This window comes from Chitinophaga sp. ARDCPP14 (assembly GCF_051362515.1).
Lineage (GTDB): Bacteria > Bacteroidota > Bacteroidia > Chitinophagales > Chitinophagaceae > Chitinophaga.
Window position 1 is genome coordinate 173015 of record NZ_JBKIXB010000010.1, and the last position, 57671, is coordinate 230685.

The following is a 57671-nucleotide window of genomic DNA, read 5'->3' on the forward strand; positions in this document are numbered from 1 at the left end:
GAGGATGCGGGGAGGTACGTTGCTGATAAATTTACCACCAATAAATTTGCAGCCCACCTTTCCCGCAAGCCTGACCAGGCATTCTATTTACAGCTTACAGAACGCAAGATTTTCTTTCAACAGCGGCTGCAATAACAGCCTGCTATTTGAATGTAACGGGGACAGGTGATATTTACCACGGTATTTTGCGTGTGGTAACGCATTCCACTAGTTAGCGTGTGCCTTTTCATAGTGTATTTTTATTTACACATTTTCAATAAATGATGGCAGCAACACCTTGCTGGTGGTCAAAGGATGCCGGAAGCGTTTGCCTGATACTTCCCTGTGGTGGTAGATTTTATTAGTCTACTGATTTGGTAGACAAATATACATCGAGTTTTATTAATTCCAAATAATTGCACAATTTTTTTTGTGATTTTTTGTTCGTGGCTGGAGAAGCAGGCCATATCCAAGTGCGACAAAAGCGTATTTTTGCGGCATGAAAGAGCATGTGAAAAACATATTACTCATTATAGCAGGTGCCTTCATCTTTGCAGCAGGCATTAACTACCTGGCCATTCCCAACAAATTATCTGAGGGAGGCGTCATCGGTATTACCATTGTAACTTACTACTATTGGGGATGGTCGCCGGGCATTACCAACTTCATCATCAATGCCATCCTGATTGTAACCGGTTACCGGCTCCTGGATAAAAGGAGCATGGTATATACCATACTTGGCATCCTGTTTTGCTCGTTGTTCCTGTATCTCACGGAAAACAAACTCGCCCCGGTTACCACCAATCCTTTGCTGGCGGCTATCTTCGCAGGGTTGCTGGTAGGTATAGGCATCGGGCTGGTATTCCTTTCCGGCGGCACCACCGGCGGATCAGCTATTGTAGCCCGGTTATTTAATAAGTATTTCGGCTGGACACTGGGTAACGCCATGCTCATTTTTGACATCGTGGTGATCATGGCTTCTTCCTTTATTATAGGCATAGAAAAAACCATGTACACTTTTATTGCCGTATACATTGGCGCCAGAACAGTAGATTATATCGTGGACGGCCTTAACACCAAACGCGCCATCACCATTATCTCCGGACGCACCGAAGCTATTGCGGCTAAGATCACCGGCGAAATGAAACGCGGCGCCACTGTGCTGCACGGCCATGGCGCCTATACCGGCGCCCCCAAAGAAGTGTTGTATGTAGTGATCGGCAAACAGGAGCTGATGCGCCTTAAATCACTGGTGCACGAAACCGACCCGGAGGCCTTTGTGGTGATACACGAAGTACATGAAGTACTGGGGAGAGGGTTTTCAAAATAGCATAGCTGCCGGCTGCCTGTATCGGGAAGCCGGCAACCACCATTACTTACCGGTTAGCCCACGGATCACTTTCACTTCTTCTTCGCTGTAAGGCGTGCCATCCGGCCGGAAAATATCATGAAACCAGGTAGGCGGCTCGCCACCATCCGGCATAGGCGTACTCCAGGCATATTTGGTATTGGTTTTACCCGCTACCAGTCCCCAGTTAATGGCGCCGATATTTTCTTTTTTCAGCAACGGCATAATATTATCAAAACGGCTGCTGCGCGTACGGGCCATATATTCGGTACAAATAAGCGGCCTTCCCAGGCGGCGCAGGGTATCAATATCCCGCTGATGCTCTTCCGGCGGAGAATAGTTGTGGTAGGTAATTACATCGGAATGCGTTTCCTGGAAGTTGGAAAGGTCCTTCAGCTTCCAATCCCATATCCCTGCGGACAAAGGCTGCGAAGGATTTACTTCCCTGCCCCAGGCAAATACTTTTTCCAGCAGGGGCAAACTCCTGTTGCCATGACCGGAGTTACCGGGTTCATTATACAGGTCCCATAACAGGATACGCTTATCATCAGAGAAGGAGGTCAGGATATCTTTCACATATCTCTCCAATGTATCCACCAGCTCAGGACGTTGATGAATGGCTAATCCCGGGTCCTGTACCCAGCCGGAATTATGGATGCCCGGCCTTGGCGCCCGCTGCGGCCCCGCCTGGTAGGTACTGTCCCAGCAATCGTCGAAGAATACAAACAAAGTAGAGATATGATGCCTGTCTGCAATATCGAGGTAGGTATTGATCCTTTGCTTAAACCCTGCGGAGTCAACCACCCAGGGCACATGATGCAGGTACACCCGCATGGTGTTCATGCCTATCCCTTCCGCATAACCCAGTTCCCGGTTAATGGTGGCAGTATCAAAAGTGGCGGCCTGCCACATTTCCAGCTGGTTGATAGCCGTACTGGGAATGAAATCGCTTCCCCTGATCCAGTCTTTACCTGCATACCAGGTATTGGCCCTTTCCTTTGACCACAAACCTTTTTCGGGCTGCTTACAGCTCATCTGAACAAGCACGGCCACACACAACGCAATAAATCTGTAATTCATAACGTAACTTTTTTAGTGGAGTCACCAAAATAGTGATTATACGTGTCTCACGTTAGCCGATATGTCTCAATTTGTTTTCCCGGAACGAATTCATATTTGGATTTTGAAAATTAGATGTATATATTGTAGGCAGCTCAACGCTTTTTCTATCCTTACCATCTTATCAACCAATACAATTAAAGGGAAATGACACAAAGCTCTCAACGCTTTTTACCGCTGGACGTATTCCGCGGGCTGACCGTTTGTTTCATGATCATAGTGAACACAGGCGGCACTGGTGGGACCTACTGGCCACTTGACCATGCTGCCTGGCATGGCTGGACACCCACCGATATGGTATTTCCTTCTTTTCTTTTTGCTGTGGGCAATGCCATGAGCTTCAGCATGAAGAAATATGTTCAACTGGGAAATTCAGCGGTGCTGGGAAAAATTTTCAAACGCACCCTGATCATTTTCCTCCTCGGGTACCTGATGTACTGGTTCCCGTTTGTAGACCATACTGATAACGGACTTCAATTCAAACCATTTAGTCATACCCGCATACTGGGCGTGCTGCAACGTATCGCCTTGTGCTACTGTATTGCCTCCCTCCTGATCCACTACTGCTCTAAAAAAGTGGTATGGGCTGTGAGTGCCATATTCCTCCTGGGATACTGGGCCGTTATGTGGTACTTCGGTACTCCCGGCGAACAGTACAGCATGGGTGGCAATGCCGGCATCCTGCTCGATAAACTTATTTTAGGAGATAACCACATGTATCATGGCGAAGGCATTGCCTTTGATCCGGAAGGCATCCTCAGCACCATTCCGGCTGTAGTAAACGTGGTGGCAGGTTATTACACCGGCCTGTTTGTACAGCAACAGGGCAGAACAAAACCCGGCCTGCTCCGCATGGTGGGCGCCGGCGTATTATTCCTGCTGCTGGCATATGCCTGGAACACGGTATTCCCTATCAATAAAAAATTGTGGACCAGCTCCTATGTATTACTCACCATCGGAATCGACCTGTTGCTGTTATCACTCCTCATTTTTGTGATAGATATCCTCGGCTTCACTAAAGGCGCCGGCTTCTTTACCGTGTTCGGTAAAAACCCGTTATTCCTCTACCTGCTGTCGGAAGTAATGGCCATCCTGTTCTATTTCTTTATGGTCAATGGCGTGTCGCTCTATAAATGGATCAACGACACCATCTTCCAGCCATTGTCGCCGGGCAAATTCGGATCGCTGCTGTTTTCACTGGCATTCATGCTCACCTGCTGGCTGGTAGGATTTATTCTCGACAAAAAGAAGATCTACGTCCGCGTATAACCATATTATCTTACTGAATTATAAAAGCAAAGGGAAGGTCGCATGGCCTTCCCTTCGCTTTTATACGCGTCAGACATTTTCGCTAAATTGTACATAAAATTATCACGGATGGATCTCTCACTCAAAGGAAGAACAGCGCTGGTGTGCGGTAGCTCACAGGGAATAGGACTGGCCACCGCAAAGGAACTGGCTTTATTAGGCGCTACGTGTATTTTATTGGCCAGGAATGAAGACAGGTTGAAAACGGTACTGCCAACACTGAGTACCTCCGGCGGGCAACAACATAGTTATGCCATCGCCGATTTTTCAGATGTGGCACAGGTAACGGCAGCAGCAGAAAAAGTTGCTGCACGTGGTCCGGTGCATATACTGATTAACAACACCGGCGGTCCGGCGGGTGGTCCCATTTTAGAAGCCAATGCGGCCGCTTTTACCGCAGCCTTTTCACAACACCTGCTGTGCAACCAGGCGTTGGCGCAAATATTTGTGCCTGGCATGATCAGCGCGGGTTTCGGCCGGATCATCAATATCATTTCCACTTCTGTAAAAACACCTATAAAAAATTTAGGCGTATCCAATACTACCCGCTGGGCAGTGGCGGCGTGGTCAAAAACCCTTGCTACAGAACTGGCGCCGCATGGCATTACGGTGAACAATGTATTACCCGGCTCCACTTCCACCGCGCGGCTGGAAGGACTGTTTAAGAGCAGCGCTGCTGCCCGCAATGTATCTCCGGAAGTAATAGAAGCAGAATGGCTGAAAGAAATCCCCATGCAGCGCTTTGGAGAAGCCCATGAAATAGCCGCGCTGGCAGCATTCCTGGCATCGCCTGCGGCGGCCTACATTACGGGTACCAGTACTGCTGTAGACGGAGGCAAAACACCCGTGATGTAACTCAACAAGGAATAAAATTAACGATCTTCACCAGGCGGCCATCTTCAAAATATAACTGCACACTGCTTTCGCTGTCTTTGCTGTAGGAATCGCGCAGGATGATCATATCTCTTTTACCTTCGTTTTCCGCCTGCAATACTGCATTGGGATACAACTGTTTTACTTCTTCCCAGGTAGTATTGCGGGTAAGTGTAATTTTACCGGAAGTAAGTGAGTTACTATCTGTAAAAACAAATTCTTCACAGGCCAGTGAATCTTTACAGTGTTCAAAAGTAGATCCATCTTTATAGAAAAAATCAAAATCCTCCGCAAACTGCGACCCGCAGATATCTTCCCCATTTGCAGAGATGATGCTGTCGGCCGCACCTATGGCTGCTTCCAGGCGCTGCCTGCTGGTAAATAACGGTACTTTGTTATTGATGAGCGCTTTGGCAAAGAGGAAAACCTCTATCTGTTCCCAGGCAATGTTCCGCCGGATTTCCTGCAGGGAGTCTTCCTCTTCCGTAAGCGGCCGGATGTTTTCCGAAGGCGCCGCTACGGCAATGTTATCCGTTTCTTCTGTTTTGTGCTGCTGACAGGCTGTTAACGACAGCAATAGGACGATACTGAACACGCGCTTTCTTTCTTCGTTCAGCCGATACCGTATATTCCGCATGATCCCGATAAATTTAAACTGGTTACTTTGAAACACATAATTAAAATAATTTATATTAAGAACCAAGTTATTTTTATGCAATCGTTTGCAATAATGATAAATGCGGGCTATATTGTACATACAATTTCCACATATGAAAAAGCAAACCCTTGTCTTACTCCTGGGCATAACCCTCCCGTTAGCCGCGCTGTCGCAGGACAATTCCACCGACGCAGCAGTGGTGAAAAAAGTAGCCGACTATGCTGTGGCACACGCTGCCTTCCAGTTTAAAGATGATAACAACCAAACCTGGAACACCAGCAAGGAAATACCAGCCGGCACAACAGCCAGGATATCCGACCACCTGAGCGAATGGCATTATCCAAACGGCGTATTGAATATCGCTATGACGGATCTCGGCAATTACCTGAAAGACGAAAAATATACTGCCTTCGCGCAGCGGCATGTAGCTTTTGCATTCGACAACTACGCCTATTTTGAAGCGCTCAGCAAAAAAGGTGTGAAGTACAAAAGTTTTCCATTCAACCAGCTAATCAACACCCGCGTGTTGGATGACTGCGGCGCCATGGGGGCCAGCCTGTTAGACGTCTACCAAAAAGTAAAAAGAAGCGATTACAGGACCTATATCGATAAAGCAGCCAACCATATCAGCAAGGTACAGGAACGACTGGCAGACGGCACGTTATGCCGGCCAACGCCTTATAAGTGGACGCTCTGGGGAGATGATCTGTACATGAGCGTTCCCTTTCTCGCACGTATGGGTAAGCTCACCGGCAACAACGCTTATTTTGATGATGCCGTAGCCCAGGTAAAACATTTTTCGCATTACCTCTGGGATGAACGGAATGAATTGTATGTGCACTATTATTACGAAGATCTGAAAAGACAGGGCGTAGCTCACTGGGGCCGCGCCAATGGCTGGATCATGCTGGCAAAAGTACAGCTGCTGAACGACCTGCCCGCCAATCACCCCGGCAGGAATGAAGTAATTGCAGATGTTACCCGTCAAATCCTGGGCGTTGCAAAATACCAGTCGGCCAGCGGCCTGTTTCACCAGGTACTGGACCGTACCGATTCCTACACGGAAACTTCCTGTACCGCGATGTTTGTATATTCCATTGCGCGCGGTGTAAATGAAGGCTGGCTCGATAAACGCTATATCTCCATAGCGGAAAGGGGTTGGGAAGGACTGGTAAAGGAGAAAATTCAGGAAGATGGACAACTGAAAGATGTGTGCATCGGCACAAACACTTCGGCGGACCTGTCTTTTTACTATAACCGTCCTACAGAACTGAACGATTTTCACGGGATCGGACCGGTGATAGAAGCGGGTATTGAAATCATGCGCTATCGCGCGAATAATAAAAAATAAAAAGGACGGATTTGCAGTAAGTCGTTACCTGCAAATCCGTCTTCTTTTTCATTTTTTTTAGTACATATCAAACCAAACCTTCGTCGTCAGCAGATCTGCACCCTGGCGGGCAACAGCTGCTTTGTAGTTGGCGCCGTTCAGCGCCTGCTCACTTGAAGGATACGTTAAACGCAGCGGCATTTTGCCCTGCAGTGCGCCGGTATAAGCGGGCTTCAACTGTGGATAATCCAATCTCCTCCATTCTGCAAAGGCCTCCAGGCCTTCACTGAATAAGGCCAGCCACTTCTGCTCTCCTATTGATTTCTTAAAATTATTGGCGTCGTACGCTACGGCCGGTTGTGCGAGGTAAGCATCTACCTGGGCGCCGGTAATACCGTATTGTTTGAAGGATGCGCGGATAGCCTGTGCATACAAATCGGCCGCGTTGCCGCTGATCAGGTTACGCTGCGCGGCTTCCGCCAGGATAAACAATTGCTCTGCATACGTAAATACAAAGGCGGGCGCCTGGGTAGCAGTAAAAGCTGCACCAACATCAGAGGTTCTACTGAAACCCAGGCGTGAGGCCGAGTCAGCAGACAATCCATTGGTAACGCCGATATATGCATTGGTATCAGCTGGCAGTGCTGCGTATATGCTTAACCGTGGGTCGTTCAGCGCTTTCAGTTTATCGACCACTGTTTTACTGATGCGGTAATCGTTTCTCGTTTCCCTGTTTTTACCAACCGGGTTCTGGTTGGGAGAAGTAAGGTAATTCAGTTTCACTTCACGGTCGCCGGCAGTGAGGAAAAAGTTGCCTTCTGCCGCCAGTTCCGCGAACACCGCTTTAGCGGCAGCAGGATCACGATCGGCCAGGCGTAAGGCAATGCGCGAACGCAGCCCGTTAGCGAATTTTTTCCAGCTATTCATATTCCCGGCCAGTAAAGAGTCGCCGAGGATAGGATTGTCTGACGGGGAAATAGTGTTCGCCGCATTTTTCAGTTCAGCCAGGAGTCCCCTGTATACCACCCGCTGACTGTCGTACACCGGTGTTAGGTACTTATCGATATTGCCTGCTTGTGTGTAAGGAATATCCCCGTACAGATCCGTCAACACCTGGAAAATCCAGGAACGCATGATAATGCCTACGGCCTTATAATTAGGATTGTGCAACGTGTCGCCCAACTCTGCCAGCTTGGTAAAATCAGCGATTCCCTGTGCGTAAAAATTGTTCCACACCGTTTGGATATTAGTAGATGCGGGGATATAACGATCCGGGTCGGGGTACTGGATCTTAGCCCAGTACTGGATGTACAGCAGGGATGTTTCCATGGTGGCATCACTGCCCCAGTAGGTATCCACGTTGGATTTAATGCCGTTGCTCAGCAGGTAGTCCGGCTGTACAACGGTAGGTTCATTCGGATTTATGTTGGTGCGCTCCAGGTCTTTCTGGCAACCAGCCAGCCATGCAGCAGCGAATATTAAGCAAAAAGGTATCAACAACTTTTTCATAATCAATCAATCATTAAAATGAAACATTCAGGTTAAAGCCAAAGCTGCGGGTAGTGGGTATCTGCAGCGTTTCCAGTCCCTGCCCGTTACCGGTATTAAAGGCCGTTTCGGGGTCTATGTTCGGTGTATTCTTGTGCAGGTACCCGAGATTCCGTCCTACCAGCGCCACATTCACCGCCTGTAGTCCCCATTTCTTCACCAGGGAAACCGGTAAAGTATATCCTACTTTTATTTCACGCAGTTTAACAAAGGACGCGTCATATACAGCGCTTTCATTCAGGTTGCTACTGTATACGGCCTTGTAATAGTTTTGTGCCGGCAGGATAGCGGTATTCTTCTTACCGTCTGCTGTGTAGCCGTCGAAGATTATCCCGTCGTGTTTCACGGTAAAGCCGCCAGGTGCGGTGGCGTTATGATCCGGCAGCTGAACATTTTTGGAGCCATCATTATAGTAAGGCAACCCGCCATGTTCCTGGTCGCGACCTGGCATGGTTGCCGCCAGCACACCGGTACTCATACCGGTGGCATTGGTACCTGACCAGATAGATCCGCCTTGTTTGGTGTCTACCAGGAAGCTCAGGTTAAACCCTTTGAAGGAGAAATTATTATTGATGCTACCTGTCCACTTTGGTGTGTAGTAACCTAATATTTTTTTACTCGGATCTACAGCCGGGGTGCCATCTGCATTAACCAGGATCCTGTTCTCGCTGTCCCTTTTATAGGCAGTGCCATAAAGAGCGCCATAGCGCTGGCCTTTGCTGGCAAGTACCTGGATATTACCGGAGCTGCCGAGTACATAGTTGGTGAGATATCCATCTGCATCCAGTTCTATTACTTTACTCACGTTACGGGCATAATTGATGTTCGCATCCCAGCGGAAGCCGGAGCGTGTAGTGATGGGCGTTAGTCCCAGCATCACTTCCACACCATGGTTACTGAGTTCGCCTGTATTAAGCAGTTTCTTCAGATAGCCGGTAGTTGAACTCACATCCGCCAGCAGGATCTGGTTACGGCTGTGGGAGCTGTAGTACGTAACATCCAGCCGTACGCGGTTGTCGATAAACCCGGCTTCTACCCCTACTTCTGTTGAAGTGGTGATTTCCGGTTTCAGGTCTTTATTCAGGTACTTATCCGACACAGTGAGTAACGGCAGTGAGCCAAACGGCTGGTTGAATGGATAGGTATTGATTTCCTGGTAAGGATCGGTGTCCTTTCCTACCTGTGCCCATCCGCCGCGTAGCTTCAGCAGGGAGAGTACCTCGCCCTGGATATGCAGCGCTTCAGACAGCACCAGGCTGGCATTTACAGAAGGATAAAAATAAGAGTTGCTGCCTCTTGGGAGGGTGGATGACCAGTCGTTACGCGCGGTTAAATTCACGAACGCATAATTGCGGTAACCTACCTGCGCTGCTGCGAATCCGCTGTACACTTTCTGCCTGTTGAGCAAGCTGGTAGAGATGAGCGGATCGCGGGAGTTGTTGAGTGTGTATACATCTTTCACAGCCAGGCGTGGCGCCTGCTGGTAGTTTTGTTCCAGCTGATTAGAGCGGAGGTTGGCGCCGGCCAGCACATCTATATCAAAATCGCTGTTTAGTTTTTTCTTGGCGTTTAATGTAAACTCGCCATTGGTTTCGCTAACTGCGTAGGCATCTTCTGTATAAGAACCGAATGGCGTACCATTGGTGTAGTAAGCTATTTTATATTTGCGTCTGTCCTGGTAGTAGTCGGTACCAATGCGGAAGCTGGCGGTGAGCCAATCCTGGATCTGGTACGACAGCCGGGCGTTACCGAGGAAGCGGTTGCGCAGCATGCCTACGGTATTCTCGTTCTGGATCCAGTAGGGATTGCTATAGTAACTGTGGTTCCAGTTGTAATCGGTACCATCTGCATTTTTGTAGTTCTTCAGTTTGCTCACATCTACCTGACGGCCAAACCAGATGAACTGGAGGGTAACGCTGTTACCGCGCCGGCCATCTACACCGGGAAGATTATCAGCAGCGCTGCGCACATAATTGGCGTAGGTACTGAGAGTGAGTTTTGGTGTAATACGGAACGTATTACTGGCGGTGAAAGTATTGCGGGTAATACCGGTGTTTGGTAAAATACCACCTTGCTTGGTGTTGTTATAAGAGAAACGGTAATCCAGTTTTTCGTTGGTGCCGCCTACAGATAAACCGTTATTCAGTGTATAGCCGGTAACATAGAAATCTTTTACGTTATCAGGATGTGGTACAAACGGTACTGCTTCGCCATTGGAGAAGAACTGCGGGATAAGGCGTCCGTCCATTTTCGGGCCCCAGCTTTCATCCACGCCATCGTTGATACCGCCGCCTTTACCGTCTTTATAGGAGAATTGTCCGCCGGTACCTTGTCCGTAGGAGTTCTGAAAGTCGGGCAGGATGAGGAGTTTTTCAAAGGTGGCGCCGGAATTTACGGTCACGCCCATGCCTCCTTTGGTATCTTTTCCTGTTTTTGTTTTGATGACGATTACGCCGCTGGAAGCGCGCGATCCGTACAATGCCGCCGCATTGGGGCCTTTCAGAACGCTGATGGAGGCAATGTCATCAGGGTTGATATCCGAAATGGCATTGGCAAAATCGCGGCCTGTGCCAATACCGAGCTGGCTGTTGTCTACCGGCACGCCATCCAGTACAAACAGTGGCTGGTTATAACCTGCAATGGAGGTTTCGCCACGGATCACGATGCGGGAAGAGCCGAGGTTACCCTGGCTGTTGGTCACCTGTACGCCTGCTATCTTTCCGGACAATGCGTTTACCAGGTTGGTTTCCTTTGCTTCAGAAATGTCTTTTGATTTTAATTCCTGCACAGCGTAGCCGAGTGATTTCTTTTCGCGGGAAATGCCCAGGGCGGTCACTACTACTTCTTCCAGTTTCCTGTTACTGTTTTCCAGGGAGATGTTGATCACTTTATTGTTTCCAACAACGGCAAACGTTGTTTCAAAGCCTAGTGAGGAAAATTGCAGCGTATCATTCACCTGCGCACTGATCGAATACTTTCCGTCCGGATCGGTTTGTGTACCGCGACCGGTTCCCTTCACCTGAACAATTGCGCCGGGTATGTTCTGTGCATCCGAACGGGATGTGACTACCCCGTTTACCCTGATTTCCTGGGCAATGCTCTGCTGCAGCCACAGTAAACCGGGCAGCAGGCATAACAGCCTTTTTACGTAATTCATGCTTTGTACTTGATTTATAAGTTGACTCAGATCTTTGCGGATATGGTTACACCGTTCAGATTTTGGCATTTATTTTTTGGTGTATAATCAGTTGGTGATATCGGGGGCAAAAGTAAGGCACAATTACTAATCTACAAAATTTATAGACTATATGGGCTGTGAAAATAGCGGGAGGATGCTGCTAAATATTTAGCAGGGAAGGGCTGTTGGGCGGGCATTGTGCGTATGGGATAGCGGTAACCGCGGGGTGATTCCGGTCAGAGAGTTTATCACTGAAATGAGCAGGTAACGGATACATGGAGATGACCCCGTTGTTACTTCACGGATGCTTCAGCCATGCCTGAAATATGCGTATGCTATGGACTATCTATACACTTCCCATGCACTCCTCATGCACTATTAATGCACTCCCCATGCACTCCCAATACACTATCTCTTCCTGAGGCCGGTTTATAACACAGGTGAGATAGTCCTGGTTTTGGCTTACACCAGTTTTGGGTAATCCTGCATTTGGTTTACAGGTAACCGGCTTCGCAGGAATTTACCGGGAAGGCATTTCCCGGTAAATTCTTTTGAAAATGTCATTTACTTCGCCCCGAGCAGCTTTTTGAGCTCAGACTTACAGTCTTCAATATTCTGCCAGATCATCCTGTCGTCGCAAATGGTGCCTTTATATTTGATGGTCACCTTTGTTTTGCGCAGTACTACCTGGTAATATTCCGGGGCGTCGGGAGAATTTTCCCAGGTGACCCTGCCGCTTTCTTCGATACCACCGGCAAGTTTATCTTCTATGATGTCGTTTACTTTTTTGTGCATATTATCTGCAAAATCGTAGCTGACATCTGTTTTCACCAGGCAGGAAGAATCTTTTGCGGGATGGTCTGTTTGTGCGGTGGCCTGTTCACGGGGCCAGCATAGCAATGCGAGGCTGGCTGCTGCCAGCAGTAACGGGAATTTAAAAGAACGTTTCATAACAAGAAAGATTAGTATAACATGGAGATTAGGTATAATAACAAGTCCGGGAAAATGGGTCTCTTGATTGCTGATTTTGGTTTATATCTCTTTTTAACTCATTATTAAAATATGATATTTATCCCACTCCACAAAATAATCTTTGCAGAAACATAGGGGTAAAAGTAACGTTGGGTGTCTTTCTAACAGATCACTGGTATTGCTGCTGCAGATTGAACATTATCTTCCTGCCGGCGTCATTGAGACCCGGGAGGCTGTCTTCCGGTATAAAGTGGCGTTTAAAGGCCATGATGGCGGCGGTGGAGTCTTTCACATCGTACCCGATGATGCGGAGCGAGAGCAACGGGTCAAATGTTTGAGGCACGATGGTATTGCTGGTGTCTTTATACCAGAGGCCAAAGCCTTTATCGGCCAGTTGATGCCAGGGAAACCAGGCGCTGGGGTCTACTTTTCTGCCCGGAGCGATATCGCCATGGCCGATGAAGTTGGCGGCGGGGATATTGTAGCGGTGCTGAAGGGTGTCCAGTAATACTAACAGGCTGCGGATCTGGGCGGAATCGAAGGGTTCCTTGCCGTTGTTGTCCAGCTCTATACCGATGGAAGAAGAATTGATATCCGTGAGGTTGCCCCATTTGGCGACTCCTCCGTGCCAGGCGCGGAGATAATCGTTCAGCATATGATGGATGGCTCCGTTACGGCATATCACATAATGGGCGCTTACCTGGGTTCTTTGCAGGGTAAACGTTTGCAGTGTTTGTCCACATGAATTCTGAGCGGTATGATGTATGATAACAAGACTGGGTTTCCTCATATTGAAGTTCACCGTGCCTACCCAGGAGGGGGCTTCTGCGCCGCCGGCGCCATTCAGCGCTCCCGGCTGTTCACGCAACACCTTCGCGTAGGATTTAGCTTCCTGCCGGTAAACCTTATTGGTGGCGGCATATGGGTTACGGGCGCAATAAGAAAGGCCGCCAATTGCTGCCAGCAGGCAGCCGTATCTCGCAAATCGGGCTATGGTCTTCATCTGGAACTGTTAAAGTTTAGACAACACTACCTGATAAAGATACTAAATGAACCAATGCATCGTTTTTTTTACGGATACTATGAAAAGTGTTCTTTAAGGTATACATTTACATTTTCAATAATACTTTTCGAAGTATCAAAAACCTGTGCCACATTGTCTGCTATTGCCTACTACTTACTGTTACCACTGATCTACGCGTTATCGCTACTGCCGTTTCGTGTGCTTTACCTGGTTTCTGACGCAGTATATGTGTTGTTATATTACGTGATGGGCTACCGTAAAAAGGTGGTTCTTCAGAATTTGCGGAATTCTTTTCCAGAAAAGAGTGACGCAGAGATCCAACGTATATGCAAAGATTTCTATCATTACCTCTGTGATCTTTTCCTGGAAACGTTTAAAACGCTTACCATCAGCAAAACAGCGATGGTGAAACACTGCAGCTTTACACCGGCTACAGTGGAGCTTTTTAACCAGCTCGAAGCAGAGAAAAAAAGTGCGGTACTTGTAATGGGGCACAAAGGAAACTGGGAATGGGCAGGAAATACGTTTAGCATACTGTGCCGCCAGCAGCTTTATGTTATCTATCACCCACTGGCCAACAAACATTTTAACGGTCTCATGTACCGCATGCGTACCCGCTTTGGCACCAAGCTGATTGCCATGCAGGATACCTTCCGCGACATGGTGCAAAACCGTGGAGAAGTAAATGCCACTGCTTTTATTGCTGACCAGGCCCCACAGCCGAAAACAGCGCAATGGCTCAACTTCCTTCACCAGGATACGCCTGTTTTCAAGGGCACTGAAAAAATAGCACAGAAAATGAATTACCCGGTAGTGTATGTAACCGTGCAACGCGAAAAGAGAGGCTACTACACCGTGTCGGCTGAATTACTGACCGCCACGCCGGCTGAAGAAAAAGACGGCGCCATTACCTCCGCACATACCCGTAAATTGGAGGAGGACATTGTTTCCCAGCCAGCAACGTGGCTATGGTCGCACAAAAGGTGGAAACACAAACGCCCTGCCGTTATTTAATCATTTTACAAACAACAACTTAAGATAGATCATCCTACGACAATTATGCTGGAAGGGAAACAACTGATACTGGCTACCAAGCCATATGCGCGCGAAGAGAGAGCCAAAAGCTGGCTCTATACAATATCAACATTACTACTGTTGATGCTGGCCTTAACAGGCACCCTGGTATTGCCTAACCTGGTACTTAAAATAATGGCCAGTATTCTTTCCGGATTACTGATCGTAAGGATGTTTGTTATTTATCATGATCATCAGCATCATGCTATTCTGCATAAATCCTGGTTAGCGGAAGCAATCATGGTTACTTTCGGGGTGTATGTGCTGGCGCCTTCCAGTATCTGGAAGCGTTCGCACGATTACCACCATAAACATAATTCGAAGTTGTTCAGCGCCAGTATTGGCTCCTACCCTATTATTACCCGTAAGAAATTTGAATCCATCACACCGGCAGAAAGAAGAACTTACCTGTTCAGCCGCCACCCGGTAACAATTGCAGCCGGTTACCTCTCGATGTTTATGATCGGCATGTGTGTGCAGTCTTTTTTAAGCAGTCCGCGTAAACACCTGGATTCTTTACTGGCGCTGATCATCCATATCGGTGGCAGCGCGGCGGTGATTTACTTCCTGGGCTGGCAAAGCTGGTTGTTGTTTATCCTCATTCCGTTTACCATTGCATGCGGACTGGGCGCCTATCTTTTTTATGCGCAGCATAATTTTCCGGGCGTTACGTTTAATGTAAACAAGGAATGGTGTTATGATAAGGCCGCATTACTGTCTTCCAGCTATATGGTGATGAATCCCGTAATGAAATGGTTTACCGGCAATATTGGCTATCATCATATTCATCACCTGAATGCACGTATTCCCTTTTACCGTTTACCGGAAGTAATGCAAAAGATCCCTGCCATGCAGTCTGTTAAAACCACCAGCCTGGGCTTCCGGGATGTGTGCGCCTGTTTCCGGCTGAAGGTATGGGATCCTGAACAAAACCGGATGATCAGCCTGCGCGAAGTACGTAGCATCAGGAGGGCCCTGCTGAGGAGGGAGCGCGATCCTGCAGTAGTTGCCGGATAATTTTCTTCCTGGCATCCAGCATCTGCGCGCTGAGTTCTTTTGCTTTTTGCAGCACCGGCAATCCCGCGGTATGTGGCGATCCTGCCCTGAATGGCGGCGCGGGATTATATTCCAGTTGCAGCTGTATAATTTTAGCCACTTCATCTCCGGCTATAAGTGCTGTCAGCACCAATCCGAAATCGATGCCTGCGGTTACGCCTCCGCCGGTAATGCGGCTCCGGTCTCTCACTACTCTTTCTTCTACCGTTTCCACACCGAACATCCGTAACAATTCCAGCGAACGCCAGTGAGTAGTAGCCTTGAATCCATCGAGCAATCCTGCTGCGGCCAGCACCAATGCACCTGTACAAACAGATGTGATATACTTTGCCTTTACCGCCTGATCCTGCAGAAACTTCAGCACTACGGCGTTGGTAAGTAACGCATTGATTCCTCTCCCACCGGGAACAAAAATGATATCCAGTTGCGGACAATCCGCCAGCGCTACCTGTGGCTGCAGCAACAGGCCACCTTCTGCCTGGATAATACCAGTGGTTTCCCCGATAACGATCACTTCAAAACAGGGCGCCTTCACAAATACATCGTAAGGTCCTGTAAAATCGAGGACGGTTAACTCAGGAAACAATAACATTCCTACTTTCAGTTTTTGCATAACAGCGGCTTTAGATGGGGTACAATATAATGTAAGCAGCATGAAGGCAGGGAGCAGCGCAAATTGCTACCGGTGCTGATCATACGTGTTTATGGTTACTGCCTGTTGCAGTTTTTTTATTTCATCCGGCAACAGTGCGGCGGATTTCACAGCGCGCAGTGCATCTTCCAGTTGTGCGGTGGTGCGTATGCCTACCACAGCGCTGGAAACCGCCGGCTGCTGCAATACAAACTGCAGCGCCGTTTGCGCGGCATCCCGGGAAGCCGTGCTGAACGCTTTTACCGCAGCGGCGGCAGCGCTCACTTCTTCCGCAGTATAGTTGAGGTAAGGCGCCGCGGGTTTATTTACCAGCAGGCCTTTTGCCACACTTCCCCTTGCCAGTACACCGATGTTGTTTTCCAGCAATAAAGGGAACGCTGTTTCTTCCGGACGCCGGTCCAGCAGGCTGTATTGCATCATTACACTTACCATACCCGACCGCTGTACATACTCGCGGATCACATTGGGACGGATGGAAGAGATGCCATAATACCTTATTTTCCCTTGTTGTTGCAGGGTTTCAAAGGCCTCAATTGTTTCCTCAATTGGATCGTCAATAGTGCCTCCGTGCAGCTGATACAGGTCGATATAATCTGTTTTCAGCCGTTGTAAACTTGCTTCTACAGCCGCCATGATGTATGCTTTGCGGGGATTCCAGTCCCATCCGCTGCCATCTTCTTTCCACTGGTTCCCTACTTTGGTGGCGATGATTACAGATGATCTTCTGTCCTGCAGTGCTTTGCCTATGGTGATTTCATTTTGCCCGTGTTCATAGAGGTCGGCGGTATCAAAGAAATTGATTCCCTGGTCGCAGGCGTGATGAAGAAGGCTTGCGTTAGCGGCATCATCATTTCCGAGCGACATGCAGCCGAATCCGATTTCACTGACGGCGAGGTCTGATTTTCCGAGGAGGTGATATTGCATGCGTTTCCGGGTTTACGATGTTTTCAACAAGCGCTTTCTGTGAAAGTGCAGGTAACGAAGTTATCACCAAAACTTTCATTTTTCACATAAATCCGGTTTAAAATAGTGGGCTGTTTTGATAAACAGCCCCGATATCAATTTACGTCCACCTCAAAAATGAGCTATGTTGCAGTAAGCGCGGCACTGCCGCTGCGTTACCATGTGTTGGTCAGGAGATGGGGCCGCCTGGAAAAACAGCCCCTGTTTTTTAGTATGTCCGATCCATTGTTGAATGAATTTCGTCAGGATGATCCGGAGGAAGAAATCAGGACCATCTGGAAAGATGGTCCCTTCCTTTCCCAAATCAAATTGAACCTATGAAAAAGCGTTGTATCAGGAAGACTGTTGCCAGCCTGGTTTTCAAAGATGGGGACCGCCTGGAAAAACAGTCCCCCGGTTTTCCGAATCAATCGCAGCATAAATGATCTCGTTTTCTACACTGATCGGTTTAACGTATGGCTTTATATTTAAACAATATGCAGGGTATGCGCCTTCATATTGGTGATTCCGGTAATGGGGACCGTTTAGAAAAACGGTCCAGGGCATAAAGCTTCCATCGTGTATGTTGCACTCCAATAATCTTTTCATATAAAATTTTTATGGGATTGAAAAACAGGGGACTACCTGAATAAGTGGCCCCGTTTAACATGCGTCGCAAAGACTTCAACTAAATGTTCATCTCAATGTTAAAAAAACCGGACTGCCTGGAAAAACGGTCCGTTCTTGTATGTACTATCACCCCATGTGAATAGGATTTGATTGGTTAACTGTAGCCGGGAACAAACAATGAATACCTTTAGCTGCAAGTGTACATGCTGCTCCCCTAACAACCATCCGGTAAAACCAGGTCTGACCAGTTACCGCATATCAATGCCGGTAATACATCACCATTTTCCTATGCCTGATCTTCCTTTATCCTGATCAGGACCTGGCGTACCGAAAGCAACAGCTGTTCCGCTAATTCAACACAAAAAAAAATAACTGATAGTGGTAATGTCCAAGAAATGTGCATGTTTGAAAATGCCGGTTGAACAAAAAAGATTGCATGTGGGTTAATTTTCGTTTTCAATAAATAAATACAAGGAATAGCCAGCTATTTGGCGCTGCTAATAATGGTTGAATAACCTTTGTATTGTAACCGGGTTAACTGTGACAACAAGGTTATATAAATGCTCCAGACAAACTAAAAAAACAGATTTTCGGTAATTCTTTTCAGCGATATGTTCATCGTGATAATGCAAAGGTAGGGAGTTACCGTTCCCGGAGAACATGTTTTGCAGCCATTATTACAATGAACAATCCTGAATAAAATAAAAAAATGCTGAATAAAATGAATACCGGAGATCAAAAAATTTGTTGTATAAATATCATATTCTGATGGTCAGAATTAACAAATCAACCGTATATTCATTGCTATAATTTCATATGTACCTTAACGTTAGTTATTCTATCCCATGCAACAAGAAATTACAGGCGCTTTTTACGGTATCGCTATCGGCGATGCATTGGGCGTACCGGTAGAATTCAAAACGCGTAGTTATCTCTCAGAAAATCCCATCACCACCCTCACGGGATATGGATGCTGGAATCAGCCTCCCGGTACCTTTTCAGATGATTCCTCCCTCACTTTCTGCACAGCGGAAAGCCTGATAACCGGTTACAACCTTCAAAACATGGCGCAGTCGTTTGTGCGCTGGTCATCGGAAGGTTACTGGGGCGCGCATAACGAGGTATTTGATATTGGTCATACTACCCGCCGGGCGCTGCTGAGGGTAAGTACCGGCACGTCGCCCCTGGTAAGCGGTGGATTTGAGGAATTTGAAAACGGCAACGGATCTTTAATGCGCATGATGCCGCTTGCCCTGTTCCTCACCAACGAAAATGATATCCATACGCGTTACCAGGTTATCCGGGAAGTGTCTGGCATCACGCACCAGCATTTCCGCTCGGTACTGGGCTGTTTTATCTACGTGGAATTTCTCCGGGCGCTGCTTTCCCTGAAAGACCTCCGGGAGGCCTATTTGCAGATGCAGCGGGGTGTAAACGCCTACCTGGGCACCCAGCCTTTTAACCCGGCGGAAATAAAGCGCTATGAGCGTGTATTACAGCAAAATATAGCTGCTATCCCTGAACAACAGATCCTTAGCTCCGGGTATGTAATACATACCCTGGAAAGTGCCCTCTGGTGCCTGCTCACTACGCAGGATTACCAAAGCTGCGTGCTCACTGCTGTAAACCTGGGAGGAGATACGGATACCACCGGCGCAGTGGCCGGTGCGGCGGCGGGCCTCCACTACGGGTTTGACCAGCTGCCTGCCCAGTGGATCAACCAGGTGGTAAAATCAGCGGAGATAGGAAATCTCGCCAAACGCTTTATGGCGGCCATTAATACTACTAGCACCCAGTAAACAGCCGCATTTCAGCAAACCGGCCGCATTTTTGCATTATATGGTATTGCAGTTAAACTTCAAGCCCCCTTTACCGTCTAATAAATGACAGCGAAAGAGAACTGAAGAGACGATTACCAAATGTTAAAAAAATGAAAAACAGACTTTATATACTGTTTGTGCTGGTTGGCCTGTTGGGCACATTTACAGTAAGCAACGCCTATGCGCAACGTGTTAGCTCAGGTCAGGGCGGTGGCCGCGGTGGAGGTCATCATGGCGGTGGCGGAGGATTCCGGTCAGGCGGTAGCGGCAGGGTATACGCGTCCCCCCGCATGTATTCTCCACGGGTAGTGGCCCCGGTAAACAGAGGCTATTATCACGGTTATCGTGGTCCGGTTTACCGCGGACGCGTATATTACGGACGTCCCTGGTACAGACCTTACTACAACCCGTTCTTCCCGCCATTGGGATTATATGTTTCCTCATTGCCTTTCGGTTACTTCTCCCTGGGCGCCTCCTTTGGTCCAATGTACTATTACGGAGGAACCTATTACCAGTCGACCGGCGATACCAAAGGCTATAAAGTAGTGGAAGCTCCCGTCGGCGCAGCAGTACCGGACCTGCCGGAAGGCGCAGAAGAAATACAGGTAGACGGAAATACCTATTACGAACTGAATGGTACCTATTACCAGGAGTCCATGACGGATAACGGCAGACGTTATGTAGTAGTTGGCAAAAATGGTAAAATAGGCAATAAAACAGTGACCATTAATGATGACCAGGGAAATAACAATCCCGATAACGGCGCAGGCAACAGTGGTACAGATATGGTTTCACAGCTGCCGGATAACAGCCGCTCCGTGAACATCAATGGTCAGCAGTATTACTTATCACCAGACGGCATGTATTACCAGTCTGTTCTGAACAGCGATAATTCTATCGCAGGATATAAGGTGGTTGGTAAAATGAATGCCGATAATTAAAACAACATAGTTATTCAGTTTAACAGGAGAGCCGGTTTTACACCGGCTCTTTTTTTATTCCGGGAGAAAGGATTTACCAGCTGCTGCTTGCTCCGCCACCGCCCGAAGACCCGCCCCCCCAGCTGGAAGAAGAGGACGACGACGAAGAGCTTCCGGAAGAAGAAGATGATGATGATTTGGATATCTTTGGAATAACAAACTGGTAGTCATGTGCATAAGCACAAAATGCACAGGCATATTCCTTGATGCCCCACCCTTCGGAGGAAGTGGTGGCGCGCTTTTTCGTCACCGTTTTCTTACACTTATAGGTTTTATGTTTGCAAGATGGGCAATCTGCCAGCGCGGAGCGCATATTCGTGTAATTCAGTACTGTTTGGGTATTGCAGGTATCGCAGCGCCATACGTCATAGTCAACCGAATCCAGTTCTTCCTCCACCACCTGCCCCTTTTCCAGGTAGGTGTTATCATCTGCTTCATCCAGTTTATGCATCGCATGTGTGCATTGCGGGCAATCATACACGTCGTTCCGCAGATGATTGAGCCGGTTCTTCAGCCACATCATATACAGCCATAAATAGGGCAGCGGGAACACGTAACCGGCAATCCGCAGATCCCTCCTCAATACCTCCAGCCGCAGCCATTTCAGGTGGCGGTCATCATTTCTCAGCATCACTGCAGAACGGAGCATGATCAGCAACACCGCTGCATGCATAAACACCAGCCACACCAGGTAGTAGACCAGGAATACTTTCAGAAAGCCTACATCTGTGTGCCGCTTTGTAGCGATATAAAAAATGGTATAGAAAGCGATAGCGTGAATAATGATCAGGCCAATCCAGCGTGGACGCAGGAATTCATTGGGAACAGCCGTTATAGCCAATGGTTCTGCATCCGGATCATCTTCGCGCCGCTTTACCTTTTTCCCGAAGAAAACATGCATCATTGCCGCCGAGGCGAATAACCAGAAGATAATGGCAGTAAACGAGAAATCGCCGGTATAGTCATTGGAAGCGGAATTGGTAGCCTGATCTGTACTGGCAAATGATTGGGGAGCTACGTCTATTACGTCACCATCTGTCGCCGGCACGGTGGCCGGCATGGTGGCCTCATCTCCGGCAATAACTATGGTATCGGCAGCCATCAGGGAGGAATCAGCCCGGGGCAGATCCGGCAGCATATTGTATGCATAGTTGCCGTTATCAAACAGGGAGGCCACTGACTTAATACCGTCCGTAAAGGCTGCATCATAGTTGTGCTCTTTGATGCGCGGGATCATATATTCCTGCTGGATACGAAAACAGATAATATCCGGCATATCTGCCTCAAGACCATACCCCGTTTCAAATTCAAGTTTACGGGCATCTTCCACCATCAGGATCAGCAGCCCGTTATTTTTTTCCTTATCTCCTATTTTCCAGTAATTAAACAGCTTATGGGCAAAGTCGCGCGTTTCATTGTCGCCGATACTGTGCAGTATTACCACTGCCACCTGCGCCTTACCGGCGTTATCCAGGGCTGATAACTTTTCATTCAGTTCATTCACGGCAGCTGCTGAAATCAGCTGGTCGGGATTACTTACATACCCCCCGCCGGATTTTTTGGGATCCGGCACATCTTCCACGCTGAACTTTTGTTTTTTGCTTTGATTACACGAAGGCAGGAAACCAATCAGCAATGCCAGCAACAAGCATCTCAATAAAAACGGTTGATACTTCATCAGAATATTTTCTGTGCCGAAGATATGTTTATTTAATTTTTTCTTTCAACAGAAGAAAGTATTTTAACTGCCGATGAAGCCCGTAATAACCACCTGGATAATAATATTATGCTTTGCCGCGACCCGCAGTTTTGCACAGGCCAAAACTGCCGATACCACCACGAAACCACCGGTGCAACTGAAAACAGTGAATATTGTCCGGTATAATTTTTTTAAAGATTCTGCCGCCTTCCGGGAAGAATACAGCAAAGAGATGACCTTCCGCCGGCCTAAATGGTTCGAAGTTTACAAGATCACCGCCGTAGATATCAACAAACTATACCGGGTTACCCAATTTAAGAAGAATAAAAAGAAGATCGCCTTCAAACATATGTTGCTGGATAAAGAACAGGAGATGTACGTAAACAGTGTATACACCCCCTCCATGGTGAATAAAGTGACCCGGCTCGATGGCGACAGTCTCCAGCTTTTTATGCGGTACTACCGCCCTGACTATTCATTTATTAAAAACGCTTCCGACTACGACATCTATGCAGATATAAAAAAGCACTACGGGGCATTTATTAAAACCCGCGACAGTATACCATCTCCACCATAAAACACGCCGCACCGGCATTTCTTTGGCGTCCCCTGCCTCTAAAAATACTATATTTCAGTATCCATACGTTTTACTAATTCCCGCTATTATTGCGGTAATGGTAACTGCTGTGGCAAAGATTACATAAATTAGTGATCTCAAACCAGTTAACGTTGTTAGTTTTAAAGATTCTCAATACAGCTCACATGAAAAGGCTTTTCATATTGGTTGCCCTTCTCGTGCCGGTGGTACTCACCGCGCAAACGAAACTCAGTCAAAATATCGTAGACGATTTCTCCGCCCGGGTGGCCGCTCACTACCAGCTGCCGCATGATTCCATCACCGGGTACATCGCAGAACAGCTCACCCGCAGCGGTAATGCCGGACTGGATATCGACTCTACTGTTTTTGACCTGAAAAAAGACCCGGTAGCTTTCGATGCCGCGCTGAAATACCTTTACCAGTACAGCGACTGTAACCGGCAACGGTTTATTACCAACCTGCGCAGTATGGGACTTCAAACCAACAGCGTATTCCCCATTGCCACCTACACCGCCAACAAATATAAGGGCGAAGTGAAAGCGCTCATGGAAGATAAAACGGATTTCCTGGCCACCTATACAGGCCCGGTAACCGGTAAAAAGCCACCTGCTACCATTGCGGAAGTAGCAGCAGCCAACCAGGCAGCAGCCACCGCCCCGGCCAGCACCAGCAGCGGCAATGAAAGCACCGCCACCACGGCAACTGGTAATGCGGAAGCTACCACCTCTGCACCGGCAGCGGATACACGTAACTGGGAAGTACGCCCCCTGTTCCAGGTACGCACCCCGGAACAACTGGTGGAAATGTACGGCGTCAATAACGTTACCCAGCATGATGCCATCAACCTCTCCGGCGAAAAAGAAGGCGAGGCTTACCTGATCTATCCTGATACCGACAATGAACTGGAAGTACAGTTTGACGGCGAAAATGGCAACATCCTTACCTTTTCGCACTACCCCTCCAAATGGAAATCGCCTTATGGCATCAAAGCCGGCGACCCACTGGATAAACTCATCAAGGTAAATGGCCGCCCCTTTAAGCTGAACGCATTTGAATGGACCAACGGCGGAATGGTATCCAGCTGGAACGGCGGCGCCCTGGAAGGCAAAAGCGTGATCGTTATACTGAAAGCCAATAACACCGGCGATCCCAAGCAATACGACCAGGTCACCGGCGACAAAATACTCCGCTCCGATATGCCTGCACTGAAAAAACTGGACGTGGTTATTGAATCGGTGGCATTCAAAGCCGCGAATTAAGCGGATGTTGTCTTTCTCAGGATTACGCTGATTTTACTGATTAGTTTGATTTTTACTTTTTGATTTTATAAAAGATTTTAAAAGATTTTGGGAGATATCAGCGATATACCCGCTGATATCTCCCAAAATCTTTTAAAATCTTTTATAAAATCAAAAAAAGTAAATCAGTAAAATCAGCGTAATCCTGAGAAAGACAACATCCGCTCTTGCACTTTTCATTTGTGCTCATTATCTTGTTTGTATGAAAAAGTTTTTATTATCCGGCGGCCTCCTCTTTCTGGCGCTTACCGGTATTTCTATTCACATGAGCGGACAAGCAAAGAAGTATCCATCGCTGAACCACATGGCGTTGTACGTAGTAGATCTGAAAATAAGCACGGAATTTTACCGGGATATTATTGGGCTGGAACCAATGGAAGAGCCCTTTAAAGATGGAAGACACAGCTGGTTCAAAGTGGGTGAGAACAGCCATGTACACGTTATTTCCGGCGCAGCCAAAGCCACTGCGCACGACAAAAACACGCACCTTTGCTTCAGCGTGCCTGATATGCAGGCTTTCGTGGAAGTATTGAAAAAGCACCAGATTCCTTTTGAAGACTGGCCAGGCAAAGCCGGTGCTATCAACAAAAGAGTGGATGGCGTACAGCAGATCTACCTCCGTGACCCGGATGGCTACTGGCTGGAGATCAATGACGATAAATACTGATCATACGCGGATTTTGTCTTTCTCAGGATTACGCTGATTATACTGATTAATTTGATTTTTACTTTTGGATTTTTTCTGATTTAATAATTAAGGGAGATAAGAGCGAATATATCCGCTTCTATCTCCCTTAATCCTTTATAAAATCCAAAAGTAAAAATCAAATTAATCAGTATAATCAGCGTAATCCTGAGAAAGACAAAATCCGCGTTATTTCAATTCTTTCTCCAGCGCAGCAGCTTTCGCCGCAGCAGAGGCATCGGCCGGAATTTTCTTTAACCAGGTCAATGCCTCCTTTTTATGCTGCGCCTGTGCGTGATACAGGGCAATATAAAACACAGCATCATATTTAAATACTGATTCCCCTTCGTATACTTTCACCAGGTCTTTCATACCTGTTTGCACCGCACCCGTTTGGATAAGGACTATTCCCCGGTAATAAAGGGCGGTTTGACTGCTACTGTCTGTTTTGAGATAGCTCTCCAGTAAAGGGATCACCTTCGTGTAGGCCTTCTCGTTAAAATATAATGCAGCTGACTGTAACAGTGTATCCTCACTATTTCCCCGCTCCGCGGCTACCTGCATTTCAATATTGCCATAGGTATCCATGTAACCGGTATCGCGGGAATAAAAGCGGAATAAGAAGATCCCGCCCAGCACCGCTGCGGCCATACCGATTGTGACCAGGTACTTTTTAAAGCCCACCACTTTCCCTGTACGCCGGAAATGTTCAGCACGTTGTGCCTCCAGGGTGGTTTTCAACTGCTGAAGCCCCGGATCAGGCTTTAAGCGGTCCGACAAGGCAGCAGTGACCTCGCGGTATTGCTGTACCGATGCGGACAAAGCAGCATCTTCCCGGAGGGCGGCTTCAAATTGCAGCAGTTCATCCGGCTGCATGTCGCCTTCTACGTAACGGATAATATCTTCCTGGTTATAAGCAGCCATACACTAAATTTTCTGAGCCTGAATATAGGATAACAATGTAGCCATGCACTCCGATTTTTTCTTCCGCAGATACCCATAGGAAACCCCCATGGCCGCTGCAATTTTTTCCTGGGCTTCACCGGTCAGCGATTGCCGGAGAATTTCCCGGCACTTCTCCCCCAACCGTTCAAACTGTGCCAGGTAGATGCCTATCCGGGCTTCCTCTTGTACCACCTGTTCGGCCGCGGCAAATACATCTTCTCCCACATCATATAAATCATCCAGTCTTTTTGTTACCGGCTGACGGCCTCTTTTTTTTAGTTCATTCAGCCATTTCCTTTTACAGATCAATAAGAAGAACGGTTCAAAGGGACAGGTAAGCTGCAGCTGTTTGTACTTTGCCTGGCGATATACATCTATAATGGACTCCTGGAAAATATCGGCTGCATCATCTTCCGTACCCTGATGTTGCAGGATATGGTGTTTGATCTTTCCCGCAAAACGCTGATAAATCTCCTGCACCAGCAACGTATCGTTCTGGAGCAGACCTTCAAGGTATCGCTGGTCGGGGTGAATACTCATCTGGAAGTGATTCGCATGGGTTGACAGGAACATGCGCTGACTAAAAGTACATCTTTCTAAAAAAATATTCCGGAAAGGGGGTAACAAAATAAAAGGGCTGTTGATCTACTATCAAACAAGCAAAAACATTACTCAACAAAAATATCTTTTATGAAAGCGATCACCTTAACCTCGATCACCTGCCTGGTAGCTGCCGCACTGGCTATTTCTTCCTGTAAAAAGAATAACAGCCAGGAAATACCTGGCCCGGAAAAAGGCCAGGACGCTAAAATGCTGGCCGAATTCCTGGACGGTCACGCCCGACCATTTGAACACTTCAGTATAAATGCAGCAGCGGGCGGTGTTATCACTACCAGCCAGGGAACAAAATTCAATATTCCTCCCAACGTTTTTATTACTGCCGGCGGGGCACCTGTTACGGGCGCAGTAGATATCAGTATCAAAGAGATCAGGGATGTGAGCAGTATGATCCTGTCGGACAAAGCCACTGTTACTGCCGATGGGAAGATGCTGGTATCATTTGGAGAATTTTTCGTGAGAGCCGTCCAGAACAATCAGGACCTTGGCCTGCGACCGAAGAATGATACCGGCAAAGGCATCATGGTACAGGTACCCGCCAGACCGGCAGATAACGTACTGAATGGCATGAAAGAAGTGCCGATGTGGAACGGCGACACCACCGTATCTGTTACCCAGCACGGCTTTAACTACATCAACCAGCCCGTGACCATTACCACCGAGCACACTATTTCGAGGGGCGTGTTATGGAACCAGATCCAGAGCAGTTATGCACTGTTCAATTCATCCAATGGCTCCATGAACTTCCGGCTCGACAGCCTTATCCGGTGGGTTAATTGCGATGGACTGGCTAATATGCCTAATCCCAAAACCACGGTGATGGCTTATTTCACTAATCACTTTAACAATGAAACAGGCAGCAGCTACGGCGGCGAACAACCCAGCATGCTGTTCTTCAAACCCAAAAACTATAATACACTGGTAAAATTCTACAACGTTATTATGACGCCTCCCGCTGGTAAAGAAGGCTTCCATAGCTACCAGACCTCTATCCCCGTAGGACTGGAAGGCACCTTCCTCGCTATCAGCGCTGTAAATGGCCAGCTGTATGCAGAACAGAAAACAGTTACCATCGGCACACCGGCAGGCAGCGATAACTATTCCACCGTAAGCTTTGATCTGCAGGCTGTGGATGCCGCTACGTTGTTGTCGTTAATTAACAGCATGAATTCCAAATAACCGGCCTGTTATCCGTTTACAAGTACTCCAAATCTGAAGGCAATAAGTCAATCCCCCGGTTGGCTTATTGCTGCTTTTATATAATATTTATTTATATTTATGTTATATGCAACCTACAGCTCTCCTGGCAGCACTATTACTTTTCTTTCAAAGCGTTGTGATGGCGCAATCCCCTGTACCTCCATCATTTCCGCAGGATACCCTTCCTCCGGAAATTGAAGTACAAGGTACCGACGACAGTATGCACCTCGTTGCAAAGCTGCGCCCACTGCGCCAGATAGCCGGCGCCCCCGCATCTTTCTATACATATTTCTGGGAACTGGGAGATGGCACGTTTAGTTTTAGTCCAACGCCGGAACTGCACTACAAAGATACCGGCACCTACCAGGTACGCCTATACGCCACCAATAACTACGACGATGGTAAGGCGCCGCCCACCAAACCCAGGCCCATAAAGGTGAAGAAGCCTGTAAAGAACAGCGCCTGGGCTTCCCGTTTCTTTCACGGAAATGGGAATATAGAGATGAAGATAAACCGGAACCCCAAACCTGGCGAAGACTTCATGGCGCTTATTGGCTACCGGAATATGGCCGGCGATGCGGGCAGCGGCACCCTCCTGTTGTTTTATAACGAGAAACAGTTTGGGCATGCTGCATTTGATCTTACAGAAAAAAGAAGCTACCACGGGGAAGACAGCAGCTCCCTGCAATCCTTGCTGGCTCAACTGGAAACGCCCGGTATTGAACCCGACGTAGCACTGGCCCATGGCCCCCATGCCGGCTTACCCGCAGTGAACAACGCTGCTGCCAAAGCCATGTTACAGGCCATGCAGGGCGCATATAGCAGTCATACCGTATTGCACTTCAGCAATGCCGGCAAAACCGCAGAACAATTCCTTTTCCTCAACATGCACACGCTGCCGGAAATGGTGCAGGACACCAATGCAACCGTTACCATGACCGCCATGATGGTGCCCGACAACGCGTTGGCGCAACCGGAAGTATATGAGCTGGAAATGGCCGTGGTAAATTCCCACGACCCCAACCGGCTGCAACTGCGGAAACACCGGATCAACTATCGTTTTATGGGAAAGAAAAAAGAACTGACCTATAAAATTCAATTTCAAAATACGGGTAAAGGGCCCGCAAAAAGAGTGGCCATCGGCATCGCCGTGCCACGGCAACTGAACACAGAAACTATACAGCTAAAAGAAGTAAGCCCTGCTTGCATCGCCTGCGACTCCGCCTATCAGTCGCAAAGCTGTATGGATACCGTGCGGACAAAAGACAGCATCTATTTTGTTTTCAGAAATATTTATCTCCCCGGCCTTCAGCAGGAAGGTGTTACCGATCCTGATTCCACCAAAGGATTTGTGCGGTACTCCATTCTGTTTAAAAAGAAGCCCAAAAAGATTCCTTTCAGCAGCAGCGCGGCCATCATCTTTGATAAAAACGAGCCCATTTATACCAACCGCGCCACTGCCAGGTTTATCAAAGGATTTTCCCCCGGGATTATTGCCGGCTACACGTTTTCCCCTAACAGCGGCGACTATACGCTGAAAGGGCCGCTACAACTCGGCGCCGTATTGGCGCCTTTTGCACCCGACCGTCCTTACTTTCAGGTGGAAGCCTTTGCCGGCCTGCTGGAAAAGGAATCTTCCGGAACAACCATCATACGCGATAAACGGGATACCACCGTAAACGGCCAGGTGTACCTGATCAGGGGCAGGAATGAACTCACCACCACCACGCGGCAGTCGCTGCAACTGGTGCCGTTACATTTCCGGTATAACCTCAACAATTGGATCGGTGTAGGTATTGGTGCGATGGCGCAAATAAATATTGCTATCAAAACTACTACTGAGTCAAAAGTATACCTGACCGGTGTGCAGCAACCCGACGTGGTCACCAACACGGTCAGTAAAACGCTCAAAGATGATCCGCAATGGTTTGCCAGCATCAACGCGGCGCCCTTTGCCGATATACAGATAGGAAAAATAAAAAGCGGACCGGCAATTGGGTTGCGTTACCTGCGGCAGGTAACCGGTAATACGCCCGATCGTTTCTTTGTATACGCTATCTACAAACTGTAATAAATCATAACTTCAGCCATTATACCATGGCTGAAGCCCGATCATATATCACCTACCTGAAAAAAGTACTGCTGTTACTGGCGGTATCCGGTCTGTTGATTTCCTGGCAGGACCCTGAACTGGCAGTACTGAAAAAACACCAGGCCGCCAACCGGCTGGATGAGTGGATCTACACCTATATTCAATGCCCTGCCGCTTCGCCTGCAGAAAAGGCCGCACAGCTGAAAAGAGCTGCAGCCAATGCCTGGCGGGCGCCCCGGTCTACCGATGAAATACAGGCATGGATGGACCTGCTCATTAACCAGGGCTATTCCCTGTTGCAAAGCGGCGATATCATTTCCTCTACAGACGCCTACCAGCAAGCCTTTGAATGGGGCCGGCAACACACCTCCGTTACTGATCCCGGCCTGGTACTAGAATATATCCTGAAGCCGCTGGGTAACAATTATACGCGGCTCGGCGACTACGAACAGGCGTTGTTTATTCACCGCATAGCGCTGGAATTTGCCCGTGAGCTCAACGATCGTGAGGCTACTGCAGCCACTTACAGCAATCTCGCTAACACTGCCGCCAACATGGGGCAGCTGGAACAATCGCTTCGATACTGCCAGGAAGGCCTGCTGCTGGCGGATAAGCACAGTGCTACCTATGGTTTGCTGTTGTCTGAGCAGGCAGATGCCTGCCAGCAGTTACGCCAGTTTCCGGCCGCCAGGCAAAGTATTGCGCAAAGTATCCGCATCCTGCAACAGCAGCCCGCCGGCAACCCGGAAGCCACGCACTGGCTGTTTATGGCCTATCAGCAGGCAGGCGATATTTATCTCGCTGATCCCAAAACCGCAGCACAATACTACTTCCGTGCGCTGTCCATGCCGGAAAGCCAACGCACCCTGCGAAAGAGGGAACAGGCCCGCCTGTTCCTGCGTATCGCGAAGTTGCAAGCTTCGGGTAAGCAACCGGCAAAAGCGCTTCCCTGGCTGGATAGCTGCTCAAAAATATTACTACCGGGAAAGGATATACGCAAAGTTACTACTGAAGATGTTTATGGTGAATACACCCTGCTGGATCTCCTCTTCACCACAGCATCGGTGTACCAGTCGCTCGGGCAACCCGCTACAGCACTGTCCTTATACCGCCTGAGCTTTACCGCAGAAAGGGAGTTGCGGCACCAGTATATATCCCCATCGGCCAAAGAGGCCGCTATATCAGATAGCCGTTACCGTTATGAAGCCGCTATTGCACTGGCCTGGCGCTGCTGGCAAACCACACACCAGGCAGCTTACCAGATGGCCATCCTGCAGTTTATGGAAGACAGTAAGTCGCAGTTACTATGGGAAGAAATGCAGCAGCAGTCCATTCATTCCGGCAACGATACTATCCAGAAACGAATCCGGCTGCTGGAGCAGGCGCAGCTCTACTACCGGAAAGAAGCGCTACTCGGTAGTAAAAATGATAGCTTATTGCAGCTTCGCCAGCAGCGACTGGCCTGGGACCTGGCTACTTTAAGGAAAAAAGTACGGCAGACAGCACATAACGGCAATGAATTGTTTTCGCCCGACAGCCTGCTGCACCGGCTGGCTCCCCGCCAGCGGATCCGGACTTACTTTGCAGGAGAGCATACCTTATACAGTATAGAATCGGATCACCAGGGTATACGGTATGCGGATAGTACGCCGCTGGACCGTGATGCGATCCGCTATTTTAAGCAGCATTTTTTTGGAGAAGGGCCGTCGGCCATGGTGAACCATCCGAAGGCCTATCACCAGGCAGCATACCGCCTGTATACGCAAATATTTGCCGGGCACCCATTACAGGCCGGCTACAGTTACCTGCTGATGCCGGATGGTCCGCTCAACACACTCCCAATGGACGCCCTGATAACAGACCCTGTATATAAATCCGCCATCGGGCAATGGTCCTTTCTTGTGAAACAGGCAACGGTATCTTACGCTTATTCATTGCGCACCTGGAACCTGCAGATGCAGGCCCATAGCAATCCCGGGGGCTTCAGCGGTTTCTTCATTTCGCGGCAGCACGCCGGATTACCGGATCTGCAGGGAGTTATGAAAGAAAAAGAGTTGCTGGCGCCGGTGATAAATAACGGGCAATGGTTTGTGAATGAACAGGCACACAGTCAACAGTTCAGGAATGCGTTGGAGCAATCGGGCATTGTACATATCAGCACGCACGGGTTCACTCAAAAGGATAGCACCGCTGCCCCGCACCTCATGTTGTATGATGCGCCGTTCTACTTATTTGAATTGAATGGTATTGTCCGCCACCCCGCCCTGGTGGTGCTGAGCGCCTGTAAAACAGGCGACGGCCGCCTGGTAACCGGGGAAGGCATCCAGAGTATGGCGCATGCTTTTATGGCGGGTGGCACGCCTGCAGTGGTAGCCGCTTACTGGAATGTAAACGATGCCACTGCTCCCCTGCTGATGCAACAATTTTATGAGCAACTCACTATACAACACAATGCCGCCACTGCCTTGCAACAGGCCAAGCTAAACTGGCTTAAAGATCCCATGGTAACGGACATGCATAAACTTCCCTATTACTGGGCCGCATTGAGCTTCCAGGGGAATACGGCGGCGGCAGTCCTGTCTTCTTCCCGTTTCTCCTGGTATTGGCTGCTTTTATTGCTGCTGATACCGGCTTTCCTGCTGGTACGCAAATGGATTCGTTAAGGAATCATGAACAGTCCACCGAATTCCCCTTTTTTTCCTTAAATTCATTGAAGAGAGTCTTCAGTCATATCCTGCTTTTATGTCATTACTACTGAATGTTCCCAACGCGGAAAAAGAGCATGCTGCATCTATGGGCGCCCAATGGGATCAGGTGGCGCGCGCCTGGTACTTACCGGAGGACCGGTACGACCGGCTCATAGAGGTGGCCCGGTGGATACCGGAAAAGCATCCTGCCATTATTCTGCCCACCGAAATAAGTATTGTGCAGGCTGGCAGGACGTGCTGGAAATGCCAGCACAATAACCGGGTAATAGCGCTTGCCGGTAATTATTTTTATGAGAAAGATATGAATGAGCGGGATGAGTCGGTATGGCTGGCGCAGGATTTCTTTACAGTATTCCAGCAGGTGTCCAGCATTTCAGATAACCTGCAAACGTTTCTGAATGATTACTATCCGCGTTACAAACGGGCGTGGTCAAATACACTGGGGAGTCATTGCTGGTCTAATCATTGCGAATCATGCGACAGCATCCAGGGCGACTGGTTCCTGTTTGATGAAGCAGGCAGCGTGTTTAATCCTACTGTAAGAGAAGAGGCTGCCCGGCTGACGATCAGGAACTATACCCTGAAATATGCGCCCCTGATCGATGCAGTTTATTCTCTCGGAGATCATGCACGGCTCATCAATGAATTTGCAGAAAGAGCGGATCTATAATTTCACATGTGTTTTCAGGAAAATAAAATAGCGGGGATCTTCTTCTGCAAAAATCTCCTTCCCTTCCAGCATATACGCCCTTAACAGGTATTCCAGCGATTGATCATGCTGGTTCAATTCATACAGGCTTTCCCCCAGGCGTAAATTCACAAAGCCGTTGGCCTGTGCATCCGGGCCGTTTAAGGCGTCATAAAAGCTATTGGCGGCGGCCTCATAGTTGCCTTTAAAGTAATACATATCCCCAATGCTGGCATACAACCAGGTACTAGCTTCCCAGTTCCGCGCCGGTTCCGGCAGGAGCTGCAAAGCTTCGGTAAACCGGGCAATGGCGCCATCAAAATCATCTGCATCCGCCAGTTCGTTGCCTGCCTCAGATAAAGCTTCTACTTTTTCGTGGATATCTGCCGGCAGTTCTTCCTCCACTACAGTTGCCAGGCCGGAAAATACATGCAGGTATTTTTCATCCACTCCTTCAAATACGCGCCCGGCAGACTTATGCATAGCCGTAGTAAAATATTCTTCTGCTCCTTTCATATCCCCGTTTTCAAAACGGGCTTTACCCAGCACAAATTCACGTTCACCATCTTCTGCACGCGCAGGATCGCATTGTTGTAAGGTATTTGCCCAGCGGAGCATGGCCGGAAAATCTTTTAATATGAAATAGGTTTCTGCAATGGCAAGGGCAATATGATAGCTCTCGTCATACACCTCTTTAGGTGCTGGCAGCAGTTCCCAGGCTTCTTCCAGCTTCAATGCATACCTGGCAGGATCATTGTTTTCAAACAACACCTCTGCTTCTTCCCAGATGACTTCAATAGCCGCCACAATTTTCTGATCGTGTAATTCCATATATCCCGTTTTAAAAAGTCCCTGTACAACCGGAATTGTACAGCGGCCATTCAGATGATGCCGCTTTCGAAGGAGCGTATCTCACGTTGTAATTTTTCGCCTTTGTATTCTTCTGCGAGCTGCAATCTTCGCAGCCCGATCTTTACATATTCTTCCTGCATTTCTATACCGATGCAATTCCTTCCCAGCTCTTTAGCCACCGCGCAGGTAGTGAAAGTACCGGAGAACGGGTCCAGGATTACGTCTCCCGGGTTGGAACTGGCTTTAATGATACGTTCCAGCAGGGCAACAGGTTTCTGGGTGGGATGATTTTCATATTCATCCATGCGGTAGCGTACCCGTGCAAAGTCCCATACATTGCCGGGAACTTTTTGCGTGTTATAGGCAGCCGGCGTGCTTTTCCGGTAGTCGATCAGTTTCCTTTTTGCCCCTGTTTTGGCTTCAATGAGAATATCGGCTGCATTGAAAGTGTAGTTGTTTTTATCGTTTACGCAAAACAGGATGGGCTCATACATGGACCCAAAGTATTTCCTGGCCTGTACCCCGGAGCTATCATAGCTCCATACGATGCGGGAGAGAATATTGATTTTCTGACGCAGGTAAATATCAAAATAAGGCATGAACTGGGTGGCGGTCATTACATAAAAGCTGCCGGCAGGTTTGAGTTTCTTTAGGCAAAGGTCCAGCCACTGATAGCACCAGTTAAGGTATTCTTCTTCCGTATCCCATTTTTCAATATGTCCATTAAAGTTTTTGCCGATATTATAGGGAGGATCGGCGAAGATGAGATCTACAGAATGATCCGGCACCAGCGTTTGCAGCGCCTGCAACGCATCTCCATGTATTATTGTATGATTGTGGTTACCGAATACTTCCATTTCCTTCTTTTCTGCCGATAAAATTAGCTAAAAAAAGGCCAGGATAAAGATACCCTGGCCTTTTTTAGCGGAAACCTGCATCAGAAGGTGATCCACACGATATATGCTTTCTTGTCATTTCCCTTCCGTTCTATCATCAGGGTAGCTAACGACTTATTGTCATCGCTGTACGCGTTCATCTCCAGTAAGCTGAACCTGGCTTCATCTTTTCTGCCCGGATCACCAAACAGGAAGGTCTTTTTCACCTTGTCGCCGTCGCAATAGGCAATTACTGTATTGACCGCACTTACCGCGACCATTGTTTTCTTCCTACGGTAGTTCTCCGTGCTATCCGAAACATTTACCGGGACATCGTTAAAAATGCTATAGCCAACATTATTCACAAACATGTAGTCGTAAGAAAGGAATCCTTCATTATAGGTGCCTGTTTTAAAGAAAACCCTGCGGAAATTCCAATCGGTTTGGGGTCTGCGGTAAATAAAATAAGGACGCAATAAAGAACCGGTATGTTGACTTTTCGCAATGGCATAACTGCCGGGTGTTTCCTTCCCCTCATCATCGAGCCTTACAATCCCGATATCACCAAAGCGGGTACTATAACTGGTACGGTTACTGGTAGAGGGTCTTCCATTGATATAGGTGGTAGAAGTATAATATTCTGTTTTTGCTTCCAGCTCTTCATACATCAGCGTGATGGAATTATCTTCATTGATCCGGAAATCCTGGATAACACCATAATAGGGTTTCTTATATTTCAGGTGTTCCTTTGCGTAGTCCGACAATAAAGGATGATCAACAAAATACTTTTTGCTTACCGCTAACGCAAACGGATCGATGACACTCATCTGCAATACCAGGTTTTCACTGGTGGTATACATCGTGTAGGGCCGGCCTGCGCTTTTAGCATTTATAGCTGCCAGCAGGTATAAATTCTTATTGGCGCTGTTGTACTTCAGGGCAACCATAGGCTCCTTATAATCGTCGGTATAATCCAGCAGCTTGTGTTCGAACGCCTTTTCGCCTTTGGCGATGCGGGAAATCAGTATCCGGGAATCCTTTCCGGAAGTTTTTGTGTTATGTGCAAAAGTGGCAATAAATACAAACTGATCCTGGTGCACATACATGCCTTTAAATTCCATGTATTTAAAGCCGCCGTTGGGGGATTCGTAAGATGCTTCATTTATTTCTTTGTGATCCGGGCTGTAATGCGTGACTTTAATCATTTCGTTACTGCCGCGCTCCAGCGAGCTGAATCCCGCCACGGCATAGTACTCCGAGTTGGGATCCTTACGTACCTGGGAATCCGGCAGGTCTGAAATCATTTCTTCTTTGACCAGCTTACCCGTTTTACCATCAAAAATAAGGCGGAAAAGACAGGTCTTCCTGTGTATGGCCTGCTTTATAAAAACAACGCCCTCGCCATTCATTTCATATAATCCTGCAAGGGAAGCATTCTTCGTCTTCTTTGCCTTCCATGATCTTATCCGGCTATTCACTGTGGAGGAGGCATGATGCTTTTTGTCGTATACAACTACGTCAACACCCTTTTTTGCGGTAAAGTGGAAGAAAAGCGTATTTCCATTTTTCATCAGCAGTAACCGGCTGGCGCCATCATCGGGTTCGTCGAAAGGTTTACTCCGGGTTATTTCCGGCGCCTGGGCCAATAGCGTTATGGGTAACAACAGGCTGCAAAGGCAGGCCAGTAACAGATTTTTAAGCATAGGAATAAAATAAACAGCGCGCAAGATAGAAATAGTTATTCAGCCGTGAATAACACTAAATGGGGATTATATTATTATATTCGTATAAATACTAATGGAAGATGAGCCTGCAAAAACCCATTTCAATAAAGATTTTCCTGGCGATCTTATCCTGCTTTGCCTGGTTTGCCCTGATCCCACAGTTTTTCATCACCATCGGCAGTAACCAGGCGCCCTGGTTTGAGAATTTCATCCGGTATTTCAGTTATTTCACCCTGCTTACCAATGCTATGGTAGCCATTTCCAGCACGGTGTTGTTAGTAGCGCCCAATAGCAGCTGGGGACGATTTTTTGCACGGACTACCACCGCTACCGCTATAGCGGTGTATATTACTATTGTGGCACTGATATATAACGTGATCCTTCGCCCCCTCTACCAATTTGAAGGATTACAAAAAATATTAAATGAAGTACAACATGTAATCGTACCGGTACTATTTGTTTTATATTGGTGTGTGTTTGTGAACAAAAGTTCCCTTCAATGGAAAGACTTCCTTCCATGGCTCTGGTATCCCCTGGTTTATGTTTTATTTGTACTGATCCGTGGCTCCTTCTCCGATTTTTACCCTTATCCGTTTATCAACTTAAATGATTTAGGTTTCCGTCAAACATTAATAAACGCCGTTGGAATGGGCGTGCTATTCACCTTAATGTCCCTGGCTTTTATTGGTGTCGGGAAATTATGGTCGCGTAAAAAATAATTATTGTCAGGGGCGGGTGCTGTAGCCTCTTAATTTCGCCCGGATATATTTACCGGATGCTGTGAGCTGAGCAGCTGTCCAGCCCCCATTTGCGGGCGCACCGGGCAACAGGATAGAACATAACTCGTTGGGCTTATCGGACACGGACCAGTTAATCCAGCTTACCTGGTTGCTTTCCAGGAACGTAAACCACGCCTCCCATTGCGGGTAGTCGATGTGGCCGCTGCCGGTAGCTTCCGAGCCATTACACTCTGTTACAAATACAGGAATGTTTTTGCTGAGCGCATAAGCACAGTCATCTCTCAGCCACTGGCCATGTGACGCCGCATAGAAATGTACCGTGTACATAATATTACTGTAGCCGGTTAAAGGTGCATCTGCTACTTCGCGGATCTTCTGGTCCCAGTGCGGGCAACCTACAATTATAATATTATCCGGATCATATGCGCGGATACCGGCAATCACCGCCGCTGCATAGGATTTCACCTGTTCCCATGTTTGCGTTTTATTAGGTTCATTGATGATTTCATAAAGTATGTGCGGATGATGACCATACGTTTGCGCCATCAATTTGAAGAAGGCGACCGCTTCTTCCTGGTGAAATGCTTCACAATGCCAGTCGATAATTACATAGCTGCCTTTGGCCAGCGCGGCGTCAATTACTTTCTTCAGCAGTGCAAGCTGTCGGGCACGATCATTCAGATAAGCAGGCGTTGCATCAACGCCCATGGCGGCGCGGACAATATCTGTTTTGAAATCATCCGTCAGCCAGTTCACTACGCCTGGGTTCCAGTACTGCGGCCACCAGGTGCTCCAGCCGAAACTTTGTCCGCGCAGGGATATAGTATTGTTACGCTGGTCTTTCAGGTAGCGGCCGGATACATGCAACGCGCCATACCGCCGCACCGGTGATCCTGCCGGGAGCGTGTCTTTCGGAGGCTTATCGCCGGCATCCGACCGGGCCGGTTTTGCACAGGCAAAGGCGCATAAAAAGAACACAATGATGTAGAAAGATAACGGGAGCCGTTTCATATGCTGCATAATTTATACTGCTTTCTTCGGTGAATCTTTCCCCGACTGCTTGATATAGGCAGAAGGCAATACACCGAATTCAGCTTTGAAAGATTTTGTGAAATAATGCGGGGTATTAAATCCCACTTCGTATGATATTTCTGCAATACTCAGCTGGCTTTTTTCCAGCATCAGTGCTGCTTTCCGCAGGCGGATAGAGCGGATGAAATCAACCGGTGTTTTACCGGTGAGCAGCAACATCTTTTTATAAAGCGATACCCTGCTGATGCAAAGATGCCTGCTTAATTCTGCCACACTCAGGTTGGCGTTCTGCAGGTTTTCTTCCACATATGCCAATGCGGCAGCGATAAATTTTTCATCTACAGATTGGATGGAGATATCCGCCACCTGCACCTCCACCTGTTTGGTATATACTTTTTTGATAGTGGTTTGTAATGTAAGCAGGTTCCGGATCTTTGACACCAGCATTTCAAAATTGAATGGCTTACAGAGATAGTCGTTGGCGCCTGTTTCCAGTCCCTTTATCTGATATTCCTCGCCTACCAATGCGGTGAGCAGGATAATCGGGATATGCGAGGTGCGCTTGTCCTGTTTGATTTTTGTGCACAGCTCCAGGCCATTCATTTCAGGCATACTTACATCGCTCACAATCAGATCGGGATGCAATGCCAGCGCCTTCTGCCATCCTTCTTTGCCATTGGCAGCTTCCAGTAAACAGAAGTACTCCTGCAAATTATCTTTCAGGTAAAATCTGAAATCATCATTATCTTCTACCAGCAAAATGGTAGGTTTCTTATTCTTTTCCCGTTGTGTAACGGCGGTTTGCTGGTTCTCTGTAACTACCTCCCCGTTTTCCGCCGGTTCTGTTTTCAGCGGCAGCTCTACTATAAAGCAACTGCCGCCATTGGTAATAGATTCTACCCGGATGCTCCCCTGATGCAATTTTACAAACTCCCTCGTAATAGATAAACCAATACCACTGCCCTGGTTGATGAGCGAGGCTGGAATATCATGCTGATAGAAACGGTCAAAGATCTTATCTACTTTTTCCGGGGGAATACCAATGCCGGAATCCATCACATTGATGCGGAGGGTTACGGTGTTGCCGCTTTCATCTGCCGGGAGACAATTCAGGAACACGCCTACATGCCCACCTGCCGGTGTAAACTTGAAAGCGTTGGAAAGCAGGTTGAATAAAATCCTTTCTATCTTATCATAGTCAAAACTGGTTTCAAGGGAAGAAATATCGGTATCAAACGCAAACTTGATATTTTTCTGTTCCGCAATATCCATAAATGAAAAAGATACTTCTTTAATGAAACGAATAATATCACCCGGGCGGGCATCCAGCTTCAGTTCATACACTTCCATCTTCCTGAAATCCAGCAGTTGGTTTACCAGGTTCAGTAAGCGTCTTACGTTGCGTTTGATCATATTTACCTGGACGTTCTGTTCTGCCAGCTGCGGATCTTTCAGCATTTTGTCGAGTGGCGCTATGATCAGCGACAAGGGCGTCCGGAACTCGTGACTTACATTCGTGAGGAATTTAATCTTTAGCCGGTCCAGTTCATGCAGTCGCCTGGCTTCTTCCCTCTCCTGCTCGCGGCTCCGTTGTGCTTCCTGTTTTTCCTGCTCCTGTAAAAACTGCGTCCGTATTTTTTTGATACCCCTGTATCTCAGGTAAAATAAACCCGCTAAAACCAGCAACACATAAGTGATGTAGGCGACCTGAGTTTTCCAGAAAGGTGGAAGGATACGGATATTGATCGCGAGTACTTTTTCGTTCCAGGTATCATGTACAGTGGATGTTCTCACTTTAAACACATAGCTGCCCGGATCCACATTGGTGTAAGTGGCTTTGCGGATTTTGTTATCAACGGCTACCCAGTTTTCATCCAGCCCTTCCATCTTGTACTGATACCTTACTTTGTCGGGGTTCAGGTAATCCAGTGCGGCAAATTCTATCGAAAAAAAGTTCTGGTTATAATTCAGTACAATATTTTTGGCAATGGTAATAGAAACAGGAAGAATCACCCTGCCATTTATTTTTTCACCGGTATTTACGGTATGATTAAATAATTGGAAATCTGTAAATACCAGTTCCGGTAAGATGTTGTTGATCTTAATACTTGCCGGATTGAAAATATTAAAGCCGCTGCCTCCGCCAAAGACCATTTCTCCTTTGGAGGTTACCAGGGAGGCATCTTCATTAAACTGCTTTCCCTGCAGGCCATCTTTTACATCATAGTTAATGAAGTTCAGCTTGTACACCTCATTTTCCACCGACACTACGGCATTGGAAAGGCCGTTGGCTGTACTTAGCCAAAGGTTATGATTTTTATCCTCCCGGATGCCGAGTATATTATTGTCTGGCAATCCATCTTCTTCCCGGAACAGGGAAAACTGTTTGGTATTGGGATTAAAAATGTTCAGTCCCTCGCGTGTACCGATACAGATATATCCCCTGCTGTCTTCGATCATGGAAAGGATATTATCATTTGCCAGGCTGTTGGGATTATCATTTTCATGCTGGTAATGCACAAACCTCCCGGTCTTTTTCTGCAATACGTCAATACCGTTCGACGTGCCGATCCAGATATCCTTGCGCCGGTCTTCCAGCAGGGTAAAAACGTAGTTTGAACGGATGCTGACGGAATCTTCCCTTCTTAAATGCCTGAATATTTTTGTTTCCGGATCAAAAATATCTACGCCACCAGACAGTGTTCCCACCCAGATACGGTGTTCACTGTCTTCCATAATTTCATAGATCCTGTTATCAGACAAACTATTGGGGTTCTGTTCATCATGACGGTAATGGGTAAACGTTTTTCCATCGAAGTACTCGAGTCCACCAAGGTAGGTGCCTACCCATATATGCTGTTTATGATCTATACAAATACTTACAAGCACATTGGTGCTTATGCTTTGCGGGTTAGATTTATCGTGTACGTACGCCTTACAAGTACCTGTTTGCGGGTTAAAACAAGTAAGTCCGCCGCCGTTACTGGCCAGCCACAGGTTGCCTTTTGCGTCTTCCGCAAATGCGTTTATGTCGCTGTAGTTGAGTCCTTCCGGTTTCATGGGATCATGGCTGTACAAAGGGAATTTGAAGAGATCCGGATAATAATAATTAACTCCTTTTTTATAAGTCCCAAACCAGATCATACCGGCTGCATCGCTGTACAGCGTGGTAATACTATTTTGGGAAATACTGTTTGGATTACGTTCATCCATTACCAGGTTCTGTACATGAAATCCTGATTTATCAAGCAGGTTGATGCCACCGGGATCAGTGGCAATCCACACTTTGCCTTGTTTATCCTGCATTACCGCATTCACAACATTTGCGGTGATCCTGTTTTCCGGGGCATCTTTATAGAAGTGTTTCAGCAGGTTGCCTGAAGGGCTGTAATAGTAAAGCCCATCGCCGCTGCCGGTAAAAACCCAGATATCCTGCTGGTGGTCGATGTACAGCTGGTACCTGGTAGCTTTCTTTTTAGCCAGGGTTGCATACAAAGGCATGGCCCTGTATACCACTTTACGGGTACGGGTGTCAAATTGTTCCACCCATCCGTCGAGGTATGCAATCCACAGGTCGCCGCGATCATCCAGCGCAATATCAGATATGGCAATGGAATGAAGGGAGGTACTATCGTTTGCAGCAACGCAGTAGGCTTTTATTTGTTTGGTGTGTTCATTAAGGATGATAATGCCATGATCGGCATGTAAAAAATAAAAATCGCCGTTGGCGCCCTTCAGTATTTTTTCTACCTGGTAGCCATATACCTGCAACGGGTGCAGCAATTTGGCTACATCATCATTGAAGCTGTCTGTTTCCGGATCATAGATAGAAAAGCCAAGCTGTGTTCTGATCCACAGGCGGTTCCCGGGGGCATCATAAATCTGGGTAATAAAATTATCACTGAGAGAAGTGGCATCATTCAGCCGGTGTTTATATACCTTAAATTTAGAACCATCAAACCGGTTCAATCCATTCAGGCTTCCCATCCACAGGAATCCTTTGGCATCTTTGAGGATGCTGGTAATTCCATTATGGGACAGCCCGTTATTTACATCCAGGTGCGAGAAAGCATACGGTATATCCTGTGCAGAAACGGACGTGCAGTACATCCATAACAACAGCAGGTATTTTATATTGGTAAGTTTCATCTTATAACGCGGACGCAATTGAAAAAAGGTATATCCCCGCTGCCGGTAGTGACAGCGGGCGATATGAAAATACGATTCCTCTGTTTAAAATGTATGCTATTTTCGGGTTATTCAATCACCAGCGGATTTTCCGACTCAATATCCATTGGTGTGATACCGTCCGTGCTGAATACCAGTGTGCCGGTAGTGGCCGTGGCCGGTACTTTTAGCACCAGGTCTGTCACCGATTTGCTGACAAATTCCGTTACTGCAGCATCATCGTTACCAAAAGTGACCCGCGTTATCCAGTTTACAAAAGTGCCTTTAATGGTGATCGTGGCTCCTTTGGCGGCGGAAGCGGGAACCGTGGTAATGGTTACCGGCACATTGAGGTTCAGTACCGTTTTGGATACAATATCACCTTCGGGTGCTTTCAGGGTAACCACTCCTTTCTCCGTTTCCTGCGGCACCGTGATGATGATATGATCGGCCGTTTGTTCTGAGAAGGCCGCCGCCTCTACGGTAGCGCCTTTCAGCACGATGGCGGTTACCTTATTAAGATTGGTACCAATAAAGCCGATCTTCTCGCCTGGCTTTGACCCGGATGGGCCAAAGCTCAGGAGTGTTACCTTATCCGTTTTAACGGCATCGTCGTCGTCTTTACTGCATGACATCAGTCCGGCGATGAGCAGGAGCAGCCAAAGCAGTTGTTTATATAAAATAGTTTTCATTGAAATGAGTTGAGAACTTATGAACACTTATTTTTTAATCACTTTTGGCACTACGCGGAAATTATCGAACGACATATCGCAGTCGAGGTCACCGGCGCCGCTGAATACAATCCGGGTGTAATACCCATTGGGTTGCACGGTTTGTTTGGCGTAGCTGGCGGTCACTTCTTCGTAGGGAATTGTCACCGTTTGCCATACGCCTTTGGTGTCGTAGGGAGGCATCCAGGAGAAGTCGCCCTGGCCGTCATTCTTCACACCTACACAAAATTTAAGTGCATTATTGTTGTAGGGTTTCTTCGTGTTCAGTTCAAATTTCAGGTTATAATTTTCCGGTTTCAGGATCGCTTCATCCGGGATATTTTTGCTGATGGGTCCCATCGCATCTGCAGGTCCGCCGGCCAGCTCCACCCAGCCCCAGTTGCTGATGGGTTGTTTTACGCGGATATAGTTACCATTGATAGCGGCAGGGTCGCCGGCACCCGGATTGGTTACTACAAAAGAGGAGTTCCACCAACCGGTGAATGGGTCGCTGCTGATAAAAATGTTCCTGTTATCGCGGAACCAGAAATCGGAAATGGCTTCCCCGAAATTGGTTTTAACGGTGATTTGCCCTGGTTGTGCGCCGACAGGCACCCTTACTCTCACTTGCTTATCTGTTGTTTCCACTATTTCGCCAACAGCGCCACCGGTAAAGGTTACCGTTACGGGCGCATAGAAAAAATCACCTGTGATCACGGCTACATCCCCGGCGGCCACATATTCACAATCCATCCGGGTAACCAGTGGTTTGCTGATTTTTACCGGGAAATTGTACTCGAGTTTTTTTCCGCTGCCGAAGATGATCTTTAGTTTATTATCTACTTCTACCGGGATCTGGGAAGGTATGCTTACGAGGATAACGGTAGGCGTAATGTAGGGTTGTGTAAGACTGGCTTTCTGATCGTTGAACCAGATTTCCCTGGCGTCTCCGAGGTTCTCCCCTACAATGGCAATCAGCACACCCTGCCCGGCTTCTACGAGCAAGGAGTCGCTGGTAGCGGGATCTGTGAGCCGGACATAACTGATCCGCGGCTCTCCGTTGTTGGGGAGATTATCTTTGCTACAGGAAATGATTCCTATACACATAATGAGCAATACTATGGAGCTATATATCTTTTGCATGAGTATATTATTTTTTGTAAAAAGCGTATAGGCCTACTTGTTATAATAATCTACTGCCGGTTTCTTCAGATTGGGCGCCTGGCTTAGTTCTGCTGCAGGTATCGGAATCAGGAAGTTGCCATCGTTGGCAATAATTTTCCGGAAGGATGCCCAGGATGTTTTCACACATTTCCATGATGTAGGATCAGGCATTTTATCCGGCGCGGTGGCAAACAAGCCCCTGTCCTGCGAGTTTAAGATGGCGTATGCTTTTGCTTTATTGTAATAGTGAAGAGCTACCAGGTCGTACCAGGCCATTCCTTCCATGGCAAACTCGACGATGCGTTCGTTAAAGATCACATCTGCGGTAAGTGGTTTTTCAAAACGGGGTAAGCCTGCGCGGGTATGTACGGCGTTAAAATACTCCAGTGCAGTGGCGTCTGTAGTACTGGCGCTGTTACCCAGTACCGCTTCCGCGTAAATCAGGTACATTTCAGACAACCGCATCATGTAGGTATCGTTACCATAGTTTTGTTGCGCCGACTGTCCGCCTACATCGGCGGCCCTGCCGGTTACATATTTCTTGATGCAGAGGAAATTGTTATCACCGGTGTTATAAGGGTAAATTAATTTAGGTGTGGTACCATCTGCGAGCTTCTCTGTAATTTCCGGGTAGTATGCGCCCGGCATAAAAAAGGTGGCTTTCAGTCTTTGGTCCAGCGTTCTGCCACTGATGAGCGTATCGCCGGAGTTCACGAAGCCTTCGTACTTGCTGATCATCCACCAGGTGGCGCTTTTATCGCCGCCCCAGCCATCGCCGTTGCACATTTTGCTATCGTAGTTCAGATCGGACGGAGAAGCATTGGAGGCGCCCCAGTCGCCCGGTGCGTATACCCATTGCAGTGAGAACATGGATTCTGTGTTATTGTCATAAGGAAAGAGGAAGAGGTCGTAGTAACTCCTCAGCAATGAATATTTACTTTTTGTGATGACCTGTTGAGAGAAGTATTTGGCGCTGTCGAGGTCCGATTGATTACGGGCGCCGGAACCGTTTGCTCCTAACCCGGACCTGGCCAGGTAAAAGCGGGCGAGCATACCTTGTGCGGTCCACTTTGTGATCCGGCCTTCGCGGGCTGGTACTTCCGGCAGGTCTTCCGCCACAGCACGCATTTCGCTGATCACAAATTTCCATACACTTTCTGCGGTATTTTTCCGGAGAGAAGTATCGGAAATCAACTTCAGGTTATCTTCGATAATGGGCACTTCTCCCCAGTTCATTACCAGGTATCGGTAAGCCAGCGCCCTCATAAACCGCGCTTCCGCAATAGCCATTTTTTTAGCGTTGGCAGAAACTTCCGGCCCCGCATATTTATTGATATTGGAAATAGTGAGATTGGACTGGCCGATCACAATAAAGAACGACCGCCAGGACGCGCCATTGGCCGTAGTATTGGCGGTGGTGTTAAACTCCACATTGTCTTTATCATTCCATGCCGAATAAGCAGTACCCGCCCTGAAATCGCCGATGCTGATAGCCGAACGGCCATTGTAATCAGACCATACTTTACTGTATAGCAAAGCGGTAGCTGCCATCAGCTGATCATCCGTTTTATAAAATCCCGCATCCACGATAGCATCTTTGGGTGGACGGCGTAAAAATTCTTTTGAACAGGCTGCCAGTAAAAACACAGATAACAGCAGCGCCCCGTGATATATATTGAATGTACCTTTTTTCATAACCAGCAATTTTAGAAATTAACGCCTAGGGCAAAAGTGTAGATGCGTGTGAGCGGATAACGTCCGAAATCAAGTCCTATAGCCTGATTCCCGGAGCTGGACTCCCTTCCGACGTAACCACCTACTTCAGGATCGTATCCGGTATAACCGGTGAGAGTAGCCAGGTTTTGCGCGCCAAAAGTTAACCGGGCGCCCCTGATTATTTTTTGCTTTGCCAGCAGGGAAGCGGGCAAGCTATAAGAGAGGGAAACATTTTTCAGCCGAAGGAAAGAACCATCTTCCACGAACCTGTCGGTGATCCGGCCGTAGTTGCCGTTCGGACCACTGGATATTCTCGGGACATTTGTTCCCGGATTTGATAAGGACACATTGCCGTCTTTATCCGTTACCGGTTTGGCATAGTCCATTGCTTCTATCATCATGTTGCGGCTAAGATTGATCTGGTTGGGATTGGAGTTCACCCTTGCCAGGTAATTATATACATCATTGCCGTAAGTGCCGGTGATTAAAATACTCAGGTCAAATCCTTTATAAGAAAAGGTGTTTGTAAAGCCGCCAAATACTTTCGGATAGGGGTTGCCGATATAGGTTTGATCATTTACATCAATGATGCCATCGGGCTTTCCTTGCGGACCGCTTACATCTTTGAACTTCACATCTCCTACCCAGATATTGTCCACATTGGTGGGAAGACGCTGCCCGGTGTTATCTACCGGCACGGCGCTTTTATTGATTTCGTCTACCGACTGGAAAATACCTTCCTGGATATAGCCCAGGAACAACCAGGGCGCCTGGCCCACAACAGATTGCTGCGTCCAGTTATCCAGCCACCAGGAAGTGCGGTTCAGCACACCTGCATCTGTATTGAACTTTTTGATCGTTGTTTTGAACCCCGACAGATTGAGACTGGATTCCCATTTAAAATCTTTTGTGCGGATGTTGGTGGTGTTGATGGTTACGGCCCATCCTTTATTCTCCAGGGAGCCGATGTTTACGGTCGGCGCTCCTACTGCACCGATCCCGTTGGTACCCATATACCAGGGCAGTGGAATATCCATCAGGAGGTTGTCGGTATTTTTCACATAATAGTCCGCCTCGATGCTGATCCTGTTATTCAGGAAGCCCATATTAATACCAATATTATTGGTTTGGGTAGACTCCCACTGCAACCCCGGGTTCGCATACCGGGATGTTAAAAACCCTGTACCGGTTGGTGTAGCGGCGGCCTGCATAGGCGCATAGATACCGGCGCTCCAGCCCGAGTTACCGGTGATACCGGTTTCAAATCTCAGTTTAAGGTCGCTGATAAAAGGTACCTGGAAGAAGTGTTCCCTGGAAACGCGCCATGCTGCTGAAACTGCGGAGAAGGTGCCCCAGATATTTTCATCTCCGAAGTTTGCTGATCCGTCTCTCCTGGCAGAAGCTGACAGGATATACCGGTCATCGTAATTATAATTTATTCTTCCAAGATAAGATTCCATTGCCCAGTCGCCCTGGCCACCGGAGTTGGTGGCATCGGCCGCCTCACCTGCGTTCAGATCCAGGATGTCATTGGTAAGAAACCCTTTCCTGCCACCGGTTAAATTTTTCCAGTTGGATTCCTGCGCCTCATGGCTCACCATCAGGTTAATATTATGTTTTCCAAGTTGTTTGGAGTATTCAATCAGCTGATTCCAGTTCCAGTAGGTACTTACATTGCTTCCGTTGGTAAGACTGGCCCGGTCGTTTACCGCCCAGCCAATAGAATAGGTAGGCAGGTAATTTTCTGTGTTGGCGAAGCCAAAATTGGTATTGAAAGTAGTTCTGATGTAAAGATCCTTTATAGGGTTTATGCTGGCGCCGATGCCGCCGATCAACTGCCGCCTTACTGCCCTGTTGATATTCAGATTGGCAATGGCAATAGGATTCACCGGGGTAAAGATATTGGCGCCATTGGTAAGATCGCCGCCTCCCCAGGAACCGTCCATATTTTTCACGGGGATCTGCGGAGTGAGCATCAAAGCGTTAGATATAATATTTTCCTGGCTGGTGGTGAGATTTTCCTTTGTTTGGTTGAAGCTGAGATTGGCGTTCAGTGCGATCCAGTTGCGGGGTTTATTGTCGAGGTTTAACCGGAACCCATACCTGTTAAAGCCCGAACCCAGTGCAATACCTTCCTGCTTCATGTATTCGCCGGAAAGGTAGTAGGTAGTTTTATCGGTGCCTCCGCTCAGGCTCAGCTGGTGTTTACTCATGGGAGCATTTTTGAAGAGTTCCTTTTGCCAGTCGGTACCTTTACCCAGCAGGGAAGGGTCTTTAAATTCCCCCTGGGTGTTGCCGCCTGCCAGTGCGTGGTATTCATTTACCATTTGTGCGTATTGGCGCAGGTCCATCACTTCTACATGTGGTGGCGGCGTTTGTATATTATATTGGAACATGTAGTCCATTTTAGTATCGCCGGCTTTACCTCTTTTGGTGGTTACGATCAGCACCCCGTTGGTGGCCCTGGAGCCATACAGCGCGGTAGCGGAAGGTCCCTGCAATACTTCAATATTTTCGATGTCGGCGGGGTTAAGGCCGGCCAGTGGATTGGACGAACTGGTTGACCCAAAGGAGATGGACGCGCCGGGCATCTGAACACCATCAATTACATACAACGGCTCGTTGGTACCATTAATAGAGTTCACGCCACGGATGTTCACGGAGATACCGCCACCGGGCTGACCGGAATTCTGAGTTATATACACGCCTGCGGAGCGTCCCTGTATGGCTTGTTCCAGCGTGGTATTTACTGTGCGGTCCATTTCTTTGGAGGTAATCGTAGTTTGTGCGCTGGTGAGGTTGGCCCGTTTGGCCTTGCCATAAGCCACTACCACCAGCTCGTCGAGCTTACTGGTAGCGGAAGTAAGTGATATACGGATAACATCTTCCTCCCCTACACGGATTTCCCTGGTTTGATAACTGAGATAGGTAACGACCAATACATCTCCTTTGGCGGCTGCAATAGTGAATTCTCCGTTTAAATTACTAAGCGCCATTGTTTTGGTGCCTTTTACCAGCACGGTTGCACCGGGTAATGGCTGCGATTCACCTGTAATCACTCCCTTTACAGTACGGGATTGACTGTAAGCACGCAGGGAGCAGTTGATCATTAACAATGAATAGCAGAGGAAAAAACAGCATATGGGTTTTAACCTTGTTAGAGTTTTTTTCATTGAAGAATGATTTGGAGGTGAGGTAATAAGTGTTTCATAACGTTTGTTTTAAACATACTGACGGTATCTGGTTGATATAAAAAGTGGAATTCTTAAAATGGAAATTGTTCTTGTACAGGTCCTTTTTATGGCATCATACGGTGCATCATAAAAGTGGTATAGGCCAATTTTACAAATCATAACGTCTGGAATTCATGATGAAGCTATCGTTCTTTCGTAAGAATCCATATCAGCTTTGATAACGATTATAACACAAATGTTAACCAGTGCTAACAATCTTTAAATCAACCATTTATGTAAAAAGTATTTAAAAAAATGGTAGTCTGCAGGGTCAGAAAAATACTACTATTGATAAATAAGTATTAACAATAGTAGTATCAGGGAATAAATTTTCCGGCGATATTTGTTATTCTTTTCGATGGCTTAACCATATTTTGAACCAACAATTAAGTTTCTTATGAAATACACTACCCTGGGAAATACCGGATTGATTGTTTCCAGATTATCCTTTGGCGCCATGACCTTTGGCAGCGATCCATCTATGCCTACTATATATAAGGTATCAGATGAGGAAGCGCGTAAAATGATTGACACATCGCTGGCTGCCGGCATAAACTTCTTTGATACTGCCGACGGGTATGCCGGTGGCCAGTCGGAAGTAATGCTTGGCAAATTGCTGGCCAGCCGCCGGCATGAAGTGGTGATTGCCACCAAAGTAGGATTCCGGAATGGTGCGCCTATTACGCAGTCGGGGCTTTCCCGCAGGCATATCCTTTACTCCTGCGATCAGAGCCTGAAGCGCCTGGGCACCGACTACATTGATCTGTACATTGTTCACCGGGAAGACCCGGTAACACCACTCGAAGAAACCCTGGCCACACTGGACGGGTTGGTAAAAAGCGGGAAGGTGCGGTACATCGGGTTCTCCAACTGGTCGGTATGGAAATCGGCGCTTGCCTGGCAGATGCAGCGCGACAATAATTGGGCTACCTTTTGCAATGCCCAGATGAACTACACCCTTGTGGGCCGTGATGTGGAATACGATGTGGTGCCGTTTATGCAACAGGCAGGAATTGGCATGACGGTTTGGGGACCACTGGCCGGCGGATTCCTGAGTGGCAAATACACCCGGGAAAATCTGAAAGAAGAAGGGAACCGCCTTTCCGGCTTTGATATCATTCCGTTCGACAAAGAAAAAGGGTTTGTCCTGGTAGACCGGATGAAAGAAATTGCGGCGGCACATAACGCCACGGTGGCACAAATATCATTGGCCTGGCTGCTCACCAAACCGGTAGTGTCCAGCGTACTGATTGGCGCATCCAAAGTGCAGCAGCTGGAAGACAACCTGAAAGCTGCGTCCATTGAGCTCTCTGTTGCGGAAGTGGAATTACTGGACAATCTCACGGCTCCGGGGCCGTTATATCCGCACTGGTTTAACCATAACCTGGCAGATCCTCAGCATGTGGCAGCGGGGTTGATTAAATGATTAAGACGAAGACTTTGAGACTCGTTTAAGGCGCTGAGGCTGGCCATTACTTTTGGTCAGCCTCTTCATTTCTTAACCGTTCGTTCCATATCTCTTCCATTACTTTTCCTATTTTCTTAAACTCTTCTTCTGAGAATTCATCTGTTTTGGCATTATTGCACCAGTAACAGCAAAGCACCAGGTTCCCTTCTTCATAAGGTTGGAATGGATTGATCCTGTCCACCTCCAGTGTTTTTCCTCTTGTGATGAAACGTTTGGTCTTTATTTTCTTGTGGCTTCTCAGTAGATCAATTTCAGCTTCCGTAATGTTACAGTAGTGGCATTTCCTCTCTATATTATTATAAATCTCACTGAACTTTTCTATGGAGAGAAAACAGTTATTTTCAAAATGTTGTCGTAGGGATTGAAGTTCCGGCGGGTGATTGTTATACCAGTTTGTGTATAGTTTGTCCAGTTCCCCGATGGTAAGAGATTGGCCTTCCGGTACTTTCTCAACAGATATTAGCTGGTAACAGGAAGCATATAGATCATATAATCCAGGTTCTATTATAAGTTGTTTAATATCGTTTACTTCCGGATTCGCTATTGCATGTTGGAAAAAATAGAACAACCGGATTTCTATATAATTATTAAAAGCGCGCTTGCGGATACTGTTATATCTCTTGAGGATAGTGTCCTGGGATGTCATAGTCCAATAGATATGAGTTCTTATTTACTTTCAGCCACCGTTTTGTATTTCTTCTCCAAAATATTAACTACCGCATTTTTCAAATCATCATACTTAAAGTTATCATTAAACCCGATACCATAGTTTAAATGCGTTCCTCCCTGAGAACCACAAAGAATATATTTCGGTCCTCCCATCTCTACAGAAATAGGTGAATACTCCGTTTGTATAGTGAAGTCCACATTTCCAATGGAATCCAGCACATAAAAAATCTGCTTATTAAAAATCCCTTGTTTAGGCCCTTCTTCATATCGCTCAAAAGCCTGGATGGATTTGCCTTTCCACTTAAACTGATCAAAGCAGAACATATCTTCCATATTTTCTTTCAGCAGTCCTTGTTTGTGGGCATCATATAAACTGGCCCTATAAAACTTTGCCTTTTCATAGGTTTTATTATGATAATACACCTGGATCAGTTTTGCATAAGCATGAAAGTCGGATGAATCGGATTTTATCACTGCAAGAAAAGCCGTTTCCGCTTTATCATAGTTGCCGCTTAAAGATTCGATCTGGCCGATGTTAAACCACGACTTCGTATATCCCTCGCTTCCATGGGGAAGCTTCGATGTATTATTATAAAGTGCTTCCAGCGCTTTCGACTCCTGGTGCAGATTAAAGTATACCTGGGGAACCATTAAAAACGGACGTTCGCCGGGAGCTTTCTTTTCCGTTGCCGTTTTATAATTTTCAAGGGCCGATTCATACAGGTGGAGGTTGTAGTATGCATCTCCCAATCCGCTGTAATACTCTGCAGTATCTGGTTTCAATGCAATAGCCGCCTTGAAGCATTTAATCGACTGATCAAACTGCTGCATGTAATTCAGTGTAGATCCTTTTATAAAATATGCCCGGTGATCATTCGCATTTCTATCAATAGAAAGATCCATAAATTTCAGGCAGCTGTCATCTTGCTGCTTCATAAAATACGCATATCCTACGTAGTATAATGCTGCCGCTGACAGGTGCTCCTGTGCCGGGGCATACTGCGCGATAATTGCATCAAATTGCTTGTCGGTGGTTAATTTTTGTAATGAGGGAAGAGTAGTATCCTGCGCGAAGGAGGATACTACCAGGAGACTAAGCATTATTGTTAAGAGTATCTTGTTCATAGATAGCGCTAAATTTGAGCGGATACTAATATAGGCAAAAGGGTTAAAACAATACTTCCTGCGGAATTCTTTGGGTCAATAAAGTGCACTCTCAAAAAAAAATTATAAAAAGAAAAAGTTTTATTTATTTTTACGGCAGGAGCACATCAATTACAACAAAACTATACCCGATGGAAGGTGGCCATGCCGGCCCTTCTATACCTTTAGAATTTATTGCGTGAGCACTGAAGTTATAGTAACCCGTTCCGGTAGTAAAACCAAAGTCTAACCTAAATTACAGCAGTACTATGGCGATTTTATCCTGAGTTAAAAGTCAAAATATTTTATCTAAACAGCTAAATGCTAAGACGGATGTCTTAGGAATGATAACTTATTGTACAAGTCTAAATCTAAACAACGCCTTTAGGGGCGGCCTATTTGCTTATATGAGAACTAAAATCCAAAATCTGAATAAGGGCTACTGAGGCGGCGCTTCAGAAGTACATATTCGCTTACGAGATAAAATTCAAGCTGAATTTTTAAAGAGATGTTTTAAAGGCCGGCGCCTTTAACGTCATTCTTGCGCGTAGTAAATCCAGTTTGAAACAAACCTGCATATCTCCTGATATGTGCGGCAGGCAGGGCTATGGGTATACTACAGCTGCAATCTTTTCTATGTCTGAGTTTTCTTTCTATATCTAAATCTAAATTTTCATGAGAAAAAGTTTACTTGTTTTTTTCCTGTTGAGCATGCTGCAAACTGTTGCAGTATTTGCACAGGAAAAAAGAATTACCGGTAAAGTTACCAACACCGCCGATGGAAGCGGTATTCCCGGCACTTCGGTAGTAATCCAGGGTACATCCACGGGAACCCAAACCGATGCAAATGGTAATTACAGTATTAATGTGCCTGCCGGCAAAGTGTTATCGTTCCGCTCCATAGGCTTTGCGATAAAAAATGTTACGGTAGGCGCCTCAGATATTATCAACGTGACACTCGCCGTGCAACGTGATGATCTGAACGAGGTGATTGTAGTCGCTTATGGTAATGCAAAGAAAGAATCGCTGACAGGTTCTGTAGCTGCAATTAAGGCGAAAGACATCGAAAAACGCCCTGTTTCCAATGCGCTGAGTGTGTTGGAAGGTAGTGCAGGTATTCAGGTTAATAACACTACAGGAACGCCGGGTGCACTGCCCAGTATCCGCATCCGCGGGTTTAGTTCCGTAAACGGTGATAACACTCCGCTGTATGTTATCGATGGCGTGCCTTTTTCCGGCAATGTAACGGATATCAATCCGGCAGACATAGAATCTGTTTCTGTATTGAAAGACGCTGCAGCCGGCGCCTTATATGGCAACAAGGCATCTAACGGTGTTATTATTATGACCACAAAAAGGGCTTCCAAAGCCAGCGATGGCAATGTAAACCTGGTTATGAACCAAGGCGTATACACCCGTGGTATCAAAGAATACAAAGTACTGAGCGCTAACGAGTTTATGGAAACCATGTGGAAGGGTTACAGAAATAACCTGATGTCTACCAACCCTACCGGCTATCCGACGAAAGAAGCGGCCGGTGCAAAGGCCACCAGCAGCTTGATTTCCGACTACTTATACCTGAACATCTACAACAAACCAGACGACCAGCTATTTGATGCCAACGGCAAACTGGTTGGTGATGCCAGGATAAAATCCGGCTACGCCAATGACCTGAACTGGTTTGATGGTGTGGAAAGAACCGGCTTCCGCCAGGAATACTCACTCAATGGTAGTGCAAGCAATAAAAAAAGTAATCTCTACTATTCCGCCGGATATCTTGATGAAGACGGATATGTGATAAATACCGGTTATAAAAGATTCACCGGCAGGATTAACGCTGATATACAGGCGAAAGACTGGTTTAAATACGGGTTTAATCTTGCTGGTTCTCATCAGAATACCAGTAATATTTCCGCTACTTCAACAAGTGCATCTTCTTATGCCAACCCTTTCATGTATGCCAGGGGCATAGCACCCATCTATCCTGTACACTTACACGACAAAGCTACCGGTGAACTGGTGCTGGATGATGCCGGTAAGGAACAATATGATGATGGTTCTACCAGCCGCAATCAATTTATTGGCCGTCATACTACCTGGGAAAATGAACTGAATAAAGACCTGGTATATAGAAATACAGTAAATGGCCAGGTGTTCCTGGACTTTAAATTACCTAAAGACTTTACGTTCACCGTAAAGGGCGATCTCAACGTCCGCAACAGCGATACCCAGACTTACGATAACGCCATCATCGGTGATGGTGCAGGTAACCAGGGCCGCGCCTCCCGCACCAACTACCGCTATAAAAATTACACTGCCCAGCAAATGCTGAACTGGGGTAAATCTTATGGCTTTCATACAGTAGATGCGTTGGTAGGTCATGAAAACTATTACGACAACTATAACTATCTGTATGGATATAAAACGACTGAAACGTTTGCCAATGCAACCGAATTAGTAAACTTTACCAACATTACTGATCTCACCGACTACCAGGTAAACTACAGATCCGAGGGATACTTCGCACGTGCACGCTATAACTACGATGAAAAGTATTTCCTGGATGGTTCATTCAGAAGAGATGGTTCTTCCAAGTTCTATAAAGATAACCGCTGGGGTAATTTCTGGTCATTAGGTGGTAGCTGGCTCTTGTCTAAAGAAAAGTTCTTTACCGGCCTTTCCCGCTATGCGGATTATGCAAAGCTCCGTGCTTCTTACGGCCAGGTAGGTAACGACGTAAGCGCCGCCACCTACGCATACATGGCATTGTATACCATTGATCAGAATAACAATCTTGCCGCGTTATATAAAACGCAAAACGAAGCACTGGATCTGCAATGGGAAACCTCTTCTTCTATTTCTGCCGCTTTGGAAACACGTTTGTTCAACAGGGCTAACTTCACTGTTGAGTATTTTGATAAACGTTCACAAAACTTGTTATTTGATGTAAGCTTACCATTATCTGCCGGTGGTACTTCTAATACGGTAGCCGAGTCTGTTATTACAAAAAACCTGGGTACGGTTTCCAATAAAGGGTTTGAGCTGTCGTTAGATGTTGATGTAATCAGGAAGAGAGATTTTAAATGGAATGTTGGCGTAAATGCCACTTTCCTGAAAAATAAAATTGTTTCCTTACCGGAGCAAAACCGGGCCAATGGGATTATCAACGGGAATTATAAATACATGGAAGGACATGGCATTTATGACTTCTGGACATACCAGTACGCAGGCGTGGATCAAATGACCGGCAGCGCTTTGTACCTGGCGGATAATGAAAACTTCGATCCGAAAGATGTAAATGGCGCACACTACAAATATCTTGTAAATATCAACGGCGTTGACTATACCACCTACACCACTTACGCAAAACGTGATTGGTCAGGCAGTGCCATCCCGGATGTTTTTGGCAGCTTCTCCACCGGCCTTACCTACAAAGATCTCACCTTGTCGGGCATCTTCACCTATTCCCTGGGAGGTAAAGTTTATGATGATTCCTACCTGGATCTGATGACTATGTCGGGTACTGTAGGCCAGATGCATAAGGATGTACTAAAATCATGGGATGGAGTTCCTTCCGGTATCACAGAAACTTCTTCCAACCGTATTGACCCTAAAGGCGTTCCTGTAATGGATTTCTCCAAAAGCAATTATAGCAACGCTATGTCAACCAGGTTTCTCCAGAATGGTTCTTACTTCGTAGTGAAGAATATTGCTTTGGCTTACCAGGTACCTTCTTCTTTACTACAGAAAATAGACATCAGATCTGCCAGATTTACTTTGAGTGTTGAAAACCTGGTGACGCTTACAAAACTGCAAGGCATGAATCCGCAGCAGTCGTTTAACGGAAGAAGCCTAAACGCTTTTGTAACGCCACGTGTAATATCTCTTGGTGTTAATATTGGTTTATAATTAAAAAGAAGAAAGATGAATAAGATATATAATATAGGTTTGTTGTTTTTTGTACTGCTTGCAGGCTCTTGTAAAAAGGATTACCTGGATACCGAACCTACCAGCTCAACCGGTACTTCTACTGCATTTGAATCAACGGAAAATGCAAAATTAGCCGTTAACGGCCTGGCCAAAATGATGACGGTGCAGTACCTGTCTTCCCAGGGATTCAACGGGGAAGGAACCATTAAAATGTACTATGGCAACTACCCTGGCAACAATTTTTATGTAAACCTGCCGGGCTGGGCCACGCTTATCAATGGTACTATCAACGAAAATGTAAGTAGCATTTATGACTACTATCCGTGGTACTACTATTACAAAGTAATTGGCAATGCCAACGCCATCATTTTTTACATTGATGCCGCAAAGGGATCAGAGGCTGATAAAAATTTCATCAAAGCACAGGCGTTAACCTACAGGGCTTACTGCTATACCATGCTGGCGCAATTATATGGTAACAGATGGAGCGATTCCAATAACGGCGCAACTCCGGGCCTTGTACTGAGAACGGACCTCTCCAATGGCGACCTCGAAAGGTCTTCGCTGGGAGCTACCTATAGCCTTATCTACAGTGACCTGGATAAAGCGATCGAATTGTTCACGGCCGCTGGTAAATCCAGGTCGAAGAATTTTGAAATGGATATCAATGTGGCGTATGCAGTTTATGCCCGTGCAGCACTCACACGCCAGGACTATCCGAAAGCAGAGGCTTTTGCTGCTAAAGCCCGCACCGGATATCCTTTGATGTCTGTAGCTGACTACAAAGCAGGCTTCTCTACTCCAAACAGCGAATGGTTATGGAGCAGCTATGGCGCGTCAGATGAAACTTTATACTATTACTCTTACCAGTCATACATCGCATACAATTCCAGCGCTTCTGCAGTCAGAACTTATCCTAAGTGTATCAGCAAAGAATTGTATAATAAAATCCCCGCTACGGATATCCGCAAAAACCTGTTCCTTGATCCCAAAACAGATCCTTATACCACTGCCACAGGCGCCGCCGGCGCAGCATTGAAAGCCCGTGCGTTCCAGCTGTTCCCGGATATCTACAGCACGTCAAACATATACGCCTATATGCAGTTTAAAGTGAAAGCGAATGACCAGCCCGGCGTTGGCAATGTGAATCACTTCCGCTCTTCCGAAATGTATCTGATTGAAGCAGAAGCTAAATATTACCAGAATAAGCCGGCAGCCGAAGTTCA

General features: G+C 47.1%; 42 protein-coding genes (1 of these 42 cut by a window edge). 20 read left to right on the top strand and 22 right to left on the bottom strand.

What is annotated here, in order from left to right:
- Positions 1-478: 478 nt before the first annotated feature.
- Positions 479-1309 (top strand): YitT family protein, encoded by an 831-nt coding sequence (locus ACLHR0_RS24790; protein WP_436490234.1) that lies wholly within the window; start codon positions 479-481, stop codon positions 1307-1309.
- A 42-nt stretch (positions 1310-1351) separates the two neighbouring features.
- On the opposite strand, the gene ACLHR0_RS24795 is transcribed toward ACLHR0_RS24790, so the two are convergent.
- Positions 1352-2407: a cellulase family glycosylhydrolase gene (locus ACLHR0_RS24795; RefSeq protein WP_436490236.1), complete on the bottom strand. Its 1056-nt coding sequence runs from the start codon at positions 2405-2407 to the stop codon at positions 1352-1354.
- Positions 2408-2593: 186 nt separating this feature from the next.
- Between ACLHR0_RS24795 and ACLHR0_RS24800 the strand changes: the two genes are divergently transcribed.
- Positions 2594-3715, top strand: a complete 1122-nt coding sequence (locus tag ACLHR0_RS24800; protein ID WP_436490238.1) for an acyltransferase family protein — start codon at positions 2594-2596, stop codon at positions 3713-3715.
- Positions 3716-3823: 108 nt separating this feature from the next.
- The gene (locus ACLHR0_RS24805; protein ID WP_436490240.1) at positions 3824-4609 is read left to right on the top strand and encodes an SDR family oxidoreductase; all 786 of its coding nucleotides are present in this window, start codon (positions 3824-3826) and stop codon (positions 4607-4609) included.
- Position 4610: 1 nt separating this feature from the next.
- Here ACLHR0_RS24805 and ACLHR0_RS24810 read toward each other — a convergent pair whose 3' ends face one another.
- Complete coding sequence (locus ACLHR0_RS24810; protein ID WP_436490241.1) at positions 4611-5264, bottom strand: hypothetical protein; 654 nt, start codon at positions 5262-5264, stop codon at positions 4611-4613.
- 133 nt (positions 5265-5397) lie between these two features.
- Between ACLHR0_RS24810 and ACLHR0_RS24815 the strand changes: the two genes are divergently transcribed.
- On the top strand, positions 5398-6636 hold the full coding sequence (locus ACLHR0_RS24815; protein ID WP_436490243.1) for a glycoside hydrolase family 88/105 protein: 1239 nt from the start codon (positions 5398-5400) through the stop codon (positions 6634-6636).
- 57 nt (positions 6637-6693) lie between these two features.
- Here the strand turns inward: ACLHR0_RS24815 and ACLHR0_RS24820 are convergent, their stop codons facing one another.
- The 4 genes from ACLHR0_RS24820 to ACLHR0_RS24835 form a co-directional block, all read right to left on the bottom strand.
- A complete protein-coding gene (locus tag ACLHR0_RS24820; protein WP_436490244.1) occupies positions 6694-8124 on the bottom strand; it encodes a SusD/RagB family nutrient-binding outer membrane lipoprotein in 1431 nt (476 codons plus the stop codon).
- Positions 8125-8137: 13 nt separating this feature from the next.
- A complete protein-coding gene (locus ACLHR0_RS24825; RefSeq protein WP_436490245.1) occupies positions 8138-11320 on the bottom strand; it encodes a SusC/RagA family TonB-linked outer membrane protein in 3183 nt (1060 codons plus the stop codon).
- Positions 11321-11905: 585 nt separating this feature from the next.
- Positions 11906-12292, bottom strand: a complete 387-nt coding sequence (locus tag ACLHR0_RS24830; protein ID WP_436490247.1) for a hypothetical protein — start codon at positions 12290-12292, stop codon at positions 11906-11908.
- Between the two features lie 190 nt (positions 12293-12482).
- Positions 12483-13316: an N-acetylmuramoyl-L-alanine amidase gene (locus ACLHR0_RS24835; protein WP_436490249.1), complete on the bottom strand. Its 834-nt coding sequence runs from the start codon at positions 13314-13316 to the stop codon at positions 12483-12485.
- A 153-nt stretch (positions 13317-13469) separates the two neighbouring features.
- Between ACLHR0_RS24835 and ACLHR0_RS24840 the strand changes: the two genes are divergently transcribed.
- Complete coding sequence (locus ACLHR0_RS24840) at positions 13470-14351, top strand: lysophospholipid acyltransferase family protein (protein ID WP_370912598.1); 882 nt, start codon at positions 13470-13472, stop codon at positions 14349-14351.
- 45 nt (positions 14352-14396) lie between these two features.
- Entirely contained in the window at positions 14397-15428 is a 1032-nt protein-coding gene (locus ACLHR0_RS24845) for a fatty acid desaturase family protein (RefSeq protein WP_436490252.1), read from the top strand.
- Here ACLHR0_RS24845 and ACLHR0_RS24850 read toward each other — a convergent pair.
- Both ACLHR0_RS24850 and ACLHR0_RS24855 read right to left on the bottom strand, forming a co-directional pair.
- The gene (locus ACLHR0_RS24850) at positions 15376-16080 is read right to left on the bottom strand and encodes a DJ-1/PfpI family protein (protein WP_436490254.1); all 705 of its coding nucleotides are present in this window, start codon (positions 16078-16080) and stop codon (positions 15376-15378) included. The two genes, ACLHR0_RS24845 and ACLHR0_RS24850, sit on opposite strands and share 53 nt — an antisense overlap.
- Positions 16081-16146: 66 nt before the next feature.
- Positions 16147-17043 carry an aldo/keto reductase gene (locus ACLHR0_RS24855; RefSeq protein ID WP_436490256.1) on the bottom strand — a complete coding sequence of 299 codons (897 nt, stop codon included), beginning with the start codon at positions 17041-17043 and terminating at the stop codon, positions 16147-16149.
- Between the two features lie 156 nt (positions 17044-17199).
- Here ACLHR0_RS24855 and ACLHR0_RS24860 point away from each other — a divergent pair, with 156 nt between their 5' ends.
- From ACLHR0_RS24860 to ACLHR0_RS24870, 3 genes are all read left to right on the top strand, one after another.
- Entirely contained in the window at positions 17200-17403 is a 204-nt protein-coding gene (locus tag ACLHR0_RS24860; RefSeq protein WP_370912602.1) for a hypothetical protein, read from the top strand.
- Positions 17404-18536: 1133 nt separating this feature from the next.
- Positions 18537-19490 carry an ADP-ribosylglycohydrolase family protein gene (locus tag ACLHR0_RS24865; RefSeq protein WP_436490257.1) on the top strand — a complete coding sequence of 318 codons (954 nt, stop codon included), beginning with the start codon at positions 18537-18539 and terminating at the stop codon, positions 19488-19490.
- A gap of 131 nt (positions 19491-19621) precedes the next feature.
- Positions 19622-20452: a DUF6515 family protein gene (locus ACLHR0_RS24870; protein WP_436490259.1), complete on the top strand. Its 831-nt coding sequence runs from the start codon at positions 19622-19624 to the stop codon at positions 20450-20452.
- Between the two features lie 73 nt (positions 20453-20525).
- Here the strand turns inward: ACLHR0_RS24870 and ACLHR0_RS24875 are convergent, their stop codons facing one another.
- The gene (locus ACLHR0_RS24875; RefSeq protein WP_436490260.1) at positions 20526-22169 is read right to left on the bottom strand and encodes a TPM domain-containing protein; all 1644 of its coding nucleotides are present in this window, start codon (positions 22167-22169) and stop codon (positions 20526-20528) included.
- Between the two features lie 73 nt (positions 22170-22242).
- Here ACLHR0_RS24875 and ACLHR0_RS24880 point away from each other — a divergent pair, with 73 nt between their 5' ends.
- The 3 genes from ACLHR0_RS24880 (at position 22243) to ACLHR0_RS24890 (ending at position 24753) form a co-directional block, all read left to right on the top strand.
- Complete coding sequence (locus ACLHR0_RS24880) at positions 22243-22767, top strand: hypothetical protein (protein ID WP_436490262.1); 525 nt, start codon at positions 22243-22245, stop codon at positions 22765-22767.
- A gap of 185 nt (positions 22768-22952) precedes the next feature.
- Complete coding sequence (locus tag ACLHR0_RS24885; protein WP_436490264.1) at positions 22953-24047, top strand: hypothetical protein; 1095 nt, start codon at positions 22953-22955, stop codon at positions 24045-24047.
- 241 nt (positions 24048-24288) lie between these two features.
- The gene (locus ACLHR0_RS24890) at positions 24289-24753 is read left to right on the top strand and encodes a VOC family protein (RefSeq protein WP_429062789.1); all 465 of its coding nucleotides are present in this window, start codon (positions 24289-24291) and stop codon (positions 24751-24753) included.
- 207 nt (positions 24754-24960) lie between these two features.
- Here ACLHR0_RS24890 and ACLHR0_RS24895 read toward each other — a convergent pair whose 3' ends face one another.
- Together ACLHR0_RS24895 and ACLHR0_RS24900 are read right to left on the bottom strand one after the other, a co-directional pair.
- Positions 24961-25695, bottom strand: coding sequence for an anti-sigma factor family protein (locus ACLHR0_RS24895; RefSeq protein ID WP_436490266.1), 735 nt, complete (start codon positions 25693-25695; stop codon positions 24961-24963).
- Between the two features lie 3 nt (positions 25696-25698).
- Positions 25699-26289 (bottom strand): RNA polymerase sigma factor, encoded by a 591-nt coding sequence (locus ACLHR0_RS24900; RefSeq protein WP_436490268.1) that lies wholly within the window; start codon positions 26287-26289, stop codon positions 25699-25701.
- A 117-nt stretch (positions 26290-26406) separates the two neighbouring features.
- Here ACLHR0_RS24900 and ACLHR0_RS24905 point away from each other — a divergent pair, with 117 nt between their 5' ends.
- The 4 genes from ACLHR0_RS24905 (at position 26407) to ACLHR0_RS24920 (ending at position 33004) form a co-directional block, all read left to right on the top strand.
- Positions 26407-27513: a hypothetical protein gene (locus ACLHR0_RS24905; protein ID WP_429051492.1), complete on the top strand. Its 1107-nt coding sequence runs from the start codon at positions 26407-26409 to the stop codon at positions 27511-27513.
- Between the two features lie 106 nt (positions 27514-27619).
- Positions 27620-29605: a DUF7849 domain-containing protein gene (locus ACLHR0_RS24910; RefSeq protein ID WP_436490271.1), complete on the top strand. Its 1986-nt coding sequence runs from the start codon at positions 27620-27622 to the stop codon at positions 29603-29605.
- A 26-nt stretch (positions 29606-29631) separates the two neighbouring features.
- Positions 29632-32289 (top strand): CHAT domain-containing protein, encoded by a 2658-nt coding sequence (locus ACLHR0_RS24915; RefSeq protein WP_436490273.1) that lies wholly within the window; start codon positions 29632-29634, stop codon positions 32287-32289.
- Positions 32290-32368: 79 nt separating this feature from the next.
- A complete protein-coding gene (locus tag ACLHR0_RS24920; protein WP_370912614.1) occupies positions 32369-33004 on the top strand; it encodes a DUF5710 domain-containing protein in 636 nt (211 codons plus the stop codon).
- Here the strand turns inward: ACLHR0_RS24920 and ACLHR0_RS24925 are convergent.
- The 3 genes from ACLHR0_RS24925 to ACLHR0_RS24935 form a co-directional block, all read right to left on the bottom strand.
- Positions 32999-33853 carry a tetratricopeptide repeat protein gene (locus tag ACLHR0_RS24925; RefSeq protein WP_436490275.1) on the bottom strand — a complete coding sequence of 285 codons (855 nt, stop codon included), beginning with the start codon at positions 33851-33853 and terminating at the stop codon, positions 32999-33001. The genes ACLHR0_RS24920 and ACLHR0_RS24925 overlap by 6 nt on opposite strands.
- A gap of 50 nt (positions 33854-33903) precedes the next feature.
- A complete protein-coding gene (gene yhdJ / locus ACLHR0_RS24930; RefSeq protein ID WP_436490277.1) occupies positions 33904-34731 on the bottom strand; it encodes an adenine-specific DNA-methyltransferase in 828 nt (275 codons plus the stop codon).
- An 80-nt stretch (positions 34732-34811) separates the two neighbouring features.
- On the bottom strand, positions 34812-36452 hold the full coding sequence (locus ACLHR0_RS24935; protein WP_436490279.1) for a hypothetical protein: 1641 nt from the start codon (positions 36450-36452) through the stop codon (positions 34812-34814).
- A 101-nt stretch (positions 36453-36553) separates the two neighbouring features.
- Between ACLHR0_RS24935 and ACLHR0_RS24940 the strand changes: the two genes are divergently transcribed.
- On the top strand, positions 36554-37192 hold the full coding sequence (locus ACLHR0_RS24940; RefSeq protein WP_436490281.1) for a Pr6Pr family membrane protein: 639 nt from the start codon (positions 36554-36556) through the stop codon (positions 37190-37192).
- 6 nt (positions 37193-37198) lie between these two features.
- On the opposite strand, the gene ACLHR0_RS24945 is transcribed toward ACLHR0_RS24940, so the two are convergent.
- From ACLHR0_RS24945 to ACLHR0_RS24970, 6 genes are all read right to left on the bottom strand, one after another.
- Positions 37199-38224 (bottom strand): glycoside hydrolase family 5 protein, encoded by a 1026-nt coding sequence (locus ACLHR0_RS24945; protein WP_436490282.1) that lies wholly within the window; start codon positions 38222-38224, stop codon positions 37199-37201.
- Positions 38225-38236: 12 nt separating this feature from the next.
- Complete coding sequence (locus ACLHR0_RS24950; protein WP_436490285.1) at positions 38237-42394, bottom strand: hybrid sensor histidine kinase/response regulator transcription factor; 4158 nt, start codon at positions 42392-42394, stop codon at positions 38237-38239.
- A gap of 107 nt (positions 42395-42501) precedes the next feature.
- Complete coding sequence (locus ACLHR0_RS24955; RefSeq protein WP_436490287.1) at positions 42502-43104, bottom strand: hypothetical protein; 603 nt, start codon at positions 43102-43104, stop codon at positions 42502-42504.
- A gap of 27 nt (positions 43105-43131) precedes the next feature.
- Positions 43132-44265 carry a glycan-binding surface protein gene (locus ACLHR0_RS24960; RefSeq protein ID WP_436490289.1) on the bottom strand — a complete coding sequence of 378 codons (1134 nt, stop codon included), beginning with the start codon at positions 44263-44265 and terminating at the stop codon, positions 43132-43134.
- A gap of 33 nt (positions 44266-44298) precedes the next feature.
- Positions 44299-45981, bottom strand: coding sequence for a RagB/SusD family nutrient uptake outer membrane protein (locus ACLHR0_RS24965; protein WP_429062776.1), 1683 nt, complete (start codon positions 45979-45981; stop codon positions 44299-44301).
- An 11-nt stretch (positions 45982-45992) separates the two neighbouring features.
- Complete coding sequence (locus tag ACLHR0_RS24970) at positions 45993-49175, bottom strand: SusC/RagA family TonB-linked outer membrane protein (protein ID WP_429062774.1); 3183 nt, start codon at positions 49173-49175, stop codon at positions 45993-45995.
- Positions 49176-49632: 457 nt separating this feature from the next.
- On the opposite strand from ACLHR0_RS24970, the gene ACLHR0_RS24975 reads away from it, so the two are divergent.
- Positions 49633-50661 (top strand): aldo/keto reductase, encoded by a 1029-nt coding sequence (locus tag ACLHR0_RS24975; RefSeq protein ID WP_436490292.1) that lies wholly within the window; start codon positions 49633-49635, stop codon positions 50659-50661.
- Positions 50662-50707: 46 nt separating this feature from the next.
- Here the strand turns inward: ACLHR0_RS24975 and ACLHR0_RS24980 are convergent, their stop codons facing one another.
- The gene (locus ACLHR0_RS24980; protein ID WP_436490294.1) at positions 50708-51349 is read right to left on the bottom strand and encodes a hypothetical protein; all 642 of its coding nucleotides are present in this window, start codon (positions 51347-51349) and stop codon (positions 50708-50710) included.
- 20 nt (positions 51350-51369) lie between these two features.
- Positions 51370-52497, bottom strand: a complete 1128-nt coding sequence (locus tag ACLHR0_RS24985) for a tetratricopeptide repeat protein (protein WP_436490295.1) — start codon at positions 52495-52497, stop codon at positions 51370-51372.
- Positions 52498-53190: 693 nt separating this feature from the next.
- Here ACLHR0_RS24985 and ACLHR0_RS24990 point away from each other — a divergent pair.
- Together ACLHR0_RS24990 and ACLHR0_RS24995 are read left to right on the top strand one after the other, a co-directional pair.
- Positions 53191-56424, top strand: coding sequence for a SusC/RagA family TonB-linked outer membrane protein (locus ACLHR0_RS24990; protein ID WP_436490297.1), 3234 nt, complete (start codon positions 53191-53193; stop codon positions 56422-56424).
- A gap of 15 nt (positions 56425-56439) precedes the next feature.
- Positions 56440-57671: the 5' portion of a RagB/SusD family nutrient uptake outer membrane protein gene (locus ACLHR0_RS24995; RefSeq protein WP_436490298.1), read on the top strand. 295 nt of this gene lie beyond the right edge of the window; 1232 of the gene's 1527 nt are visible here — the first part of the coding sequence; the start codon lies at positions 56440-56442; its stop codon lies beyond the right edge, outside the window.

What these genes read in the sequence shown, in the direction of transcription:
- ACLHR0_RS24790 (WP_436490234.1), top strand. Translation starts at nt 479, where the DNA reads ATGAAAGAGCATGTGAAAAACATATTACTCATTATAGCAGGTGCCTTC.
- ACLHR0_RS24795 (WP_436490236.1), bottom strand. Translation starts at nt 2,407, where the DNA reads ATGAATTACAGATTTATTGCGTTGTGTGTGGCCGTGCTTGTTCAGATG.
- ACLHR0_RS24800 (WP_436490238.1), top strand. Translation starts at nt 2,594, where the DNA reads ATGACACAAAGCTCTCAACGCTTTTTACCGCTGGACGTATTCCGCGGG.
- ACLHR0_RS24805 (WP_436490240.1), top strand. Translation starts at nt 3,824, where the DNA reads ATGGATCTCTCACTCAAAGGAAGAACAGCGCTGGTGTGCGGTAGCTCA.
- ACLHR0_RS24810 (WP_436490241.1), bottom strand. Translation starts at nt 5,264, where the DNA reads ATGCGGAATATACGGTATCGGCTGAACGAAGAAAGAAAGCGCGTGTTC.
- ACLHR0_RS24815 (WP_436490243.1), top strand. Translation starts at nt 5,398, where the DNA reads ATGAAAAAGCAAACCCTTGTCTTACTCCTGGGCATAACCCTCCCGTTA.
- ACLHR0_RS24820 (WP_436490244.1), bottom strand. Translation starts at nt 8,124, where the DNA reads ATGAAAAAGTTGTTGATACCTTTTTGCTTAATATTCGCTGCTGCATGG.
- ACLHR0_RS24825 (WP_436490245.1), bottom strand. Translation starts at nt 11,320, where the DNA reads ATGAATTACGTAAAAAGGCTGTTATGCCTGCTGCCCGGTTTACTGTGG.
- ACLHR0_RS24830 (WP_436490247.1), bottom strand. Translation starts at nt 12,292, where the DNA reads ATGAAACGTTCTTTTAAATTCCCGTTACTGCTGGCAGCAGCCAGCCTC.
- ACLHR0_RS24835 (WP_436490249.1), bottom strand. Translation starts at nt 13,316, where the DNA reads ATGAAGACCATAGCCCGATTTGCGAGATACGGCTGCCTGCTGGCAGCA.
- ACLHR0_RS24845 (WP_436490252.1), top strand. Translation starts at nt 14,397, where the DNA reads ATGCTGGAAGGGAAACAACTGATACTGGCTACCAAGCCATATGCGCGC.
- ACLHR0_RS24850 (WP_436490254.1), bottom strand. Translation starts at nt 16,080, where the DNA reads ATGCAAAAACTGAAAGTAGGAATGTTATTGTTTCCTGAGTTAACCGTC.
- ACLHR0_RS24855 (WP_436490256.1), bottom strand. Translation starts at nt 17,043, where the DNA reads ATGCAATATCACCTCCTCGGAAAATCAGACCTCGCCGTCAGTGAAATC.
- ACLHR0_RS24860 (WP_370912602.1), top strand. Translation starts at nt 17,200, where the DNA reads ATGAGCTATGTTGCAGTAAGCGCGGCACTGCCGCTGCGTTACCATGTG.
- ACLHR0_RS24865 (WP_436490257.1), top strand. Translation starts at nt 18,537, where the DNA reads ATGCAACAAGAAATTACAGGCGCTTTTTACGGTATCGCTATCGGCGAT.
- ACLHR0_RS24870 (WP_436490259.1), top strand. Translation starts at nt 19,622, where the DNA reads ATGAAAAACAGACTTTATATACTGTTTGTGCTGGTTGGCCTGTTGGGC.
- ACLHR0_RS24875 (WP_436490260.1), bottom strand. Translation starts at nt 22,169, where the DNA reads ATGAAGTATCAACCGTTTTTATTGAGATGCTTGTTGCTGGCATTGCTG.
- ACLHR0_RS24880 (WP_436490262.1), top strand. Translation starts at nt 22,243, where the DNA reads ATGAAGCCCGTAATAACCACCTGGATAATAATATTATGCTTTGCCGCG.
- ACLHR0_RS24885 (WP_436490264.1), top strand. Translation starts at nt 22,953, where the DNA reads ATGAAAAGGCTTTTCATATTGGTTGCCCTTCTCGTGCCGGTGGTACTC.
- ACLHR0_RS24890 (WP_429062789.1), top strand. Translation starts at nt 24,289, where the DNA reads ATGAAAAAGTTTTTATTATCCGGCGGCCTCCTCTTTCTGGCGCTTACC.
- ACLHR0_RS24895 (WP_436490266.1), bottom strand. Translation starts at nt 25,695, where the DNA reads ATGGCTGCTTATAACCAGGAAGATATTATCCGTTACGTAGAAGGCGAC.
- ACLHR0_RS24900 (WP_436490268.1), bottom strand. Translation starts at nt 26,289, where the DNA reads ATGTTCCTGTCAACCCATGCGAATCACTTCCAGATGAGTATTCACCCC.
- ACLHR0_RS24905 (WP_429051492.1), top strand. Translation starts at nt 26,407, where the DNA reads ATGAAAGCGATCACCTTAACCTCGATCACCTGCCTGGTAGCTGCCGCA.
- ACLHR0_RS24910 (WP_436490271.1), top strand. Translation starts at nt 27,620, where the DNA reads ATGCAACCTACAGCTCTCCTGGCAGCACTATTACTTTTCTTTCAAAGC.
- ACLHR0_RS24915 (WP_436490273.1), top strand. Translation starts at nt 29,632, where the DNA reads ATGGCTGAAGCCCGATCATATATCACCTACCTGAAAAAAGTACTGCTG.
- ACLHR0_RS24920 (WP_370912614.1), top strand. Translation starts at nt 32,369, where the DNA reads ATGTCATTACTACTGAATGTTCCCAACGCGGAAAAAGAGCATGCTGCA.
- ACLHR0_RS24925 (WP_436490275.1), bottom strand. Translation starts at nt 33,853, where the DNA reads ATGGAATTACACGATCAGAAAATTGTGGCGGCTATTGAAGTCATCTGG.
- yhdJ (WP_436490277.1), bottom strand. Translation starts at nt 34,731, where the DNA reads ATGGAAGTATTCGGTAACCACAATCATACAATAATACATGGAGATGCG.
- ACLHR0_RS24935 (WP_436490279.1), bottom strand. Translation starts at nt 36,452, where the DNA reads ATGCTTAAAAATCTGTTACTGGCCTGCCTTTGCAGCCTGTTGTTACCC.
- ACLHR0_RS24940 (WP_436490281.1), top strand. Translation starts at nt 36,554, where the DNA reads ATGAGCCTGCAAAAACCCATTTCAATAAAGATTTTCCTGGCGATCTTA.
- ACLHR0_RS24945 (WP_436490282.1), bottom strand. Translation starts at nt 38,224, where the DNA reads ATGAAACGGCTCCCGTTATCTTTCTACATCATTGTGTTCTTTTTATGC.
- ACLHR0_RS24950 (WP_436490285.1), bottom strand. Translation starts at nt 42,394, where the DNA reads ATGAAACTTACCAATATAAAATACCTGCTGTTGTTATGGATGTACTGC.
- ACLHR0_RS24955 (WP_436490287.1), bottom strand. Translation starts at nt 43,104, where the DNA reads ATGAAAACTATTTTATATAAACAACTGCTTTGGCTGCTCCTGCTCATC.
- ACLHR0_RS24960 (WP_436490289.1), bottom strand. Translation starts at nt 44,265, where the DNA reads ATGCAAAAGATATATAGCTCCATAGTATTGCTCATTATGTGTATAGGA.
- ACLHR0_RS24965 (WP_429062776.1), bottom strand. Translation starts at nt 45,981, where the DNA reads ATGAAAAAAGGTACATTCAATATATATCACGGGGCGCTGCTGTTATCT.
- ACLHR0_RS24970 (WP_429062774.1), bottom strand. Translation starts at nt 49,175, where the DNA reads ATGAAAAAAACTCTAACAAGGTTAAAACCCATATGCTGTTTTTTCCTC.
- ACLHR0_RS24975 (WP_436490292.1), top strand. Translation starts at nt 49,633, where the DNA reads ATGAAATACACTACCCTGGGAAATACCGGATTGATTGTTTCCAGATTA.
- ACLHR0_RS24980 (WP_436490294.1), bottom strand. Translation starts at nt 51,349, where the DNA reads ATGACATCCCAGGACACTATCCTCAAGAGATATAACAGTATCCGCAAG.
- ACLHR0_RS24985 (WP_436490295.1), bottom strand. Translation starts at nt 52,497, where the DNA reads ATGAACAAGATACTCTTAACAATAATGCTTAGTCTCCTGGTAGTATCC.
- ACLHR0_RS24990 (WP_436490297.1), top strand. Translation starts at nt 53,191, where the DNA reads ATGAGAAAAAGTTTACTTGTTTTTTTCCTGTTGAGCATGCTGCAAACT.